Annotated in this window: 50 protein-coding genes (1 of these 50 running past the window's edge); 33 read left to right on the top strand and 17 right to left on the bottom strand. The window is 68.7% G+C overall.

What is annotated here, in order from left to right; all coding sequences use genetic code 11:
- The first annotated feature begins 265 nt into the window (after positions 1-265).
- A complete protein-coding gene (locus tag MFF07_RS14680; protein ID WP_147818406.1) occupies positions 266-1300 on the top strand; it encodes an aspartate-semialdehyde dehydrogenase in 1035 nt (344 codons plus the stop codon).
- A 96-nt stretch (positions 1301-1396) separates the two neighbouring features.
- Here MFF07_RS14680 and MFF07_RS14675 read toward each other — a convergent pair whose 3' ends face one another.
- Positions 1397-2524 (bottom strand): transglycosylase SLT domain-containing protein, encoded by a 1128-nt coding sequence (locus MFF07_RS14675; RefSeq protein ID WP_147818405.1) that lies wholly within the window; start codon positions 2522-2524, stop codon positions 1397-1399.
- 315 nt (positions 2525-2839) lie between these two features.
- Here MFF07_RS14675 and MFF07_RS14670 point away from each other — a divergent pair, with 315 nt between their 5' ends.
- From MFF07_RS14670 to MFF07_RS14605, 14 genes are all read left to right on the top strand, one after another.
- Positions 2840-4030, top strand: coding sequence for an inositol-3-phosphate synthase (locus tag MFF07_RS14670; protein WP_147818404.1), 1191 nt, complete (start codon positions 2840-2842; stop codon positions 4028-4030).
- Positions 4030-4950, top strand: coding sequence for an HD domain-containing protein (locus tag MFF07_RS14665; protein ID WP_238232252.1), 921 nt, complete (start codon positions 4030-4032; stop codon positions 4948-4950). Before MFF07_RS14670 ends, MFF07_RS14665 begins: the two co-directional genes overlap by 1 nt.
- A gap of 31 nt (positions 4951-4981) precedes the next feature.
- The gene (locus MFF07_RS14660) at positions 4982-6166 is read left to right on the top strand and encodes a class I SAM-dependent methyltransferase (protein ID WP_147818402.1); all 1185 of its coding nucleotides are present in this window, start codon (positions 4982-4984) and stop codon (positions 6164-6166) included.
- Positions 6166-7212: a Gfo/Idh/MocA family protein gene (locus tag MFF07_RS14655; protein WP_147818401.1), complete on the top strand. Its 1047-nt coding sequence runs from the start codon at positions 6166-6168 to the stop codon at positions 7210-7212. The genes MFF07_RS14660 and MFF07_RS14655 overlap by 1 nt, the downstream gene beginning before the upstream one ends.
- A gap of 146 nt (positions 7213-7358) precedes the next feature.
- Entirely contained in the window at positions 7359-8969 is a 1611-nt protein-coding gene (locus tag MFF07_RS14650; RefSeq protein ID WP_238232251.1) for a YcaO-like family protein, read from the top strand.
- Positions 8966-9874: a sugar phosphate isomerase/epimerase family protein gene (locus MFF07_RS14645; protein ID WP_147818399.1), complete on the top strand. Its 909-nt coding sequence runs from the start codon at positions 8966-8968 to the stop codon at positions 9872-9874. Before MFF07_RS14650 ends, MFF07_RS14645 begins: the two co-directional genes overlap by 4 nt.
- A complete protein-coding gene (locus MFF07_RS14640; RefSeq protein WP_147818398.1) occupies positions 9871-11097 on the top strand; it encodes a glycosyltransferase family 4 protein in 1227 nt (408 codons plus the stop codon). The genes MFF07_RS14645 and MFF07_RS14640 overlap by 4 nt, the downstream gene beginning before the upstream one ends.
- 10 nt (positions 11098-11107) lie before the next feature.
- Positions 11108-11884, top strand: coding sequence for a PIG-L deacetylase family protein (locus tag MFF07_RS14635; RefSeq protein ID WP_147818408.1), 777 nt, complete (start codon positions 11108-11110; stop codon positions 11882-11884).
- Entirely contained in the window at positions 11868-12500 is a 633-nt protein-coding gene (locus MFF07_RS14630; RefSeq protein ID WP_147818397.1) for a uracil-DNA glycosylase, read from the top strand. Before MFF07_RS14635 ends, MFF07_RS14630 begins: the two co-directional genes overlap by 17 nt.
- Positions 12501-12677: 177 nt before the next feature.
- Complete coding sequence (locus MFF07_RS14625; RefSeq protein WP_147818396.1) at positions 12678-13724, top strand: lysylphosphatidylglycerol synthase domain-containing protein; 1047 nt, start codon at positions 12678-12680, stop codon at positions 13722-13724.
- 28 nt (positions 13725-13752) lie between these two features.
- Complete coding sequence (locus tag MFF07_RS14620) at positions 13753-15060, top strand: ATP-binding protein (protein WP_373322356.1); 1308 nt, start codon at positions 13753-13755, stop codon at positions 15058-15060.
- Between the two features lie 23 nt (positions 15061-15083).
- The gene (locus MFF07_RS14615; RefSeq protein WP_147818394.1) at positions 15084-17597 is read left to right on the top strand and encodes a heavy metal translocating P-type ATPase; all 2514 of its coding nucleotides are present in this window, start codon (positions 15084-15086) and stop codon (positions 17595-17597) included.
- Complete coding sequence (gene cueR / locus MFF07_RS14610; protein ID WP_147818393.1) at positions 17594-18067, top strand: Cu(I)-responsive transcriptional regulator; 474 nt, start codon at positions 17594-17596, stop codon at positions 18065-18067. Before MFF07_RS14615 ends, cueR begins: the two co-directional genes overlap by 4 nt.
- A gap of 78 nt (positions 18068-18145) precedes the next feature.
- Entirely contained in the window at positions 18146-19315 is a 1170-nt protein-coding gene (locus MFF07_RS14605) for a M20 aminoacylase family protein (RefSeq protein WP_238232250.1), read from the top strand.
- A 3-nt stretch (positions 19316-19318) separates the two neighbouring features.
- Here the strand turns inward: MFF07_RS14605 and truB are convergent, their stop codons facing one another.
- From truB to rimP, 6 genes are all read right to left on the bottom strand, one after another.
- Entirely contained in the window at positions 19319-20386 is a 1068-nt protein-coding gene (gene truB, locus MFF07_RS14600) for a tRNA pseudouridine(55) synthase TruB (protein ID WP_147818407.1), read from the bottom strand.
- A gap of 120 nt (positions 20387-20506) precedes the next feature.
- Positions 20507-20941: a 30S ribosome-binding factor RbfA gene (gene rbfA, locus MFF07_RS14595; RefSeq protein ID WP_147818391.1), complete on the bottom strand. Its 435-nt coding sequence runs from the start codon at positions 20939-20941 to the stop codon at positions 20507-20509.
- Between the two features lie 113 nt (positions 20942-21054).
- Positions 21055-23967 (bottom strand): translation initiation factor IF-2, encoded by a 2913-nt coding sequence (gene infB, locus MFF07_RS14590; RefSeq protein ID WP_238232249.1) that lies wholly within the window; start codon positions 23965-23967, stop codon positions 21055-21057.
- Positions 23968-24018: 51 nt separating this feature from the next.
- Positions 24019-24756 (bottom strand): RNA-binding protein, encoded by a 738-nt coding sequence (locus MFF07_RS14585; protein ID WP_147818688.1) that lies wholly within the window; start codon positions 24754-24756, stop codon positions 24019-24021.
- 23 nt (positions 24757-24779) lie between these two features.
- Entirely contained in the window at positions 24780-26408 is a 1629-nt protein-coding gene (gene nusA / locus MFF07_RS14580; RefSeq protein ID WP_147818690.1) for a transcription termination factor NusA, read from the bottom strand.
- A gap of 60 nt (positions 26409-26468) precedes the next feature.
- Positions 26469-27197: a ribosome maturation factor RimP gene (gene rimP, locus MFF07_RS14575; protein ID WP_147818692.1), complete on the bottom strand. Its 729-nt coding sequence runs from the start codon at positions 27195-27197 to the stop codon at positions 26469-26471.
- 325 nt (positions 27198-27522) lie between these two features.
- Between rimP and MFF07_RS14570 the strand changes: the two genes are divergently transcribed.
- Genes MFF07_RS14570 through MFF07_RS14560 form a run of 3 tightly spaced genes read left to right on the top strand, consistent with a single transcriptional unit; the run spans position 27523 to position 30625 of the window.
- Positions 27523-29997, top strand: a complete 2475-nt coding sequence (locus tag MFF07_RS14570; protein WP_238232248.1) for a PBP1A family penicillin-binding protein — start codon at positions 27523-27525, stop codon at positions 29995-29997.
- Positions 29979-30299, top strand: coding sequence for a type II toxin-antitoxin system HicA family toxin (locus tag MFF07_RS14565; protein WP_306424639.1), 321 nt, complete (start codon positions 29979-29981; stop codon positions 30297-30299). Before MFF07_RS14570 ends, MFF07_RS14565 begins: the two co-directional genes overlap by 19 nt.
- On the top strand, positions 30296-30625 hold the full coding sequence (locus tag MFF07_RS14560) for a type II toxin-antitoxin system HicB family antitoxin (protein ID WP_210245152.1): 330 nt from the start codon (positions 30296-30298) through the stop codon (positions 30623-30625). The genes MFF07_RS14565 and MFF07_RS14560 overlap by 4 nt, the downstream gene beginning before the upstream one ends.
- A 9-nt stretch (positions 30626-30634) precedes the next feature.
- Here the strand turns inward: MFF07_RS14560 and MFF07_RS14555 are convergent, their stop codons facing one another.
- Positions 30635-32128 carry an AMP nucleosidase gene (locus tag MFF07_RS14555; protein WP_147818696.1) on the bottom strand — a complete coding sequence of 498 codons (1494 nt, stop codon included), beginning with the start codon at positions 32126-32128 and terminating at the stop codon, positions 30635-30637.
- A gap of 127 nt (positions 32129-32255) precedes the next feature.
- On the opposite strand from MFF07_RS14555, the gene tsaA reads away from it, so the two are divergent.
- Both tsaA and MFF07_RS14545 read left to right on the top strand, forming a co-directional pair.
- Positions 32256-32759: a tRNA (N6-threonylcarbamoyladenosine(37)-N6)-methyltransferase TrmO gene (gene tsaA / locus MFF07_RS14550; RefSeq protein ID WP_147818698.1), complete on the top strand. Its 504-nt coding sequence runs from the start codon at positions 32256-32258 to the stop codon at positions 32757-32759.
- Entirely contained in the window at positions 32756-33463 is a 708-nt protein-coding gene (locus tag MFF07_RS14545) for an SGNH/GDSL hydrolase family protein (RefSeq protein WP_238232247.1), read from the top strand. The genes tsaA and MFF07_RS14545 overlap by 4 nt, the downstream gene beginning before the upstream one ends.
- 5 nt (positions 33464-33468) lie before the next feature.
- Here the strand turns inward: MFF07_RS14545 and MFF07_RS14540 are convergent, their stop codons facing one another.
- The 3 genes from MFF07_RS14540 to MFF07_RS14530 are packed head-to-tail and all read right to left on the bottom strand — an operon-like array spanning position 33469 to position 38743.
- A complete protein-coding gene (locus tag MFF07_RS14540; RefSeq protein WP_283206825.1) occupies positions 33469-36519 on the bottom strand; it encodes an efflux RND transporter permease subunit in 3051 nt (1016 codons plus the stop codon).
- Positions 36520-36551: 32 nt separating this feature from the next.
- Entirely contained in the window at positions 36552-37637 is a 1086-nt protein-coding gene (locus MFF07_RS14535) for an efflux RND transporter periplasmic adaptor subunit (RefSeq protein ID WP_147818700.1), read from the bottom strand.
- A complete protein-coding gene (locus tag MFF07_RS14530; protein WP_147818702.1) occupies positions 37634-38743 on the bottom strand; it encodes an efflux RND transporter periplasmic adaptor subunit in 1110 nt (369 codons plus the stop codon). Before MFF07_RS14530 ends, MFF07_RS14535 begins: the two co-directional genes overlap by 4 nt.
- Positions 38744-38879: 136 nt before the next feature.
- Here MFF07_RS14530 and MFF07_RS14525 point away from each other — a divergent pair, with 136 nt between their 5' ends.
- A complete protein-coding gene (locus tag MFF07_RS14525; RefSeq protein ID WP_147818704.1) occupies positions 38880-39446 on the top strand; it encodes a TetR/AcrR family transcriptional regulator in 567 nt (188 codons plus the stop codon).
- A gap of 14 nt (positions 39447-39460) precedes the next feature.
- Here the strand turns inward: MFF07_RS14525 and MFF07_RS14520 are convergent, their stop codons facing one another.
- The gene (locus tag MFF07_RS14520; protein WP_147818706.1) at positions 39461-40498 is read right to left on the bottom strand and encodes a class I SAM-dependent methyltransferase; all 1038 of its coding nucleotides are present in this window, start codon (positions 40496-40498) and stop codon (positions 39461-39463) included.
- A gap of 44 nt (positions 40499-40542) precedes the next feature.
- On the bottom strand, positions 40543-41439 hold the full coding sequence (locus MFF07_RS14515; protein WP_238232261.1) for a histone deacetylase family protein: 897 nt from the start codon (positions 41437-41439) through the stop codon (positions 40543-40545).
- Between the two features lie 126 nt (positions 41440-41565).
- Here MFF07_RS14515 and MFF07_RS14510 point away from each other — a divergent pair, with 126 nt between their 5' ends.
- A complete protein-coding gene (locus MFF07_RS14510; RefSeq protein ID WP_147817593.1) occupies positions 41566-42723 on the top strand; it encodes a ceramide glucosyltransferase in 1158 nt (385 codons plus the stop codon).
- A 113-nt stretch (positions 42724-42836) separates the two neighbouring features.
- Here MFF07_RS14510 and queE read toward each other — a convergent pair whose 3' ends face one another.
- Positions 42837-43469, bottom strand: coding sequence for a 7-carboxy-7-deazaguanine synthase (gene queE / locus MFF07_RS14505; protein WP_147817594.1), 633 nt, complete (start codon positions 43467-43469; stop codon positions 42837-42839).
- A gap of 283 nt (positions 43470-43752) precedes the next feature.
- Between queE and MFF07_RS14500 the strand changes: the two genes are divergently transcribed.
- The 6 genes from MFF07_RS14500 (at position 43753) to MFF07_RS14475 (ending at position 49745) form a co-directional block, all read left to right on the top strand.
- Positions 43753-45207, top strand: a complete 1455-nt coding sequence (locus tag MFF07_RS14500; RefSeq protein WP_238232245.1) for a D-alanyl-D-alanine carboxypeptidase family protein — start codon at positions 43753-43755, stop codon at positions 45205-45207.
- A gap of 174 nt (positions 45208-45381) precedes the next feature.
- Positions 45382-45564: a DUF4926 domain-containing protein gene (locus tag MFF07_RS14495; protein ID WP_238232243.1), complete on the top strand. Its 183-nt coding sequence runs from the start codon at positions 45382-45384 to the stop codon at positions 45562-45564.
- Positions 45561-45902 (top strand): DUF6883 domain-containing protein, encoded by a 342-nt coding sequence (locus tag MFF07_RS14490; RefSeq protein ID WP_238232242.1) that lies wholly within the window; start codon positions 45561-45563, stop codon positions 45900-45902. The genes MFF07_RS14495 and MFF07_RS14490 overlap by 4 nt, the downstream gene beginning before the upstream one ends.
- Before the next feature lie 91 nt (positions 45903-45993).
- Complete coding sequence (locus tag MFF07_RS14485) at positions 45994-47133, top strand: CobW family GTP-binding protein (RefSeq protein WP_238232241.1); 1140 nt, start codon at positions 45994-45996, stop codon at positions 47131-47133.
- Between the two features lie 171 nt (positions 47134-47304).
- Positions 47305-48315: a GNAT family N-acetyltransferase gene (locus tag MFF07_RS14480; RefSeq protein ID WP_147817599.1), complete on the top strand. Its 1011-nt coding sequence runs from the start codon at positions 47305-47307 to the stop codon at positions 48313-48315.
- A gap of 347 nt (positions 48316-48662) precedes the next feature.
- On the top strand, positions 48663-49745 hold the full coding sequence (locus tag MFF07_RS14475) for a hypothetical protein (RefSeq protein WP_147817600.1): 1083 nt from the start codon (positions 48663-48665) through the stop codon (positions 49743-49745).
- A gap of 95 nt (positions 49746-49840) precedes the next feature.
- Here the strand turns inward: MFF07_RS14475 and MFF07_RS14470 are convergent, their stop codons facing one another.
- From MFF07_RS14470 to MFF07_RS14460, 3 genes are all read right to left on the bottom strand, one after another.
- Positions 49841-51046, bottom strand: a complete 1206-nt coding sequence (locus tag MFF07_RS14470) for a GGDEF domain-containing protein (protein WP_238232240.1) — start codon at positions 51044-51046, stop codon at positions 49841-49843.
- 533 nt (positions 51047-51579) lie between these two features.
- Positions 51580-51777 carry a hypothetical protein gene (locus MFF07_RS14465; RefSeq protein ID WP_147079201.1) on the bottom strand — a complete coding sequence of 66 codons (198 nt, stop codon included), beginning with the start codon at positions 51775-51777 and terminating at the stop codon, positions 51580-51582.
- Positions 51778-51846: 69 nt separating this feature from the next.
- Positions 51847-52521: a Crp/Fnr family transcriptional regulator gene (locus tag MFF07_RS14460; protein ID WP_147817602.1), complete on the bottom strand. Its 675-nt coding sequence runs from the start codon at positions 52519-52521 to the stop codon at positions 51847-51849.
- Between the two features lie 242 nt (positions 52522-52763).
- Between MFF07_RS14460 and MFF07_RS14455 the strand changes: the two genes are divergently transcribed.
- The 5 genes from MFF07_RS14455 to MFF07_RS14435 form a co-directional block, all read left to right on the top strand.
- Positions 52764-53585: a quinoprotein dehydrogenase-associated SoxYZ-like carrier gene (locus MFF07_RS14455; protein WP_147817603.1), complete on the top strand. Its 822-nt coding sequence runs from the start codon at positions 52764-52766 to the stop codon at positions 53583-53585.
- A 44-nt stretch (positions 53586-53629) separates the two neighbouring features.
- Positions 53630-54022 (top strand): thioredoxin family protein, encoded by a 393-nt coding sequence (locus MFF07_RS14450; RefSeq protein ID WP_147817604.1) that lies wholly within the window; start codon positions 53630-53632, stop codon positions 54020-54022.
- 9 nt (positions 54023-54031) lie between these two features.
- Positions 54032-54751: a cytochrome c biogenesis CcdA family protein gene (locus tag MFF07_RS14445; protein WP_147817605.1), complete on the top strand. Its 720-nt coding sequence runs from the start codon at positions 54032-54034 to the stop codon at positions 54749-54751.
- Between the two features lie 163 nt (positions 54752-54914).
- On the top strand, positions 54915-56015 hold the full coding sequence (locus tag MFF07_RS14440) for an efflux RND transporter periplasmic adaptor subunit (RefSeq protein ID WP_238232239.1): 1101 nt from the start codon (positions 54915-54917) through the stop codon (positions 56013-56015).
- A protein-coding gene (locus MFF07_RS14435; protein ID WP_238232238.1) for an efflux RND transporter permease subunit crosses the window boundary here: on the top strand, positions 56012-57364 show its 5' end (the start). 1749 nt of this gene lie beyond the right edge of the window; the window shows 1353 of its 3102 coding nt (coding positions 1-1353); it begins with the start codon at positions 56012-56014; the stop codon falls past the right edge of the window. Before MFF07_RS14440 ends, MFF07_RS14435 begins: the two co-directional genes overlap by 4 nt.

Here is a 57364-nt window from a genome sequence, read left to right as displayed (position 1 = left end):
TTGAACTTTTCCTTGCCCATCGGTCCAATCAATCCTGAGCGGGGGCGCCTGGAACAACACCGGGCGCAAGGCGCGGTCCGCTTAAAGGCTCGGCCGGTTTCGATCAAGTCCGGGCAGCGGACATGCGTACCACTGCCTTGACAGTCGGAGTGCGTGCGCGCCTTGCTCCGCCGTTCGGAAAGCCAACCTCGTCACGCTCGAGGCGGGCCTTTTCGTTTTGGCGCATGCGGCCACGAGCTTGAGGCCGCGCAGCGGAGTATGCGAGATGGGTTACAAGGTTGCCGTCGTCGGAGCCACGGGCAATGTTGGCCGCGAGATGCTCGACATCCTGGCCGAGCGCGCCTTCCCGGCCGACGAGGTCGTGGCGTTGGCCTCGCGCCGCAGCGTGGGCCAGGAGGTCTCGTTCGGCGACAAGATCCTCAAGGTCAAAGCGCTGGACACTCACGACTTCTCCGATACCGACATCTGCCTGATGTCGGCAGGCGGCGAGATCTCGAAGGAGTGGAGCCCCCGCATCGGCGAGCAGGGCTGCGTCGTCATCGATAACTCGTCGGCGTTCCGCTACGATTCGGACGTGCCGCTGATCGTGCCCGAGGTGAATGCCGACGCGATCGTCGGATTCACCAAGCGCAACATCATCGCCAACCCGAACTGCTCGACCGCGCAGCTCGTCGTCGCGCTGAAGCCGCTGCACGATGCGGCTACCGTGAAGCGCGTGGTGGTCTCGACCTACCAGTCGGTCTCCGGCGCCGGCAAGGAGGCCATGGACGAGCTGTTCCAGCAGACCCGCTCGGTCTTCACGGCCGGCCAGATGACCATGGCCAAGTTTCCCAAGCGCATCGCCTTCAACGTCATCCCGCACATCGATGTGTTCATGGAGGACGGCTACACGAAGGAAGAGTGGAAGATGATGGCCGAGACGAAGAAGATGCTCGACCCGAAGATCAAGCTCACGGCCACCGCCGTGCGCGTTCCGGTCTTCATCGGCCATGCCGAATCCGTGAACGTCGAGTTCGAGCGGCCGCTCTCCGTCGAGCAGGCCACCGAGATCCTGCGTGCGGCCCCGGGCGTGCTCGTCGTCGATAAGCGCGAGGCCGGCGGCTACATGACTCCGCACGAAGCGGCCGGCGAGGACGCGACCTACGTCTCGCGCATCCGCGAGGACGCCACCGTCGAGAACGGCCTCGCCTTCTGGTGCGTCTCGGACAACCTTCGCAAGGGCGCGGCGCTGAACACGGTTCAGATCGCTGAGGTCCTGATCAACCGCAAGCTGCTCAACCGGCAGAAGCAGGCGGCCTGATCGGGCGTCCGACGGCCGGCGCCAGACATCAAAAAAGGGCGGCGATCCGATGGGTTTGGATCGCCGCCCTTTTTGCGCGGGCCGATGTTCCGGCGCTTACTGGATCGTGGGCGCCACCAGCGGCAGGACGGGGTCGTCCTTCAGGCGGAGGCGGGCGTCGAGCATCGGATATTCGCCGCCGTGCTCTTCGTCCACGTCCTGCGATTCCTGGGCGATCATTGCCGCGATCGTCTGATATTGGCTGATGCGCTGGTCGATCATGCCGTCGAGCCGTTCGTGGACCTCGGCGACAGTGAGGCTGCGACGCTTGCCCCCATCCTTCTGCGTGAAGATGCTGCGATTGGCGCGCGCGGCGCGGCCGAAGACCTTCTGTGCGCTGCGGTCCGGGTCGTCGGCGCTGAGGGACAGGAACTTGCCGGCGCTCGCGGTGCCGAGAAAGTGGGCGATGTAGAGCTCGGTCGTCTTGAGTTCGCGGCCGATGCGGCTCTCGATCCGGGCGCGATCACGTTTGATCAGCTCACCCGCCATCAAGCCGGAAACGAACGGGTCGTTGCGAAGCTCCAGAACGCGTTTGCGCATGGCCTCGTCGGTGATGCCGATGGCGCCGCCGCGACCCTTCACCGCAGCGGCCTCGGCCGTCAGGCCGTGCCGAGCTCCGTAGTCGCGGATCATCTCGAGCCAGGTTGCGGTGACGAACTGAAAAAGGCCCTGCGCCGAAGAAGCCGATGACTTCACGTCGGTGTCGAAGCTCGATTCCTTGTCGGCGAGCGCCATCATGTAAACCGGGTCGACGCCCGTCACCTCGGAGGCGCGCAGTATGGTCGCAACGAGCGGACGCGATACACTCATGTCGCCGAAGCGCAGCATATCGGCATCGCTCTTCGGCTCGGGCGGGCGCGCCGGGTCATGGTCCGTCACCGCCTGGGTCACGATCCCCTGAGCGCCGAGGTTCGTTCGGCCCCACTCCAACGGGTGGTCTTCGCGAGGCTGCAGTGTGGCAATCACGCCGCCGAGGTCGTGTGCCAGGGCTGTCAGCGGGACGGTACTCAGCGCGAGACTGGCGATCAGGCCTGCCAGAATGTTGCGCTTCAGACTGTTCAGAGGTGCAAAACACTGAATCGTGAGCGGCTTAGCCGCCTTCGCGTTGTTGACATCATTCGACCCGGTAGGCACGAGTCGGCTCACGTCGTCGGCGCAGAGCGCCGGCTCCGGGAAAACCCCCATCAAACTTCCTTTTTTCGTGCCGCGGCGTTCTCGGACGCGGCTTCGATCAAGTGCCCGGGGTGTCGCCGTCAGGTGTGACGACAATGGGACCGGCCCATGATCCCAACGTGGCGGCGTTAATGCCGCGTTAAGGCCCTGTGTTTACTATTCGTTAACGAGTGGTGCGGCGGTCCGTCAGCTTCCATTCATTTGAAACATGGCACATCCGCCTTGGAACGGACTCTCCGCGACCCAGTTGATACGGGCCGAGACAGGGCTACCGCGCGACGGCATTCGAGTGCCGCGTTCTTCAAACAGACAGAAAGTACTTCCCCGATGAGCATGCAGACCGGTCGCCGCGTCGGCGTCGCGTTCGTTGGCATGGGCGGCGCCGTTGCCACCACCGCCATCGCCGGCATCGAGATGATCAAGACAGGATCGAACCGGCTCGACGGTCTGCCTCTTGCCGGCGTCTCCGTTCAGGGGATGACCGACTACAAGGACCTCGTCTTCGGCGGCTGGGACCTGAACAGCGACGACCTCGCCTCGGCCGCGACCGGTCATGGCGTGCTCACCAAGCAGGACATCGAGAACGGGGCCCAGGTGCTCAAGGGCATCACGCCCTGGCCGGCCGTTGGCAGCGCCAAGTTCTGCAAGAACATCGAGGGCGGCAACCGCATCGTCGCCAAGGATCATCGTGAGACGGTCTCGATTATCGCCAACGACCTAAAGCGCTTCCGGCAGGAGAGCAACCTCGACGAGGTCGTCGTGATCAATCTCGCCTCGACGGAGCGCTGGCCCGACCTGACCGCGGCCGTACTGAATTCGACGGAAGCCTTCGAGAAGGGCCTCGACACCGACGACGAGTCGATTTCCCCGGCGATGCTCTACGCCTACGCGGCGATCAAGAGCGGCGTGCCCTACGGCAACTTCACGCCGAGCGTCGCTGCCGACATTCCGGCGTTGCTGAACCTCGCCAAGGAGATGGGCGTGCCCGTCGCCGGCAAGGACGGCAAGACCGGTCAGACCATGATGAAGACCGTGCTGGCGCCAGCCTTCAAGGCCCGGGCGCTCCATGTCGACGGCTGGTTCTCGACGAACATCCTCGGCAACCGTGACGGTCTCGCCCTGAACGATCCGTCGTCCTTGCAGTCGAAGATCAACACCAAGGGCACGGTGCTCGACTCGATCCTCGGCTACCCCGTCGAGGACCATCTCGTGCATATCCACTATTACCGCCCGCGTGGCGACGACAAGGAAGCCTGGGACAACATCGACGTTACCGGCTTCATGGGCCAGCGCATGCAGATCAAGGTCAACTTCCTCTGCAAGGACTCGATTCTCGCTGCCCCCCTCGTCATCGAGATCGCCCGCGTCCTCGACCTCGCCAAGCAGCGCGGCGACGGCGGCGCGCAGGAGCAGCTCTCGAGCTTCTTCAAGGCGCCCATGGTCAAGAACGGCGCCGGCCCCGAGCACGATTTCGGCAAGCAGCAGAAGATGCTGCTCGATTGGCTCGGCGCGAACTGATGTCGCCCCTGGGCACGGCAGCCGCCGCGCCCCTCCCCTTGCGCGAGCTTCTCGTCGAACTCGGCGATCTCAAGCGCGTCCGCTCAGCCGGACGCGCCGGGTCGATCGCCGAGCGACTGTTTGCGCAGGGTTGGGGAGCGCTCACCGGTGGGGCCTCGCCGGAGACGGTGGCGCTTCAGGTGACCGCCAGCGCGCTGGCTGCCACGCGGCTATGCGACATCGACGGTGCATTTCTCGCGGCTGCCGGACTCGACGACGCACAGGGCTCGGCCATTCTCGTTGCCGGCTTCGATGCCGTCACCGAGCAGGTCGATCCCGCCCTGCGCGATCGTCTCCGCGCCTGTCTGCGCCCTTCGCAGGAGGCTCTCCCGGCCGGCCCCCTGCCCGACTTCGTCACCGCACAGGCCCAGCAGCCGCGGGCCGGCGTGACCTGCCCCGGCAAGCCGCGCATCCTGCTCGAACCGCCGGAGAATCACGCAGAGCACTGCCTGATCGTGGCGGTTTACGGTGTCGTGCTGAGTCCGTTCTACCGAGCCGATCCCACCGTGGTCTTCCTCGCCGCCATGGCCCATCACTTCCACAACGCGTTGATGCCGGACGCCGGCTTCACCGGCGAGATGCTGCTCGGCGACCATCTTTGGCCAATCGTGGAACGCTGCTCGGAACGTGCTTTGAACGAACTGAAACCGTCCCTGCGCGAGACCGTACGCAGTGCCCGCTCGGTCCTGCCGGACGATGCGACTGCGGAGGGCCGTGCCTTCCACGCCGCCGATTCCATCGATCGCGTTCTACAGATCGCGCAGCATCTGCGCGCCGCCTCGCTGACCATGGATACGGTGCTCGGAGACATGGAGCTGGTCCATGCCGGTCCGGTGAAGGATTTTCAGGATCGGGTGCTCCGCGACATGCGCATCCCGTGAAAACCGGCATCCCCCGCCCTATTCTCGGGCCATGATCCCCTTCGACCTCCTCTCGCCCGATACCGGCAATTCGCTGGAGCTCGACGGCGCGCATGTCCTGCGCGACGTGGCGACCGGTGCCCGCTGGCCCGTGCTCGACGGCATCCCCTATCTGCGCACCAACCGCGCCGAGTTGATCGCCGCGACCCTGGCCCTGATCGATGCCGGCGACATGGACGCCGCGCTTGCGGGCTTGCTCGCGGATCAGGATGATTGGTGGAACGGCCCTCCGGCCGACCCGGCGTCCCTCCAAGCGCTCGTAGCCAACCGTAGGACTGCGACGCTCCGCGAGGCCGTCGATGGTCTTGGTTGGGGCCGGGTCGGTGATTACTTCGTCAATCGCTGGAGCGACCCGACCTATCTCGCCGGGCTGACGCTGCTCGAAGCGCATTGGAACGAGCCGGCCTGTGCCTTCGAGCTCGCCTGCGGCATCGGCCATTACCTGCGGGAGATGCAGGCACGCGGCGTGAAGGTCGCCGGCGCCGATGTGGTCTTCGCCAAGCTCTGGGTCGCCCGCAACTGGGTGGTCGACAAGGGTGCGCAGCTTGTCTGCTTCGACGCCTCCTCGCCGCATTGGCCGATCGCCGACGCGCCGGTGGACCTCGTGCTCTGCAACGACGCCTTCTATTTCCTCGACGACAAGCCGGGAATCCTCGCCTGCCTGCGCAAGACGGCCGGTGAAGACGGTTGGCTCGCGGTCAGCCACATCCACAACAGCGGCTGCCCCGGCTTCTCCGCCGGCAAGGCGGTCTCGGCCGCCGACATCGAGGAGCTGTTTCCCGACGGTCTCGTCTATGACGATGCCGAGCTGACCCGGGCGCTCGTCGAGGCGCGTGCGCCGACCCCGCGCGACCCGCACGAATTGCAGGCCTGTGAAGCCTTCTCGCTCGTCGCCGGTCCGGGTATGCGACCCGCCCCGCGTTCGGTGGTCGACGGCATCACGCTACCGGTCGCCGGCACGGCGCTGCGGCTCAACCCGCTTTACAAGGTCGATCTCAGCGGCGCCTACGTGATCCGCTGGCCATCCGAGCGCTACGCCGCGGAATATGCCGGACGCGTGACCTATCCACTCCACTCCGACGGACCCAAGACCCTCGACTGGGAAGGTGGCTCGCAGACGGCCGTCGCCGAACGGGTCCGCCGCCGCGAATACGTCGATCTGCCGGAGCGCTGGTGATGACCGGCACCGATGCGATTGGCTGGGGCATCGTCGGTTACGGCTGGGTCGCCCGCGACTACATGGCGCCGGGCATCCGCGCCGCAGGCCACCGGCTCGTGGCCGTGGCCGATCCGGGCGCGACCTCGCGCGCTGCGGCTGAGGTAGAGGGTGCGCGGGCGCATGCCGACATCGCCGGCCTGATCGCCGACTCCCAGGTCGAGGCAGTTTACGTCGCGACGCCGAACCATCTGCACCGCGACGCCGTCGAAGCGCTGGCGGCGAGCGGCAAGGCCATCCTTTGCGAGAAGCCGATGGCGGCCTCGCTCGGCGATGCGGAGGCCATGGCGGCTGCCGTGGCCCGGTCCGGCACCTTCTACGGTACGGCCTTCGACCAGCGCCATCACCCCGCCCACCGCGCCATGCGCGACGCGATCCGCGACGGCCGGCTCGGCACGGTGACGACCGTTCGCATCGTCTATGCCTGTTGGCTCGACCGGGCCTGGGCGTCGTTTCAAGGACAGGACAACTGGCGCATCGATCCGGCCAAGGCGGGCGGCGGCGCGTTGATCGACCTCGCCCCGCACGGGCTCGACCTCTGCGATTTCCTGCTTGGGGAATCGATCCAGGACATCGCCGCGCTGACCCAGGCCCGCGCCCAGGATTATGCCGTCGACGACGGCGCAATCCTGATCGGCCGCACGGGATCGGGCGTGCTGACCAACCTCCACGTCGCCTACAATTGCCCGGACGTGCTGCCCCGCCGCCGCTTGGAAGTGGTCGGCACCCGAGGCATGCTGACCGCGGTCGACACCATGGGCCAGACACCGGGTGGCCGGCTGACGTTCACCGACGGTACAACCGGCGTGGCCGAAGACATCGCCTTCGATGCGGACGCGTCGCCCTTCCTGGAGCAGGTTCGCGCCTTCGGCTCGGCTCTGCGCCGGCCGGACGAGCGGACGGCTTATTCGGCTGAGCGCGACCTGCACACCATGCGTCTCTTGGCGCGGGCCTATGGCGAGGCCGGGCGCGAGCCGGGCCGGCCGCGGGCCGCACCGGCGGCGTGAGACGACGGAGTGGACTCTCCTCCCCCTCGTGGGAAGGAGGTGGAGGTGGGGGTGGTTCCGCCGGGCTCCGACGCAGGCAAGCGGCACCACCCCCACCCTCGATCCCTCCCCACAAGGGGGAGGGAAGGCAGCTTGGCCGGGATCCGATGACCACGACCGAAATCGACCAGGACGACCGCGCCCGCCACGACAGCCTGAAGGCGCCGCGGCGCTATCGATACGGCGCCCCGCGCCGGATCGAGGGCCTGCCCGAGCGCCTGCCCGATGCCGTGACGGCCTATCTCGACATCCTGCCCGAGGGCCGGGTCGTCGGCTTCAACCTCGCGCCGCTCGACCGCACCGGCATCCCGGTCTGGTTCGTTGCCTTGTTTCTCGACGATCCGTTCTTCGTCGGCGCGATGCCGTCGGGCATCGGCTACGGCGCGACCGACGACGAGGCGCTGATCGGCGCCGTTGCCGAGATCGCCGAGAACCTGATGCCGTCGCTGGCGGTGATGCCGCGCGAAAAGCAGGTCGGCTGTTCCTACGATGATCTCGTCCGCGTCTTCGGCGCAAGCAGCGTCGCCGACCCGCTGACGCTCTGCCTGCCGGCCGGCTCGCATGTCGGTCGCGGGACCAAGCTCGACTGGACGACGGTGGTTCGCGCCCGCACCGGTGAAAATGTCTGGATGCCGCTCGACATCGCGGCCACCGACTATTTCGAGCTGAGCGCGGGCTACAAGCCCTTCACCAATCTCATCACCAACGGCCTCGGCGCCGGTCCGGACACGTCCTTCGCGCTGGGCCACGGCCTGCTCGAACTGCTCCAGCGCGACGGCAACGGCCTGCTCTTTCGGGCGCTCGACCAGGGCGTGATGATCGATCTCGCCGGCATCGGCCCCGAGACGCAGGCCATGCTCGATCGGCTCAAGGGCCTCGGCATCCGCGCGCTGCCGAAATTCGCCACGGACCAGTTCGGCCTGACCAACATCTACGTGGTCGGCTACGACGAGAACGGGGCCGACGCCCCCTGCCCGATCGCGCTCTCGGCGGCCGGCGAGGCATGCGATCCGGACCGCGAGCGGGCGCTTCGCAAGGCGCTGCTGGAATTCCAGGCCGCCCGCGTGCGCAAGACGTTCGGCCACGGCCCCCTGGCACTCGCCGACACCGTTGCGCCTCCCGGCTATGTCGAGTCCTTCATCCAGAAAGCGCTACCGAGTCTCGACCTCGAGGAGAGCCGCGCCCTGCAGGCCATGCTCGCCTGGATCGACCTCTCGGGCGAGGAACTGAAGGGCGTGTTTTCCGAGACGGTGTTTTCGGAGCGTTCGAAGAAGCCGTTCCTGGATCTCCCGACCACGCCCGCCGCCGACGGGCATGCACGCGGCCAGATCGCGAAGGACCGGCTCGATGCGGCCGGCTTCGACATCCTCTACGTCGATTGCGCCCCGCCCGAGAGCGGCATCGGTATCGTCAAGGCGATCGTGCCGGGCCTCGAAGTCGAGACCATGAGCTACTACCGCATCGGCGAGCGCAACACGCGCAAGCTCATCGAACGCGAGCATCCGCTGATCAAGTTCGGCCGGGAGACCGACACGCTGCTGCCGGTGCGCCTGACGCCCGAGGCGGTCGAGCGCTTCGGTGGCCAGCCGCTCTTCGACACCGCGCTGGCGGAGGAAGTCGTCGGCTCGCATTATCCGCTCTACCGCGAGCCCGAATCCCACCACGCCCCCTTCCGCTACGAGCGGCAGGGCCGGCGGGCCGAGAGGAAGCGCCCATGAGCCTCCGCTTCGCCTACAACACGAACGGCACCGCCCATCACCGCCTCGAAGACGCGATCCGGTTGATCAAGGATGCCGGCTATGACGGCGTCGCGCTGACGCTCGACATCCATCATCTCGATCCCTTTGCCGAGAACTGGATCGTCGAGGCCGACCACATCGCGACGCTGCTGCAGCGGCTCGAACTCGGCTCGGTGATCGAGACCGGCGCCCGCTTCCTGCTCGACCCGAGCGCCAAGCACGAGCCCACCCTCGTGACGGCCGACGCCTCGGGCCGTGCCCGACGGATCGGATTCTTGAAGCGGGCCGTCGACATCGCGCACGTGCTGAAGTCGGAAGCGGTGTCGTTCTGGGCGGGCGTGCCGAAGGAGGGTGTCGACCGAGCCGCAGCGCATGGCTGGCTGATCGAGGGGCTCACCGAGGTCGCCGCCTATGCCGAGGAGAAGGGCGTGGTTGCGGCGCTGGAACCCGAGCCCGGCATGCTGATCGAGACGCTAGACGATTTTTCCGGGCTCGACCTGCCGAACCTCAGGCTCGCGCTCGATACCGGACACTGCCTCGTCACCGAGGAGCGCGATCCGGCCGCGGCCGTGCGGGAATTCGCGGAGCGCCTCGGCACCGTCGCCATCGAGGACATGAAGCGGCGCGAGCACATCCACCTGCCCTTCGGCGAGGGCGACATGGACGTGCCGTCGGTGCTGGACGCCCTCGAAGCGATCGACTTCCAGAAACTCGTCTGCGTCGAGCTCTCCCGCGAGAGCCACCGCGCCGACGTGATGGTGCCGCGCTCGCTCGAATACCTGCGCACCTGCCGCCGTCCGGGGCCGGGCCTGCCGGCAGCGGACGAGAGTGCGCACGAGGCGCTGGCGCCACAAATCTCCACGGGCGTGGTGGCGGCATCATGAGGATCTGTTTCGTCAGCCGCCGGTACTTCCCGGCGATCTCCGGCATGAGCGTTTACGCGCAGAACCTGCTGCGCGAACTCGTCGGCGCCGGCCACGATGTCACGATGATCTCGCAATATCGTGGCGACGAATTCGGCACCCGCGTCTATGGCGGCGGTCCGCCGCCCGCCGTGCCGGGCGTCCACGTGATCGGCCTCGAACAGCTCGGCGAGCAGGAGAGCGGCGACTTCGAGCGGGACATCGCGACGATGGTCGAGACCATCTGCGCCGAGCACGCCAAGAAGCCCTTCGATATCCTGCACGCGCAATACGGCTACCCCACCGGCTGGGCCGTGCTTCTGGCTTCCAAAAAGCTCGGCGTGCCGAACGTGGTCTCGATCCAGGGCGGCGACGGCCACTGGGTCGGCTCCTGCTGCGAGACTCATCGCGTTGCCATGTGCGAAGTGCTGGCTCACGCCAACGCCCTGCTGATCGGCGGAAAATCCTTCGTGAAGGAGGTCTGCGACCGGCTCGGCTCGGATCCCGCGCGCTTCACCATCGTACCCGGCGCGGTCGACACCGCCCGCTTCACGCCGGGCAAGCCCGTCGAGGGCGAGGACCCGGTGCGGCTGTTCTATCACGGCCGCGTCGACCGCCGGAAAGGCGTGCTCGACATGCTCGATGCGCTCGAACGCGTCTGGGAGGCCGGCCTGCCGTTCGAGGCGACGATCTCCGGCATCGGGCCCGACGTGGACGCCGCCCGAGCACGCGCGGAGGAAATCGGTTTCACGCCGGCTCACGTCGCCTTCACCGGCTACGCCGATTACGAGACCGTGCCGGACCTCTATCGCAAGGCCGACGTCTTTGTGTCGCCGACCTACGCCGAGGGGTTTTCGAACACGATCCTGGAAGCGATGGCGGCTGGGCTTGCGGTGGTTTCCACCCATTCCGTCGGCGTCTCGGACTGCCTCCGCGATGACGAGAACGGCCTCATGGTGATGCCCGGCGACGTGCCGGCCTTGGCGAAGGCCCTCGGCCGCGTCATCGAAGACGCGGAGCTTCGCGCGCGGCTTGCCCAAGCTGGACTGGAGGAATGCCGCCGGGTCTATTCCTGGACGGCAGTCGGACGGCAGATCATGGACGTCTACGCGAAGGTCGTCCGCGAACGGCCGCATGCGGATTTTTCGGACGCACTTCCGCATGATCCGGATTGCCGCTTCCGCGCCGAACCGCATCTGCTCTGATGCGGGTTCTCTGATGCCCGTCGCCCTCGCCGTCTCGCCCCATCTCGACGATGCCGTCTTCTCCGCCGGCGGCACCCTGGCGCATCTGGCGCGTGGGGGCTGGAGCGTGGTGATGGCGACCGTGTTTACGGCCTCCGTCGCCGAGCCGAAGGGCTTCGCGTTGGCGTGCCAGCTCGATAAGGGCTTGGCGGCCGACGTCGACTACATGGCACTCCGCCGCGATGAGGACGTCGTCGCCGCACTTCACCTCGGGATCGAGCGACCGGTCCACCTGCCATTCCGCGAGGCTCCGCATCGCGGCTATGGTTCGCCGCCGGAACTCTTCGCCGGTCTCTCCGGGGACGACCGGATCGAATACAATCTCGCCGACGCTTTCGAGAAGCTGATCGCGCAGATGCGGCCCGATTTGATCCTCGCGCCGCAGGCCGTCGGTGGCCATGTCGACCATGTGCAGGTTGTGCGAGCGCTTCGCGCTTGCCGGTCCGGGGTGCGGCCGCCGGCGCCGGTCCTGTGGTGGCGCGATTATCCGTACACGGTCCGCACCGCGGATCCGAAAGAGCCGTTGCGCGAGATCTTTTCGGATCTAGCCCTCCGAGACGTCCGCTTCGATCCCGAATGCGAAGCCCGAAAGGCCAGGGCCTGCGCCGCCTACGGGACGCAAATCGGCTTCCAATTCGGGGGCGCCGACGCCCTTGCTGCGCGGCTAAGGGCCGAGGGAGCCGTCGAGCGCTTTCGTCTCGCCGGAACCCTGCCGACGGCTACACCGCCGAATGCCGCCGCGATCTGATCCGGACGCTCCCAGAAGTCTCGCGGACCCAGCTGCCCTCTCTTTACGGCGCGCCAGCGCCGACGCGCCGCATGTGCTGCCGCTACGCGATCTCGCGCGCCGGATCGCTTCCGAGCGCCATGCGCCCGTACCTGACCCTGATCCGTTCGACGGAGGCATACAGGCGCGCCTGCTGCTCCTGCTGGAAACGCCGGGACCGGCAACCGGCCGCACCGGCATGGTCTCTCGGGACAACCCCACGGGCACGGCCGCCAACCTCTTCCGCTTCCTGCGGGAGGCGGACATTCCGCGGGCCGACACGCTGATCTGGAACACCGTTCCGTGGGTGATCCACGCCGAAGGTGCCCTAAACCGGGCACCGCGCCGGTCCGAGCAGCATTTGGCCGAGCCCTATCTGGCGCCGCTCCTCGATATTCTGACGCATCTCGCCGTCGTGGTGTTGGCAGGGCGGATCGCCGGCACCGCCCGCGAGCCCCTGCAGCGGCTGCGTCCCGATCTGCCCATCATCTCGATCCCGCATCCGAGCCCGACTTTCGTCTGCACGTCGCCGAGCGTCCGCGAGCGCATTCTCGCCGGCCTATGTGAAGCGCAGGCGGTGCTGCGCTCGTCGCGCTGACCATCGCGCGGAACGCGATTTGCCGCCTGCCATCCACACGCACGCCTTCGCGAACACCCCGCCCATCGCTGGCCTTTGCCCGGTGATCAGCCTACATGCGGCGGGCGGGCCATCGCTCGGGACGAGCTGCGTTTTCATCGCAGCGCGAGCGACCAGCGGAGGCGGACGCCGTTCCAGATGAATTTCGTCGAAAAACGGAAGGATCTCGCCGAGACCGGGGCCGTCGATGCATCGCAGGCCGATGCCGTTGGTAAGGCCGAGGCGAAGACGGGTTTCTTCAGGAAGCGCTATGCCTGGATCGGCACGGTCGCGAGCCTCCTGCTGCTCGTCGCCTCGGCCGTCGTCCTCTGGAAGCTGTCGGAAGAGATCACCTGGGCCAAGCTCAGCGCGGCCTTGACGGCGGTAACCGGGACGCAGCTCGCCGTCGCATTCGGCTTCGTCGCAATCAGCTATTTCTTTCTCACGTTCTACGATGCGCTGGCGCTGAAGCAGCTCAAGCTGAAGGTACCCTATCGCATCACGTCGCTGGCCTCGTTCACCAGCTACGCAGTGAGCTTCACCCTCGGCTTTCCGCTGCTGACTGCCGGCACGATCCGCTACTGGGTCTATTCGAGCCGCGGCCTCTCCACCGCGAAGATCGCGGCGCTCACCGTCATCGCCGGGTTCACCTTCTGGCTCGGTATGGGCGTGGTGTTGGGCCTGAGCCTGATCGTGGAGGCGGGCCAACTCGCGGGCCTTGCCTTCACCAGCATCCGCGTGAACCAGGGGGTCGGCGTCGCAGCCCTGTTTTCGGTCGTCGGGTACCTGATCTGGGTCTCGATCAAGCGCCGCTACATCACCGTGAAGCACTGGCGGCTGGAACTACCCGGCGCCACGGTCTCGTTCAGCCAGATGCTGGTCGGCATCGGCGACGTCTGCGCGGCGGCGGCCGTGCTCTACGTTCTGATGCCCTCCGAGATGACCCTGGGCTTCTCGACCTTCGTGGCGATCTACGTCCTTGCCGCGATGCTCGGCATCGCCTCCAACGTGCCGGGAGGCGCGGGCGTGTTCGAGGCCACGATCATGCTGGCCCTGTCCTACCTGCCCCGCGGCGAGGTACTCGGCTCGCTCCTGCTGTTCCGCGTCTGCTACTACCTCGTCCCGTTCGTCGTGGCGCTCGCCATGCTCGGGATCTACGAGGTGGGACGACGCCTGCGCCGCCACCGCGCGGCGAACGATCCCTGATCCCGCCACCGCGGGCCTGTGAGCAAGAATGCCCGGTTCGATCCGACGATCCTCCCTGGCGGGAGCCGCCGCGGCCACGGTCGTCTTCGGCCTCGCCGCGCTCGTCGACGGCACGCCTGGGATGGCTTTCCTGCTCGCCGCCTCGTTCGCCCTGGTCGCGGGCGCGGTCTTGAGCCGTTCCGGCTCGCCGCTCGTCGTGACGCCGCTGGAAATCGAACGGCGCGAGCGGCATTCCGTGGCCGAGTCCCTACTCGCCAACATTCCCGACCCAGTGATCCTGGTCGACCGCCGCATCGTCGTCATCGAGGCGAACCCGGCCGCCCGCGCCCTGCTGCCCGGGCTCAAGTTGCGGCATCCGCTCTCTTTCGCGCTGCGCTCGCCGGACGTGCTCGACGGCATCGAGGAGGTTCTACAGAGCGGGGCGCCGTTGAAGACCGGCTACGTCACGCGGGTGCCGACCGAGCGCGCCTTTGAGGTTCAGATCGGGGCGCTTCCGCTGGCGGACACACCGGGCGGCGGCCAGCCCAACGTGGTGCTCTTTCTGCGCGATCTCACCTCGGCGCGGCGGCTCGAGACCATGCGGGTGGATTTCGTGGCGAATGCCAGCCACGAGCTCCGGACGCCGCTCGCTTCGCTCTCTGGCTTCATCGAGACCCTGCAGGGACCGGCCCGGGACGATCCCAAGGCGCGCGAGCAGTTCCTCGGCATCATGCGCATGCAGGCGCGGCGCATGACCCGGTTGATCGACGACCTGCTCTCGCTCTCGCGCATCGAGCTGCGCGAGCATGTGCCGCCGACGCAGATCGTCTGCCTGAAGCGGATCGCCCGGCAGATGGTGGAGGAGAAGGCGCCGCTCGCCGCCGAGCGCGGGATCGTCCTGTCGCTGGAGGCGCCGGAGCCGCCCTACCCAGTCCTCGGCGATCGCGACGAGTTGCTGCGGGTGGTCGAGAACCTCGTCGAGAACGCCTTGAAATACGCTGGCGGTGGCGGCCTCATCGCGGTGAGCCTCGGCCGCGAGGATACCTCCGGCAGCAGGCCCGCCCAGCTCACGCTCGCCGTGCGCGACGAGGGGCCGGGCATCGCCCCCGAGCACATCCCGCGTCTCACCGAGCGCTTCTATCGTGTCGACACCGCGTCGAGCCGGCAGCAGGGCGGCACCGGCCTCGGTCTGGCGATCGTCAAGCACGCGCTCAACCGCCACCGGGGCCGCCTCGTCATCGAGAGCGAGATCGACCGGGGCACCACCGTCCGTGTGATCCTGCCCGAGCATCGCCGCGAAGACGGGATGGAGCCCCATGGCGTGCGTCCCGTCGACACGCCCTTGACCTTCCCATGATGGGAAGCCCCATCTGAGGGCGCATGGACGCTCGCACCGACTTCCCCCTCCCCCGCTCCGCGCCTACTGCCGATCGGCCGCGTGCCACCATTACGCTGCCGATCGAAGGGCTTAGCTGCGCGTCCTGCGTGAGCCGTGTCGAACGGGCACTGCTCGACTTGCCGGATGTTCGCGACGTCTCCGTCAACCTCGCGACGGGGAAGGCCAGCCTGAGCCTTCCGGCCGGCATGCCGGCGCATCGCGTGGCGGAGGCGATTGCGGCCGCCGGCTACACCGTGCCCGAGACGACCAGCGCCGTCGGCATCGGCGGAATGACCTGCGCCTCCTGCGTGGCGCGGGTGGAGCGGACGCTCCTGCGCATTCCCGGCGTGACGGGCGCAGTCGTCAACCTCGCCTCCGGCCGCGCCGAACTGCGCCATGCCGACGGCACCGTCGCCATGGCCGAGATCGAAGAGACGGTGCGGCAGGCCGGCTTCGAATTGCAGAGCGTCGGCAGCGACGCTGGTCGGACGCCGGATCGTGAAGATCGGCAGGCACGCGAGACGGCACAGCTCTGGCGAGATGTCCGCCTTTCGGCCCTGCTCGCGGCGCCCGTCGTCCTCCTCGACATGGGTGGCCATTTCATCCCCGGCTTCCACGAGAGCGTCGACGGCCTTTTCGGCAACGGCGCCAACGCCCTGCTCCAGGCCGCCCTGGCCACGCTGGTGCTTGCCTGGCCGGGCCGCCGCTTCTTCCGGTCGGGCATTCCCGGCCTGCTGCGCGGGCACCCGGACATGAACGCCCTCGTCGCCCTGGGTGCCGGTGCCGCCTACCTCGCCTCGATGATCGCCACCCTTGCGCCCGGCCTGCTGCCACAGGGCGGTGCGCAGCTGTATTTCGAGGCGAGCGTCCTCATCGTCACGCTGATCCTGCTCGGCCGTGCGCTGGAAGCCCGTGCCCGCGGCCGCACCGGCGCGGCCATCGCCCGCCTCCTCGATCTCGCTCCGAAGACCGCGCGCGTCATGCGTGACGGCGAAGAAACGGAAATTCTCGTTACTGATCTGAAGCTTGGCGACCGGGTGCGCGTGCGTCCGGGAGAGCGCGTGCCGGCAGATGGCCGCCTCGTCGCCGGTGCGTCCTGGATCGACGAGAGCATGGTCACCGGCGAGCCGGATCCCGTCCGCAAGGGAGAGGGCGACGCCACCATCGGCGGCACGCTCAACACCTCCGGCGGCTTCGACCTGCGGGTCGAGACCGTCGGCTCCGGCACCGTCCTCGCCCAGATCGCCCGCATGGTCGAGGCGGCGCAGGGCGGAAAGCTGCCGGTCCAGGGCCTCGTCGATCGCATCACGGCCCGGTTCGTACCGGCCGTGTTGGCGATCTCCGCCGCGACCTTTCTCGCATGGCTGGCGCTGGCCCCGAGCCCGGCGCTCGGCCCCGCCCTCGTTCATGCCATCGCCGTCCTCATCATCGCCTGCCCCTGCGCCATGGGCCTCGCCGTGCCGGTCGCGATCATGGTCGGCACCGGCCGCGCGGCCGAGCGCGGCGTGCTGTTCCGCAAGGGCAGCGCCCTGCAGGTCCTTGAAAACGTGAAGGTCGTCGCCTTCGACAAGACCGGTACCCTCACCGAAGGCCGCCCCCGCCTTACCGATCTCGTCACAGCCGAGGGCTTTTCGCGGGAGGAGGTGCTGGCCGCAGCGGGGGCGGTCGAAGCGCGCTCCGAACACCCGATCGCCCGCGCCATCGTCACGGCGGCGCGGGAGGCCGGCTCCATCGCCGAGGTCGAGGCCTTCGAGGCGATCCCCGGCCATGGTGTGACCGGCCGCGTCGCTGGCAGAGAAATCGCCATTGGTGCCAAGCGCTTGATGGAGAGACTCGGCATCCCGGCAGGGTCGCTCGACGACGCGGCCGAGCGGCTCGGCGCCTCCGGCCACAGCCCGCTCTACGCCGCCATCGACGGCCGGCTCGCTGCCCTCATCGCGGTCGCCGACTCGGTCAGGCCGGACGCCGAGGGCGTCATCCGTTCGCTGCAGGCTCGCGGCCTCGTCGTCGCGATGATCACCGGCGACGACCGGCGTACGGCGCAGGCCGTGGCGGCAACCCTCGGCATCGACGCGGTCGCGGCCGAGGTCCTGCCCGCCGGAAAGGTCGAAGCCATTGAGAGATTTCGAGAATCTCACGGCTCCGTCGCCTTCGTCGGCGACGGGATCAACGACGCCCCGGCGCTGTCCGGCGCCGATGTCGGCATCGCCATCGGCACCGGCACGGATGTCGCGATCGCGAGTGCCGACGTGGTGCTGATGTCCTGTGCGCTCGGCGGCGTGGAGGAGGCGTTCGTCCTGTCGCGCGCGACGATGCGGACGATCCGGCAGAACATGTTCTGGGCCTTTGCCTACAATGTGGGGTTGATTCCGGTGGCGGCGGGAGCGCTCGCCGCGGCCGGCATTCCCATGCTGCCCCCGATAGTCGCGGCAAGCGCCATGATGCTGTCCAGCGTATGCGTCGTGACCAATGCTCTGCGCCTCCGCCATGCCCGCTCGGCGGGCAGGCCGGCATGAGCGGGCGCCCCGTCACGATCGGCGAGGCGGCGCGGTTCAGCGGCGTCTCGGCCAAGATGATCCGCTATTACGAGGAGACCGGCCTGCTCGGTCCGGCCGAGCGGACGGCCGCCGGCTACCGGCTCTACGCCCAGGCCGACCTGCATGCCCTGCGCTTCGTGCGCCGGGCGCGCGATCTCGGCTTCTCGATGCCGGAGATTGCCGAGCTTCTGGCGCTGTGGCGCGACCGCTCGCGGGCGAGCGCCGGGGTGAAGGCGGTGGCGCAGGGTCACGTCGCGGATCTACGACGGCGCATCGCCGGCCTCGAGGGCATGGCCCGGACGCTCGAAGACCTTGCGGAAAGCTGCTGCGGCGACGACCGCCCGGACTGCCCGATCCTCGACGACCTCGCCGCCGGCCCGGCCGACGACCGGGCGCGAAATTCGCAGCCGGCAAAGCAGCCTCGTCGCGGTTCTTCCGGCCAAGCTTGAGCATTGACCGGGGCACTGGCCTCCTGTTTGCTGGGTCGAGCGCGGACGCTCCGACGGACGCGCACGAGTACCGAGACCATGCCCATCATCGACCGGATCGCCACCTTCGCGGACGAGATCACCGCCTGGCGGCACGATCTCCACGCGCATCCGGAGCTGCAATACGACGTCCACCGCACCGCCGGCTTCGTTGCGGACAAGCTGCGCGCCTTCGGTTGCGACACGGTCGCCACCGGCATAGGCCGCACCGGCGTCGTCGGCGTGATCCGGGGCCGGGCGCACGGCTCCAACCGGGCGATCGGACTGCGCGCCGACATGGACGCCCTGCCGATCCAGGAGGTGCGGGACTTGGCGTACCGCTCGACGGTGCCGGGAAAGATGCATGCCTGCGGCCATGACGGCCACACGGCCATGCTGCTCGGGGCCGCGAAGTACCTCGCCGAGACCCGCGATTTCGACGGTAGCGCCGTGCTGATCTTCCAGCCCGCCGAAGAGGGCGGCGGCGGGGGCGCGGCGATGGTCGCGGACGGCCTGATGGAGCGCTTCGGCATCGAGGCGGTCTACGGGCTGCATAACATCCCGAACCAGCCGCTCGGCAGCTTCGCGATCCGGCCCGGCCCGATCATGGCGTCCACCGACCGCTTCACCCTCACGATCCAGGGCCGGGGCGGCCACGCCGCGCTGCCGCAGGCGGCGGTCGACAGCGTGCTCGTCGCCAGCCACGTCATCGTTGCCCTGCAATCGATCGTCGCTCGCTCGGTCGATCCGCTGAAATCCGCTGTGGTCTCGGTCTGCGCCGTCACGGCCGGCGAGGCGTTCAACGTCCTGCCGCAGGAGGCGGTCCTGCGCGGGACGCTGCGCGCGCTGGCGCCCGAGGTCAGGGCCCTGATCAAGGAGCGCATCGCCGCGATCGTCACAGGGGTGACGGCCGCCTTCGGGGCGCAGGCGATCATCGCTTTCGACGACGGCTACCCCGCCACCGAGAACCACCCGGCCGAGACCGCCTACATGGCCGGAATCGCCGCGAACATCGTCGGCGAGGCCCAGGTCGACCGCGACGTCGCGCCGATGATGGCCGCCGAGGATTTCTCCTACATGCTGCTGGAGCGGCCCGGCGCCTACATCTTCATGGGCAACGGCCCCTCCGCCGGCCTGCACCACCCGGACTACGACTTTTGCGACGCGGCCGCGCCTTACGGGGCTTCGCTGTGGGCGCGGTTGATCGAGACGGCGCTGCCGGTGGGGTGAGGGTCAATCCCGCTGCGGCGCCGTCCCGCCCAGGTGAAACACCCGGTGCGGCACCAGTTCGCCGCGCTCGACGTCGCCCACTGCCACGAGGATCCCGCCGCAGGTCGCGAAGGCCTTGCCCTCCACCGGCGCATCCCGCCCGCGCAGGATCACCGGCTGGCCGCGCATCAGGCGCAGGGCCACGTCGCGGGAGACCGGCACTTCCGGGATCTGGTCGAGGGCCGTCTCGACGGGCTGGAGATGGGCGCCGTTGCCGTCGGGCGCGCCCTCTTCCAGCGTCGGAATGCTGCAGGAGGCCTCTTCGACGAAGGGGCCGACGCGGGTACGCCGCAGGGCGGCGACATGGCCGTGGCAGCCGAGCATGCGGCCGAGGTCGCGCGCCAGCGCCCGGACATAGGTGCCCTTGCCGCATTCGGCCGCGATCACCGTGCGCTCGCCATCGTGCTCGATCACAGAAAGGTGGTCGATGCGGACCTCTCGGGCGACGAGCTCGACGATCTCGCCCTCACGGGCGAGGTCGTAGGCGCGCTCGCCCTGGATCTTGATGGCGGAGTAGCGCGGCGGCACCTGCTGGATATTACCTACGAAGGACGGCAGCGCCGCCTCGACCTCGGCCTGGGTCGGCCGCGCGTCGCTCGTCGCGACCGGGCGCCCCTCGGCATCGTCCGTGTCGGTCTCGACGCCCCATTGCACGGTGAAGCGGTAGGCCTTGCGGCCGTCCATCACGAAGGGGACGGTCTTCGTGGCTTCACCGAGCGCGATCGGCAGGATGCCGGAGGCCAGCGGATCGAGGGTGCCGGCATGCCCGGCCTTCTTGGCATTGAAGGCTCGCTTCACCACGGCGACCGCATGGGTCGAGGTGATGCCGACGCCCTTGTCGAGGATCACCCAGCCGCTGACATCGCGCTTCTTCGGGCGGTCGGGACGCGGGCCGCCGCGATTCGGGCGTCCCCTGCCCCGGCGTCCCTCGTCGGATCCGCGCTCTTCGGATCCGCGCTCGTCCGCGACGGTCGCCTCGGTCGGCAGGGCGGCCGTCGGTTCCTCGGACTGTCCGGCGGTGTCGTCCTGCATGATGTCCTCGATCGATGGCACTGCAACGCCTCGGGGGCTTGCGGCCGCTGGCTGCAAGTCCGTCCCGCGCGTCTGAGATAAGGGATGGTGTCGACCGTCTCCGAGCAAGTCCGCCCGGGGTCAATGCCCGGATTCGGGCTCGGGTTCGCCGGTATCGGATGCCGGAGCGGAGTCGAGGTCGCGCTGGACCTTCTCGCTCCGCAGGATTGCATCGATCCGCGAGGCCTCGTCGAAGGTCTCGTCGCGGAAGAAGCGCAGGTCCGGCGCGAATTTGAGGTTCACGCGGCGGGCCACCTCCTGCCGCAGGACCTTGCGGTTCTTCTCGAGCGCCTTGATCACCGGCGCCTCGTCCTGGCCGCCGAGCGGCATCACGTAGGCGTTCGCGATCTTGAGGTCCGGCGACATCCGCACCTCCGGGATCGTGATCACGTGCGAGGACAGCACAGGGTCCTGGATGTCGCCGCGCTGCAGCACGTCGGCCAGCGCATGGCGCACGAGTTCCGCGACGCGCTGCTGGCGCTGGCCGGGACCGGCTTGAGAGGATTTCTGAGCCATGGGCGGTATCGGTGGATCGTTTCAAAGCGGGGGATGCGGCGCGAGCCGTGCGAAACGAACGGGGCCGCAGCTTGCGCCGCGGCCCCGCCGTCATCGCTGCGGACGCGTCAGGGTCAGAGCGTCCGGCGGATCTCATCGACCCGGAAGCACTCGATCTGGTCGCCGGCGCGCATGTCCTGGAAGTTCTCGAAGGACATGCCGCACTCGTAGCCCGACCCGACTTCCTTGGCGTCGTCCTTGAGGCGCTTGAGCTGCGAGAGCTTGCCCTCGTAGATCACGACGCTGTCGCGGATCAGGCGGACATGGGCGCCGCGCTGGACGGTACCGTCGGTGACGCGGCAACCGGCGATCTTGCCGACCTTCGACACGTCGAAGATCTGCAGGATCTGCGCCTCGCCGAGCTTCTCCTCGCGGAGCGTCGGCGGGAGCATGCCCGAGAGCGTGTCTTTGATGTCGTCCACGAGGTCGTAGATGATGCTGTAGTAGCGGATCTCGGTGCCAGCCCGCTCGGCCGCCTCGCGGGCTTCCTTGTGGGCGCGCACGTTGAAGCCGATGACCACGGCCTTCGAAGCCGTCGCCAGGGTCACGTCCGACTCGGTCAGGCCGCCGACGCCCGAATGCAGGATGCGGGCGGAGACCTCGTCGTTGCCGATCTTGCCGAGCGCACCGACGATCGCCTCGACCGAGCCCTGCACGTCGCCCTTGATGATGACGGGCAACTCGCGGCGGCCGGAGCCCTCTTTGAGATCGCGCATCATGTCCACGAGCGAGCGGTTGGCGCCGCCCGTGCGGGCAGTCATGCGATCGCGCTTGATCCGGGCGCGGTATTCCGCGACCTCGCGGGCGCGGGCCTCGTTGGGAACCACGACCACGCGCTCGCCGGCATCCGGCGTGCCGTTGAAGCCGAGCACCTCGACCGGCACCGAAGGGCCGGCATAGGGGATGTGCTCGCCCTTGTCGTCGATCAGCGCGCGCACCCGGCCCCACTCGGCGCCCGCCACGACGATGTCGCCGGTGAACAGGGTGCCGCGCTGGACCAGCACGGTCGCGACCGGGCCGCGGCCACGGTCGAGCTGGGCCTCGATGACCGTGCCCTCGCCGTCGCGTTTCTCGTTGGCGCGAAGGTTCATGATCTCGGCCTGGAGCTGCAGACCCTCGAGAAGCTCGGGCAGACCGTCGCCGGTCTTGGCCGAAACCTCGAATTCCAGGGTCTCGCCGCCCATCGACTCGACCTGGATGTCGTGCTGCAGCAGCTCGGTGCGGACCCGCTGCGGGTTCGCGTCGGCCTTGTCGATCTTGTTGATCGCGATGATCAGCGGCACCTGCGCCGCCTTGGCGTGGGCGATCGCCTCGATCGTCTGGGGCATGACGCCGTCATCGGCCGCCACCACGAGCACGACGATGTCCGTCACCTTGGCGCCGCGGGCGCGCATGGAGGTGAAGGCCGCGTGGCCGGGGGTGTCGATGAAGGTGATCAGGTCGCCCGAGGGCGACGGCGCCTGGTAGGCGCCGATATGCTGGGTGATGCCGCCGGCTTCGCCCGAAACGACGTTCTCCTTGCGGATCGCGTCGAGCAGCGAGGTCTTGCCATGGTCGACGTGGCCCATGATCGTGACGACCGGCGGACGGGGATCGAGATCCTCCTCCAGATCCGGCTCGTCCGAGGTCAGACCCTCTTCGACGTCCGACTCGGCGACGCGGCGGACCGTGTGGCCCATTTCCTCAGCGATGAGCTGCGCGGAATCCGAGTCGATCACGTCGGTGATCTTGTGGATCTCGCCCTGCTTCATGAGCAGGCGGATCACGTCCACCGCCCGCTCCGACATGCGGTTGGCGAGTTCCTGAATCGTGATCGTCTCGGGGATCGTCACCTCGCGGACGATCTTTTCCTTGGGCTCGTCGTTCCGGTGGCCGCTCATCCGCTGCTGGCGGCGGCGGAAGGACGCGACGGAGCGCGTGCGCTCGTCCTCGCCCGACGTCGCCGTGGCGATGGTGAGACGGCCGCGGTTGCGATCGCCGCCCGGCGACTTCGGCGTCTTGGGCGGGGTGATGATCTTGAGCGGCATGCCGGGACGGCGGATCACCCGCTTGGTCTCGGGCTCCTCCTCGGCGGCCGTCGCGTTCGAGCGGGCCGGACGCGTGACGGTGATGCCGTCGGGCTGACGGGCCGTCGACGGCGTCGTCTTGTTCTCCGGCTCGGGAGCCGGAGCCGGGCGCGCCATGAAGTTCAGGTCGCGCGGCTTGCGCACCTCGGCGGTGATCGTGCGGCGCGGTTCGGCGCTTGCCGGACGCGCGGTCACGGGCGGGCGGGGCGTCGTCGGCGCAAGGCCGGGGCGCGGCGCCGACGGACGTGCCGGAGCAGCCGGACGTGGCGGAGCGGCGGCAGCCGGAGCCGCCGGCTGGGCCGGAGCCGCAGCCTGAGGCGAGGCCTCGGGTGCCTGCGGCGCCTCGACCGGAGCGGCGCGGGCAGCAGAATCCTCTTCGGCGCGGCGGCGGGATTCCTCGGAAGCGCGACGGCGGTGCTCGTCGTCCTGCTTGCGGCGATCGTCCTCCTCGCGGCGGCGGGCCTCCGCCGCGTCGCGCTCGCGCTGCTCGGATTCGTCGCGTTCGCGGCGGGCACGCTTCTCGGCGTCGGCCAGCGCACGCATCTCCTGCTCGCGCTTCTGCGAGTCGGCCAGAGCGTTGGCGCGGGCGTCGCGCTCCTGCTCGCTCAGCGTGCGCAGCACCATGCCGGAGCCCGAGCGTCCGGCCGGGGGCCGTGCGGGGGCGGGCGCCACCGTCGGCGGCGCAGCCGGTGCGGGGCGGGTGGTTTGCGGCGCGGCCGGAGCCTCGCGCGGCGGGGCGGCGGCGGGAGCCGGAGCAGCACCAATCGTGCGGCGCTTCACCGTCTCGACCACGACCGACTTGGATCGGCCATGGGAGAAGCTCTGCCGTACCGTGCCCTGCTCGATCGGACGCTTCAGCGTCAGCGGTTTCGCGGGCGCCCTGGTCTGCGTCTTATCGCCCGGTGTCTTCGTATCGCTCATTCAGTCCGAACCCTGGGGGTTTGCATCGTCCCGTCGACCGGCATCCCGAAACTACTCGGGCCGGTCCGTCGTCTCATCGTCGTGCGGATCGGAGGCGGATGCGCCGGCCTGGGCCGGGTTTGCGTCCGCGATCACCGTCGCCACGCCATCAAAAGCGCGGAGCCGACGCCAACGCGCGAGACAGCCGGTCGTGCCAGCCCCCGCGACGAGCGCAGCGTGTATCACATGATCCCGACCCAAGGCCATGTCCAATTCGCTTTCGGACAGGTCATCGATGATCGGGACTTTATAAGTGGAATCGCCCTGCTTGCGCCGCAAGGCCTGACCGATCTTGCGGCGGCCGTCCGCGGCTGCGTCGGAGGCATGGATCACCGCCGCGACTCCGATCCCGCTGCCGATCTGCGCCTCGACCTTGCCGAAGCCCGTGACGACGCAGCCCGACTTGTTGGCCATGGCGATGGCCTGGCGCAGATCGGTGCGCAGGCCCTCGGCGATCCTGTCGGCGGTGTCGGGATGGGCGTCGGCCCGCTCGTTCTTGAAGGCGCGCCGGAACAGGCGGCGCTTCATGGCGAGCTCGACGGTCTCGCGCGTTCCGCTGACCCAGGCGCCGCGGCCCGGAAGGCGGGCGCGCAGGTCGGGGACGACCTCTCCGTCCGGCGACAGCACGAAGCGGATCATCTTGCGCGAGGGCTTGGCCTCGCGCGTGACGATGCAGGTGCGCTCAGCACCCTGCCGGCCCCGGCCGGGGCCGGGGTCGAGTTCCACGTCGCCGTCGATCGTGTCGGTCATGGTCTCCCCTGCCGGACATGCCCTCAGGCGGCCGGCTGCGTCTCGGCGACCTGCTCGGCGTCCTCGCCCTCGACGGCCTCGCCCTCACCCTCGGGCTCCGGCAGCGCCTCGATCCAGCCGGCCTTGAGCCGCGCGGCCATGATCAGACCCTCGGCCTCGGCGCGGGACAGCTCGAAGCCGTCGAGGAAGCCCGCATGGCGGACCGCCTCGGGGCCGCGGCCCTCGGTGTAGCCGACGAGGTCGTCGGTGGCGCAGCCGGCGAGGTCCTCGACGTTCTTAACCTCGTTCTCGCCGAGGGCGACCAGCATCGGCGTGGTGATGCCCTCGATCTCGCGCAGCTCGTCCTCGACCCCGAGTTCGGTCCGGCGTGCGTCGTACTCGGCCTCGATGCGGGCGAGGTAGTCCTGGGCGCGGGCCTGGATCTCGGTGCCTGTCTCCTCGTCGAGGCCCTGGATGTTGGCGAGCTCGGAGGTCTCGACGAAGGCGACTTCCTCCACGTTGCGGAACCCTTCCGCGGCGAGGAGCTGACCGACCGTCTCGTCGACGTCGAGGGCTTCCATGAACACCTGGGTCCGCTCGGCAAACTCCTTCTGGCGGCGCTCGGATTCCTCGGCCTCGGTCAGGATGTCGATGTCCCAGCCGGTGAGCTGCGAGGCGAGACGCACGTTCTGGCCGCGGCGGCCGATCGCCAGCGAGAGCTGGTCGTCGGGCACCACGACCTCGATGCGGTCGGCCTCCTCGTCCAGAACCACCTTGACGACTTCCGCCGGCTGCAGGGCGTTGACGATGAAGGTTGCCTGGTCGACCGACCACGGGATGATGTCGATCTTTTCGCCCTGAAGTTCGCCCACGACGGCCTGGACGCGCGAGCCGCGCATGCCGACGCAGGCGCCGACCGGGTCGATCGAGCCGTCGTTCGAGATCACCGCGATCTTGGCGCGCGAGCCCGGATCGCGGGCGACGGCCTTCACCTCGACGATGCCATCGTAGATTTCGGGCACTTCCTGGCCGAACAGCTTGGCCATGAACTGCGGATGCGAGCGCGAGAGGAAGATCTGCGGCCCGCGCACTTCCGAGCGCACGTCGAACAGGTACGAGCGGATGCGGTCGCCGGGACGGAAGGTCTCGCGCGGGATCATCTCGTCGCGGCGCACGATGCCCTCGCCGCGGCCGAGATCGACGATGACGTTGCCGTACTCGACGCGCTTGACGGTACCGTTGACGATCTCGCCGATGCGATCCTTGTACTCCTCGTACTGGCGGGCACGCTCGGCGTCGCGCACCTTCTGGACGATGACCTGCTTGGCGGACTGCGCCGCGACGCGTCCGAAATCGAAGGGCGGTAGCGTGTCGGAGATCACGTCGCCGACCTGAGCGGCCGGGTTGTAGCGCTTGGCCTGGTCGACGGTGATCTCGCGGGCGTCGTTCTCGATCTCCTCGACGACGAGGAGGTGGCGCGACAGGCGCAGCGCGCCGGTCTTGTTGTCGATCTCGGCATGCACGTCGGTCTCGGCGCCGTAGCGCGAGCGGGCGGCCTTGGCGATCGCCTCTTCCATCGCCTCGATGACGATGATGCGGTCGATCACCTTCTCGCGCGCGACGGCTTCGGCGATCTGGAGGAGTTCGAGCCGGTTGGCGCTGACGACGGCCATGGTGACGGTCCTTCTCTCGGTCGGTCTTGCGGTTCGCCGCGTTCTCGGCGGCAGATCAGGTCAGTGGAGGCTGTCGCGGTTCTTGAGGCGGACGGCCTTCGTGATCGTGGGTTTCGCGCCGTCGGGCCGCGGCTTCGGCACCTTGACGGGCTTGGTCTTCTTCTGTCGGGCGGGCCTGTGCGGGACGGCGCGGACCGGCTCCTCGGCCCCGCCGTCGATCTCCTCGTCGCCGTCCGGCGGAGGCGCTCCGCCCCGGCGAAGCGACTCGCGCACCAGCTCGTCGGTCAGCACCAGATGCGCGTCGGCGAGATTGCGCAGCGGCAGGGCGATCTCGCTCGGCAGTCCGGCCTTCACGTCGGGGAGATGGATCGGAACGGTGGCCCCGTCGGCGCTCGGGACGCCGATGATGCCGCGAAAACGCTTGCGGCCGTCGAGGGGCGCCGTGAGTTCGACCTTGGCCTCGTAGCCGGCCCAGCGCTCGAAATCGGAGGCGCGCACCAGCGGCCGGTCGATGCCAGGCGATGACAGTTCGAGGTAGTAGGCGGTGCCGACCGGGTCGTCGAGGTCGAGAAGCGGCGAGATCGCGCGGCTCACGGTTTCGCAATCGTCGACGCTCATGGTGCCGTCGGGCCGCTCGGCCATGATCTGGACCGTGCAGCCATTGGTGGCGGAGATCTTCACCCGCACGAGCCGGTAGCCCAGCCCTTCGATCGACGCCTCGATCACCTGCGCCACGCGCGCGGCGACGCCGTGTTCGACGATCAATCGCTTCTCGGAAGCGTCCGTCATGTTGTGTCCGAAAGGTCCGAATTCGAAAGAGGATCGCGTCCGGCTGTGCGGCGGGCTCCTGCGATACGGAACAAAAAAAGAGCGGGTCCTTTGGGACCCACTCCCGTACCGCAGCCTGAAACTGCAACCAGAATGTTGGAGCGAGACCTAGCGCCGGAGACGCCGGATTTCAAGCGAATTGCGCGGGGCCCGCGTTCCGGACGACGCTTGCACGGCCTGAGCGTAGCCATACACGTGCCGGCAACCTACCATGGGCTTCGCTTCGGTAGCCCTTTTGCATTCGGGGGAGCCGGGAGCCTGCCGAAGGGGCGACGACGAGCCAGCGATGAATCCGCCAGAGCCCCGACGCCCCGCCGACACCGATCCGCCGTCCGACGACAGCGGCGCATCGCACCACCCGGGCGAGGCCGACCCGCGCCAGGCCGCACGGGAAGCGGCGGGCGCCGCCCGCGTGCTCGTCCGCCAACTCGGGCTGCTCGCCGTCGCGGGATTGCGCGGTGCCGGCCGACGCGGGCGCAGCGCCGGTCGCGCCGCAGGCCCGTTCTTCGCCGGGCTGTCGGCGCGTTCACGCCGGTCGCCGGATCGGTCGGCACCCGAGCCGGGCCCGGAGCGGTCCGCCGCCGCCGGCTCGTGGTTCGCTCGCCTTCGCCAAAGGCCGCGCCTCGCGATCGGCCTCGCCGTCGTGGCGCTGCCGATCCTCGTCCTCGCTGCCCTGGCGCTGGAGGCCTTCGCGACCCTGCCACCCCTCGGCGGCGTGGTCCCGGAAGGCGGGCAGCGGGCGATCACCGTCGAATCCGACGACGGCCGGTCCTTCGCCACGCGGGGCGCCTATCGCGGCGAGCGGCTCACTGCGCCGGACCTGCCCCCGCATCTCGCCCAGGCGATCACGGCGATCGAGGACCGGCGCTTCTACAGCCACTGGGGTATCGACCTGCGCGGCCTCGCCCGCGCCGTCTGGCGCAACGCCACCGGCGGCGGCGTGCGTGAGGGCGGCTCGACCATCACCCAGCAATATGCCCGGCTGACCTCGCTCACCCAGGAGAAGACGCTCCGGCGCAAGATCCAGGAGGCGCTGCTGGCCCTGCGGCTGGAGAGCACGATGTCGAAGCAGGAGATCCTGCTCGGCTACCTCAACACCGCCTATTTCGGGGCCGGCGCCTACGGCATCGATGCGGCGGCGCGGCGCTATTTCGGACATGGTGCCAAGGCGCTGACGCTGTCGGAATCCGCGATGCTGGCGGGCCTCGTGCGTGCGCCCTCGCAGCTCGCCCCGACCCGCAATTTCGGCGGGGCCAAGGAGCGGGCCGACCTCGTGCTCCAGACCATGGTTGAGACGGGCGCGATCACGCGGCCGCAGGCCGATAAGGCCCGCGCCGACAAGCTGACGCTACGCACCCCGCCCGAGACGCCGCCGGGGGCGAACTACTTCATCGACATGGTGGCAGGCGACGCCAAGCGGCTCGCAGGCGAGGCCGGCGACGTCACACTCCGGACCACGCTCAACATCGACCTGCAGAGCCTCGCCCAGGCCACGCTGGCGCGAAAGCTCGACGCCGAGGGCGACAAGAAGAAGGTTGGGCAGGGCGCCCTGATCGCGATGTCGAAGGACGGCGCGATCCTGGCGATGGTCGGCGGGCGCGACTACGAGGACAGCCAGTTCAACCGCGCGACCCAGGCCAAGCGGCAGGCGGGCTCGCTGTTCAAGCTGTTCGTCTATCTCGCCGCCTACGAGGGCGGCTACACGCCGGAAACCGTTCTCGTCGACCGGCCGACGCAGATCGGCGAGTGGGAGCCGCAGAACTCCAACAACCGCTTTCGCGGTGCCCTCCCCTTGCGTTCTGCCTTCGCGCTGTCGGTGAACACCATCGCGGCGCAACTCGGGGACGAGGTCGGCATCCCGAGCGTGATCGCGGCTGCGCGAAAACTCGGCGTGCAGTCGGACTTGCCGAACGTGCCGAGCCTCGCCCTCGGCTCCGCCGACGTGACGCTGCTCGACATGACGCGCGCCTATGCCGGGGTGCTCACCGGAGCGCCTCCCGTCGAGCCGTTCGCGATCCACACGATCCGGGGGAGCGCACCGCAGCCGCTCTACCTGCATGAGGCCAAACCCGCCACCGCGGCGCTGTCGCGCGACGTGCAGACGATGATGCTCGATTCGCTCGAAGCGGTGGTCGAATCCGGGACCGGCAAGGCTGCCCGGCTCCCCGGCATCCCCATCGGCGGCAAGACCGGCACCAGCCAGGACTATCGCGACGCTTGGTTCGTCGGGATCACGCCGGACATGATCGTCGGCGTCTGGGTCGGCAACGACGACAACGCGCCGATGAAGGGCGTCACCGGCGGCGACATCCCGGCCCGCGTCTTCCACGACTTCGTGCAGCGCGCACAGGGCATCCTCAAGGGCAAGAAGCGCCCTGCTCCCTCCGCCGCGAAGGCCGAGCGCGTGCCTGCCGGCGAGATCTCGTCCGGGCCGGTGTCCTCGGATGTCCGTGGCGTAGCCGAGGTGATCGATACCGGGACGCTCACGATCCGCGGCCGCAACGTCAAACTGCTCGGCGTCTCCGGCGAAGGCGGTGCCCTCGCCCGCCAGCTCGCCCGCTACCTGCGCCGCCGCGAGGTCGCCTGCGCACCCGATCCCGCCGGCGGCGCCATGCGCTGCCGCATCGACGGCGACGACCTCGCCTCCCTCATCCTCACCGCCGGCGGCGCTCGCGCGACCGAGGACGCGCCGCAGGATCTGCTGGAGGCGGAGGATCAGGCGCGATCGGAGCGGGCGGGGTTGTGGAGCCGGGAGCGGTGACGGACGAACCACTGGATCGTGATACTGGAAAACAGTATCACTTCCGCGTCAAAGGCAGGCATAGGCCGACGCTCGCGGCGATCTTTGCCGACCCGGTTCGGTCGGGCATCGTCTGGAGCGATATCGAGGCGCTGTTGCAGGCCTGCGGTGCCGAGGTCGAGGAGGGACGCGGTTCGCGGGTTCGGATCGCGCTCAACGGCGTGCGGGCGGTATTCCATCGGCCGCATCCGCAAAAGGAGACCGATAAGGGCGCCGTGAAATCCGTACGGCGCTTCCTCACCGAAGCCGGGATCGAGCCATGACCACGATGACCCACAAGGGCTACGAAGCCGTCGTCGAGTACGACGACGAGGCCGCGTTGTTTCATGGCGAAGTGGTCAACCTGCGCGACGTGGTGACATTCCAGGGCCGGTCCGTCGATGAACTGAAGCAGGCCCTCGCCGACAGCATCGAGGATTATCTCGAATTCTGCGCCAAGCGCGGCGAGGAGCCGGAAAAGCCCTATTCCGGGCAGTTCGTGGTGCGGGTCGAGCCGGTTCTCCACAAGGCCGTGGCGACCTCCGCGAAGCGGGCCGGCATCAGCCTCAACAAATGGGTCGCACAGGTTCTCGAACGCGAGACGGCCTGACCGCTCGGCTTACCGGAACGGCGGCTCGTCGAAGCTCCGCAGCTTTCGCGAGTGCAGGCCGTGCCGGTCGGCGCGAAGGGCATCGAGGGTCGCGAGGCCGATCAGCAGATGCTCCGCCACCGCGCGCTCGTAAAACGCGTTCGCCGCGCCCGGCAGCTTGATCTCGCCGTGCAGCGGCTTGTCGGAAACGCAGAGCAGCGTGCCGTAGGGGACGCGCAGCCGATAGCCCTGGGCGGCGACGGTGCCGCTCTCCATGTCGACGGCGATGCAGCGGCCGAGATTGATCCGGCGGCGCTCCTGGGTGAACCGCAGCTCCCAGTTGCGGTCGTCGTAGGTGACGACGGTGCCGGTGCGCAGCCGCCGCTTGAGCGCGTCGTCCTGCTCGCCGGTGACGGCGGCGGCGGCGTTCTGGAGGGCGATCTGCACCTCGGCGAGCGCCGGCACCGGCACCTCCGGCGGCACGAGGTCGTCGAGGATGCGGTCGAGGCGGAGATAGCCGTGGGCCAGCACGTAGTCGCCGATGGTCTGCGACTGCCGCAGGCCCCCGCAATGGCCGACCATCAGCCAGCAATGCGGGCGCAGCACCGCGAGATGGTCTGTGATCGTCTTCGCATTGGAGGGGCCGACGCCGATATTGACCAGCGTCGTGCCCTGCGGGCTGCCGTCCGCGCCGCGCGCGACGAGATGATAGGCCGGCATCTGGAAGCGGTGCCAGGGCGAGGCCGCGATCAGCGCATCCGGGTCGGCCGTGGCGGCCTCGGCCCGGCTCACGCTGATCCCGCCCGGCAGGACCAGCTTTTCGAAGACGCTGTCGGGGGCAGTCAGCCGATCCAGGCCGTGGCGCACGAAGCCGTCGACGTAGCGGTGGTAGTTCGTCAGCAGGATCCATGGCTGGATCTCGCGCCAATCCGAGCCCGTGTAGTGCACGAGGCGGCGCAGCGAGTAGTCGGTGCGCACCCCGTCGAACAGCGCCAGCGGGCGCGGCGCGTCCGGATGATCCTGCCAGAGCCCGTCGGCGATCTCGTCGCCGACCACCGAGAGCAGCGGCGTCGGGAAATAGGTCGCGAGCTGGCTCGCGGTGACGCCGTTGCGCGTCAGGTCGGCGCCGGGCTCGACGACGTAGGAATACGGAATCTCCTGACCGCTCAGGCCGACTTCGAGCGTCGCGCCGTAGTCGCGCACGAGATGGCGGAGCTGTTCGAGCAGGTAGGGCCGGAAATGCCCCGGCTGCGTCAGCGTGGTGGCATAGGTGCCCGGCGCCTGGAACTTCGCCGTCGCCCGGTTGATCCGCGGAACCGGACCATCCGCGCGGTAGGTCAGGCGCAGCTCGGGATAGCGGAACTGCAGCCGTTCGGTCGCATCCGGGGGCACGCCGTCGTCGAGATACCGCTTCAGGGCCGTGCGCAGGGCGGCCGTCGCCCCGTCGAACAAATCCGTGAGCCGATCGACCGCCGTCTCCGGATCGGCGATCTCTGCCATCGGCCGAAGCTCTTCGCTGTCCATGCCCCCTCCGCGTGACTCGGTGCGTGGCTTTACACCCGGGGGCCGGGCGTGGCGACCGCGCGGGCTCTTGCCGTCGCCGCCGGCCGGGCGCACACACCGCCCCCGACCCTGGACCGAGCGTGATCGGATGAAAGACGACGTCGAACGGCGCGCGGGCGAGGAGGCGATCACGCTTCCCGAGACCTACGATGCCGGCCTCCATTTCATCGGCCGCATCCGCACGCCGTGGCAGGCGCGGGGCGATTGCCCGAAGAACGGCACGCAGACCGATGCGGTCTGCACGCTGGTGGTCGATCCGCTCTACGTCCCGGCGCTCCAGAACGTCGACGGCGCCAGCCACCTGATCGTGCTCTACTGGATGGACAGGGCGGCGCGCGAGCTCGTGGTCCAGCAGCCGCGCCACGCCGACGGCAGCCGCGGCACCTTTTCCCTGCGCTCGCCGGCCCGGCCCAATCCGATCGCCGTGGCGGTGGTCGAACGGCTCGGGATCGCGGGTGGCGAGGTTTCCGTGCGCGGCCTCGATTGCCTCGACGGCACGCCGCTCCTCGACATCAAGCCGTACTACGCCTCGACGGATTCGCGGCCGGAGGCGAGCGTGAACCGCTCGGCCACCGCGAAGCCGATCGCGTGAGGCGGGTTTTCGGACTGGCTCTCGCTTTCCTGACGGTCTCGGTCGCGAGCGCCGGGATCGGCTGGGTGCTGCATGCGCCGAAGCACGACGTCGGCGAGTACGCCGTGCATCGCCTCGTGGCGATCCGTCAGCAGCTCGAAGAGGCCGAGCCCGGCTATGTGCTGATCGCCGGCGATTCCCAGGCCGAGTTGCAGAGCCCCTCGGAGCGGGTCTGCGGCGCGCCGATCGTCAACGCGGGCGTCAGCGGTGCCACTGCCGCCGTCTATGCCGGGCTTCTGCCGGAGCTGGAGTTTCCGGTACGTGCCGGGACCGCGATCCTCACGATCGGCACGAACGACCTGATCGGCAAGAAGAAGCCGCTCGCCCCCGACGTCGCGGATCGCTTCGAGCAGGAGGTCGCCGGCATCGTCGCGCGTTTCAAGGCCGTCAGCGACCGCGTTGTGGTCACCGCCGTGCCGCCCCTTTGGCGCGAACTTGCGGACGAGTTCGAGGCGAAGGCGGTCGATGCCTATTCCGAGCGGATCAAGGCGCTCTGCACACGGATCGGCTGTCGCTACGCCGATCCCTTCTCGGAGTTGCGCGATGGCGAGACCGGCTTTGGCCTGCCGGGCGCGAACCGGAACGGACTGCATCTCACGCGCTACCGTCCGATGCTGCGCAATCTCGCGGCCACGCTCTGTCCCGATGCCGCCTCGGCCCCGTGACGGGGTCACGCCGCCACGCGCGCCGGCGGCTTGATCCGGTACCAGCCGACATAGAGCGCCGGCAGGAACAGCAGCGTCAGCAGGGTCGCGGCGAGGATGCCGCCGATCATCGCGTAGGCCATCGGTCCCCAGAACACCTCGCGGGCGATGGGGATCAGGCCGAGGCTGGCCGCGGCTGCGGTCAGCAGGATCGGCCGCATGCGGTGGCGCGTCGCCTCGATCACGGCGTCCCAAGGCTCCAGCCCCTCGGCCTCGGATTCCTCGATCTGGCTCACCAGGATCAGCGCATTGCGGATGATGATGCCGATCAAGGCGAGGATGCCGAGGATCGCTACGAAGCCCATCGGCTTGTCGAAGAGCAGCAAGGCCGGCACCACACCGATCAGGCCGAGCGGCGCGACGGAAAACACCAAAAAGAGCTTCTGGAAGCTCTGGAGCTGGATCATCAGCAGCGTCGCCATGGCGAGGATCATCACCGGCACCACGGCGGCGATCGGCCCCTGGCCCTTGCCGGCCTCCTCGACCGCGCCGCCGGTGGCCAGCGTGTAGCCCTCCGGCAGGGCCTTTACGAAGGCGTCGATGCCCGGCTGCAGGGCGGCGACGATGGTCGGCGGTTGGGTGGTGTCCTTGATCGTGGCGCGCACGGTCAGCGTCGCCACGCGGTCGCGCCGCCAGACGATCGGCTGTTCGAGGTCGTAGTCGATCTTGGCAAAGGACAGCACCGGCACGACAGAGCCGTTCGAGAGGGCGACCTGCAGGCTCTGCAGGGTTTCGAGCGAAGTCCGCTCAATGGTCTGCGCGCGGCCGACCACGTTCACGAGGTAGATCGAATCGCGCACCTGGGTGATCGCCTGGCCGCCGACGACGCCGTTGAGGATGCCGGCGATGTCCTGACTGGTGACGCCGAGCTGGCGCGCCTTGTCCTGCAGGATCTCGACACGGAGGACCTTGCCCGGCTCGTTCCAGTCGAAGGTCGGGTAGGCCAAGCGCTTGTCGGCGGCGACCACGTCGGCGAGCCCCAGCGCGAGGCGGCGCACCTCCTGGATGTCGGGGCCGCTGAGCCGGTACTGAACCGGGCGTCCCACCGGCGGGCCGAGGTTCAGCGCCTGCACCATCACGTCGATGCCGACGAAGTCGCGCCGGCCGATCTGCTGCAGCCTGGCGACGACCTTGTCGCGAACCTCGAGCGACTTCGTCACGATGACGGCCTGCCCGTAGAAGGCGTTGGCGAGCTGCTGGTCGAGGGGCAGGTAGAAGCGCACCGCGCCCTGGCCGACATAGGACGACCAGCGCACGATGTCCGGATCGCCCTTCAGCTCCGCCTCGAAGCGGTCCATCTGCGCCTTGGTCTCGGCGATGGTGGCGTTCTGCGGCAGGGTCAGGTCGACGAGCACTTCGCTGCGGTCCGAGGATGGAAAGAATTGCTGTTGGACGTGGGTCATGCCGAAGACGGCTGCGCCCATCAGCCCGATGCAGATCAGCACCGTGATCCAGCGCAGGCGCATCGCGATCTTGAGCACGGCGAGGAAGGCGCGGGTGAACAGCCCGCGCTTCTCTGCGTGATGCTTCATCGTCTTGGGCAGCAGCGTCACGCCGAGCAACGGCGCGAACAGCACCGCGACGACCCAGGACACTGAGAGCGCGGCCGCGATCACCACGAAGAGGGAGTAGGTGTACTCGCCGGCCGAAGACCCGTTGAAGCCGATCGGCAGGAAGCCGGCGATGGTCACCAGCGTGCCGGTCAGCATCGGGAATGCGGTGGATGTGTAGGCGAAGGTTGCAGCCTTCTTGAGGCTGTCGCCGAGTTCGAGCCGCGCCACCATCATCTCGACGGTGATCATGGCATCGTCGACCAGCAGCCCGAGGGCGATGATGAGTGCGCCGAGGGAGATGCGCTGCAGCGTCACCCCCATCTCCTGCATCACCACGAACACGATCGCGAGGACGAGCGGGATCGAGATCGCCACCACGAAGCCGGCGCGCAGCCCGAGGCTGACGAAGCTCACGAACAGCACGATCACCACCGCCTCGACGAGAGCCTGGGTGAAGCCGCCCACCGCCTCCTCGACGATCTTCGGCTGGTCCGACACGAGGTGCACGCCGACGCCGATCGGCAGCTTCGCCTCGATCCTGCGCATCCGCTCCTTCAGGTTCTCGCCGAACTTCAGCAGGTTGGCGTTCGGGCGCATGGCGATGGCGAGGCCGATGGCCGGCTCGCCGTTGACCCGGAACATCGCGGCCGGCGGGTCCTCGTAGCCGCGATGGATCTCGGCGACGTCGGCCAGCCGAAAGAAGCGGTCGTTGAAGCGCAGGTTGACGTTCTTCAGCGACTCTTCCGAGGTGAACTGGCCACTGACACGCAAGGAAACGCGCTCCGGACCGGCCTGGACCACGCCGGAGGCCGCGACCGCGTTCTGGGATTGCAGGGCCTTGATCAGCGCCTGCAGGTCGATGCCGAAGCCGGCGAGCTTGCGGGTGGAGAAGTCGAGATAGACCGTCTCGCCCTGCGTCCCCATCAGCAGGGTCTTGCCGATGTCGGGCACCTTCAGGATCTCGGTGCGCACGCCCTCGACGTAGTCGCGCAACTGCCGGTGGGTCAGCCCATCCCCGGTGAAGGCGTAGACGTTGCCGTAGACATCGCCGAACTCGTCGTTGAACGAGGGGCCCTCGACGCCTTCGGGGAAGGTGTACTTGATGTCGCCGAGCCGCTTGCGGACCTGGTAGAAGGCGGGCTGGATCTCCTCCTTCTTCGTGGTGTCCTTGAACTGCACGAACACCGTCGCCTGGCCCGGCGTCGTGTAGCTGCGGACGTAGTCCAGCGCGTTGATCTGCTGCAGCTCCTTCTCGATCCGGTCGGTGACCTGATCGAGGGTGTCCTTGATCGTGGCGCCGGGCCATTTCGCCTGGACGACCATGGTCTTGATGGCGAAGGGCGGGTCCTCCTCGCGGCCGAGGCGCGAATACGACATCACGCCGGCCAACAGGCAGACAAGCATCAGGAACCAGACGAGGGAGCGGTGCCGCAGCGCCCAGTCGGACAGGTTGAACGAACTCACGGAGGTCTCCGGCGTGCCGGGTGCGGGGTCGCTCACGGGATGGGCTCACCAACGCGGACGGTCTGGCCGTCGCCGAGGGAATGAACGCCCGCGACGACGACGCGCTCGCCGTCATTCACGCCGCCGCTGAGGCTGACACGCTCGGCATCGCGTTCGCCGACGGTGACGTCGCGGCGCTCGACATGGGCCGGCGCATCCTTCGCGGCTTCCGGCACGATCCAGACGGAAGCGCGCCCATCGGCCTCCAGCAGGGCCGTCGGCGGCAACACGAAGCGGGGCTCGGTGGAGCGTTTCAGGCCCACCGTTATCGTCGCGCCGAGGCGGAAGGCGGTGGGCGGGTCGATCAGGGTCAGCTTGATGCGCCGGGTCCGGGTGCCCTGGTCGGCGAAGGGCGCGATCTCGCGGACCTTGGCCATTGCGGTGATCTCCGGCGCGCTCTGCAGCGAGATCGTGAAGCGCCCCTCGCGCGGCATGGTGCCGACGAGGTCCTCGGGGATGTCGACCACCGCCTCGCGCACCTCGGGCCGGGCGACCGTCACCACGGCCTGCCCGGCGCTCAGCACCTGCCCGACCTCGGCGAGACGCTGGGTGACGACGCCGTCGAAATCGGCGTGCAACTCGGTGTAGCCCATCTGGTCGCGCGCCCGCTGCAGGCTGGCCATCGCCTGGGCCAGGCGCGCCTGCGAGGTGTCGCGGCCGGCGGTGGAGGAATCCATCTGCGCCTGGGTAACGTTGCCGCCCTCCATCAGGCGGCGCTGGCGCGCCTCGGTGGCGGCGGCGTTCTCGGCCTGGGCCTTGGCGTCGGCGACGTCTGCCTCGGCACGGGTCAGGGCGAAGCGCGTCACCACTGGGTCGAGGGTTGCCAGCCTCTGGCCCTTCTTGACCACATCGCCGACGGTGACGTCGCGCGCGGCGACCCGGCCGCCGATCTGGAAGCCGAGCTGCGACTGGTAGCGCGGCTCGACCGTGCCGGCGAAGGGGCCGAACATCACGGTGTCCGTGCGCTTGGCGATGGTGACGAGCACCGGCCGGATCGGCGCCGGCTCCTTCGCCTCCTCGGAAGGTTTGCAGGCCGACAGCAGCAGGGCGCAGAACGGCAGCGCGAGCAGGAACCTCATTTCGCGATGCCCCCGGCGTTTTTGGCAATGCCGTCGGCCTTGGCATCCGCTACCGCGACGCTCTGGCCGGGCCGCAGGAACTGGATGCCGGCGGTGACCACCGACTCGCCTTGCTCGACGCCGGAGGCGAGCGCGATCGTGTCGAAGGCGTAGCGCTCGATGGTGACGAGGCGCGGCGACACCGTCCCGGCCTTCCGGTCGTAGATCCACACTGCCGGCTTGTTCTCCCAACGGTAGAGCGCCGACCAGGGCAGCACGACGGCCTCCTGGGCCTTGAAGCGTCCGCGCCCGATCACGACGGCTCCGAGAGTCATCGCCGCGGGAGTCTCCGCGAGGCCGATCTTCACCCGCACCGTGCCCGAGGCCTGATCGACCGAGGGCGAGATTTCGCGCACCGTGCCCGTGGTGGTGACCTTGGGGTCGGCCTGCAGCGCGATCGCCACCGTCTTGCTCGCGGGTGGGTTCGCCGGCAGCGCCTCGTAGACGTTGAAGACCGCGTCGCGCGGCCCGTCCTGGGCCAGCACCAGCACGGTCTGTCCGGCCTGGACCACCTGCCCGGTCTCGAAGCTGCGGCTCAGGATGATGCCGGCGACGCCCGAGCGCAGGTCGGTGTAGGAGAACTGCTCCTTGGCGGACCCGAGCTGCGCCTTGGCCGAATCGACGGCGGCCTGCGTCGTACGCAACTGCTGCTCGGCTGCGTCGTAGGAGGGCCGCGTGGTGTAGCCGCCGCTCAGCAACTGCTCCTGGCGCTTGAAGGCGACCTTGGCCTGCGTCAGCAAGGCCTCCGCCGAGACGAGAGCCGCCTTGGCCGTGTCGAGATTGGCCTGCTGCTCCTGCGGATCGAGCTTCGCCAGCACCTGATCCGCCGCGACGTGGTCGCCGACCTCGACGAGGCGCGTCGCGATCTTGCCGTTGGTGCGGAAGGCGACGTTGGTCTGGGCCTGGGCCTGGATGTCGCCGGTGAACACGATGTCTGATGCCACCGCCGTGCGCTGCGCCTCGACAACCCGCACGAGCACGACGGAGATGTTGTCGGGGTCGCGCTCGGCCGCGGTGTCCGACGCGGCCCAGGCGCCGACGCCCGCAAACAGCAGCGCGGCGAGCATGACGGAAGGACCTAGTCTGAAAGGGCTCGAAGGCATGGGACGGGGTCCGCGGCTTTCGGATCCGGAAGCATCTATCGTCGCCATCCCATATCCGCTAGATTACCGACCGTCCAGACGGTTTGTAGAAGGTCAGCCCGTGGAGTCGAAGGCACGCCGCCGCCGCGAGGATCGTCCTGAGATCATTCTCGATGCTGCCGAGGGCGTGCTCCGCGGCCTCGGCGCACGCGGGCTGACGATCGACGCCGTCGCTGCAGAGGCCGGCTTGAGCAAGGGCGGCGTGCTGCACCATTACGCTTCCAAGGATGCGCTGATCTGCGCGCTCGTGACGCGCAAGCTCCGCCGGCTTCGAGAGGGAATTGCCGGCCATGAGGCCCGCCAGCAGCCGGAGTCGGCCTCGCCGCCGCTGGCGATGGTCGCCAACGCCCGCCAGACCTACGGCGAGGAGCACGGCTTCCCCCGCGCCCTGCTGCTCGCATCCGCCGAAACGCCGGACGCGCTCGCCGACTTTCGCGGGTTCATCGCCGAGAGGCTGGCCCTGATGTCCGACGCCGAGGGACGGCCGGGAGCAGGCGCCGTGCTGCTTTTCGCGATCGTCGGGTTGATGATCGGGCGCACGCTGGGCTTCCACGACCTCTCCGGCGAGGAGGCCGACCGGATCTTCGACGCCCTCGACGCAGCCGCGCGAGACCTCCCCAATCCGTAGGGGCATCTCGGCCTTCAGCCGTCGGCGCGCCGCTCGAGCCACAGGCTTCCGCCGGGATTGTTCAGGAAAGCCGGACAGGTCCGAGCGATCAGACCCGCCTCGTTCTTTGCCAGGAAATCGTTGAACATCACGATGCGCCACTGCGCGTTGCCGCAGAGGAACGCGCGCAGGGCGTAGATTTCGTTCCAGGCCCGGTTCTCGTCCACGGCCCAGGATCGCGGATATTCGAAGGGCCAGAACACGTCGTGGACATGCACGAAGACGCCCGGTGCGATCCTGGGCAGGATCTCGAGGAGTTCGTGGGTGACGTCGCTGCCCGTCCTTAAGACATGCGTCGAATCGATGAAGAGGATGTCGCCGGCCACCAAGGTCTCGAAGAGCGGCAGCGGAACGGTTTGGATGCCGCTTTCGATGATGTGGAAGGGCGATCCGGGCGTGCCGACCGTTTCGCGCAACAGTTCGGGATACGGCTCGATGCAGGTGACCTCGCAGCCAGACTCCAGAAACCGCTCGTTGGTGTCGACGATACAGGCGGAGGACCAGCCGCTGCCGACCTCGATCAGGCGTTTCGGCCGGATGTGGCGCAGCAGCGCGTGCAGCACCAATCCGTCTCCCCAGGAATAGGCGCCGTTGTCGTACCGGTAGCGAAGCCCCGGTTTGGCTTCGAACGCGAACGGCGCGCTCTGCAGGTGCGGAACGAGTTCGGTCCAGAGCCTGACCATGGCGGCGCGGTCGAGATCGATTCCCGGCAGCGCCTCAGGATTGGGGTCCATGGCCGCGAGATGCCGTTCGACCTCGGCGCGCGGCGGTATCGGCGAGTAGTAATGGCCCGCGGGCACGAATTGGCGATCCCTGCCCGCTTCGCCCAGCCTCCTGAGTTCGGTGAAGAACGCCGGGAGGGAGGCTCCCCGCGCGAGATCGTGCGTGTGCAGGGCCAACTCGCTCTCGGTCGGATCGCGGTCGCAGATGCCCCGGAAGGCATCACGCACGACGCCGCCGAGCGAAGGCCGATGCTTCTTTCGGGAGAAGATCCGTTTGAGCGAGTACGGCATGCCGCATTGAACCTATCGAACGATCCGCTTCGGGATGAACTGCTTCAGGCGAGTGCCGCCATCGCCTCGAAGACCAGGGCGTGCCGAGCCGCGAGCGCATCGACGTCGGTGTCGTAGCCGCCGCCGATCACCGAGACGAGGGGAATGCCGCGCGAGCGTGCCTGGCCGACCACGAAACGGTCGCGTGCGGCGAGGCCGTCGTCGCTGAGGCTCAGCCGCCCGAGCCGGTCGTCGCGGTGCGGATCGACGCCGGCATTGTAGAATACGAGATCCGGGGCCAGCGTCTCGATCAGCGGCGGCAACCGCGCTTCGAGCACCGCGAGATAGCCGGCATCGTCGAGGTCGTCCGGCAAACCGATGTCGAGATCCCCGGGCACCTTGGGCAACGGATAGTTGCGCTCGGCGTGGATCGAGAGCGCGAACAGGTCCGGCTCGCCCGACAGGCAGTCGGCGGTGCCATCGCCCTGGTGGACGTCGAGATCGACGATCAACACCCGCTGCACCGCGCCCTCGCGCTTCAAGGCGAGAGCCGCCACGGCGACGTCGTTGAAGATGCAGAAGCCGCGTCCGCCGTCCCGTCGCGCATGGTGGCTGCCGCCGGCCGCGCTCCCTGCGAGGCCGTGCGTCAGGGCGAGCCGTGCCGCGGCGAGCGTGCCGCCGGACGAGGCGCGGGAGCGGGCGGCCACGCCCGCGTCGACATGGAAGCCGATGGTGCGCTCGATCCCCGGCGGCACCGCCGCGGCGAACACGGCGTCGACATAGGCGCGGTCGTGCGCCAGGGCGATCAAATCCGCATCCGCCGGCTCCGGCCTCAGAAAGCCGCCCGGCGCGAGGCCGCGCTCGCTCAGCACCTCGGCGAGCCGCCCGTATTTGCGCATCGGAAAGCGATGCCCCTCGGGCAGGGCCGCCTCGTAGGCGGGATGGAACAGGATCGGGACCACGCGCCGGATCACCTCATACCTCTGAAGCCGCTGTCATACGGCTGATATCGGCCGGCCGCTAAGGCAGCCGGATGCGCGCCTCCGATCCTCGACCGGTGGCGCTGCGGACTCACGAAGGGATCGCGGATGGTCGGCAACGTCGAGACCCCAACCCTTGTTGCCCTGTCGCTGTGCGGCCTGCTGACCTTGATCCACCTCGTCAGCATCGCGCTGGCCGCCAGCCGTCTCGGCCGGAGCCGAGGGGTTTCGGCCTTCCCGGCCGGCGCTCCCGTCTCGCTGGTGCGCCCGGTCTGCGGGCTCGAGACCTTCAGCGAGGAGACGCTCGGTCGCGGCTTCGCCCTCGACTATCCGGATTACGAGATCGTCTTCTGCGTCGCGGATGCAGGCGACCCGGTGCTACCGCTGGTGCGCCGGCTTATGGCGGCCCATCCGGCCGTTCCGGCCCGGATCGTCGTCGGCGACGTGCGGGTGAGCGACAACCCGAAGCTCAACAACTGCGTAAAGGGCTGGGAGGCGGCGCGGCACGACTGGGTTGTGCTTGCCGATTCCAACGTCCTGATGCCGCACGATTATCTGCAGCAGCTGCAATCGGCCTGGCGGGCCGACACCGGCCTCGTCTGCTCGACGCCGATCGGCACGCGGCCCGAGGGGTTTTTCGCCGAGATCGAGTGCGCCTTCCTCAACACGCTGCAGGCGCGCTGGCAATATTCCGGCGCCGCCCTCGGCTTCGGCTTCGCCCAGGGCAAGAGCATGCTCTGGCACAAGCCGTTCCTGGAGGAGCGCGGCAGCATCCGTGCGCTCGGCGCCGAGATCGCCGAGGATGCGGCGGCGACGAAGCTCGTGCGGGCGGCCGGCCGCAAGGTCCATCTCGTGGCCGCGCCGTTCGGCCAGCCGCTGGGGCGGCGCAAGCTCTCGGAGGTGTGGTCGCGGCAACTGCGCTGGGCACGGCTTCGGCGGATCACGTTCCCGGTCTTTTTCGCGCCCGAGATCGGGATCGGCGCGCTGTTTCCGTTCACGCTCGCGGCTGCGCTGGCCGGCACGGCCGAGGCGGCCGCCGGCCTGACGCTCATGGCCCTGCTCTGGTACGGAGCCGAGTTCGCGCTGGCCCGCCATGCCGGCTGGTACCGTCCGGTCCGCCTGCTGCTGGCGATGCTGGTGCGGGACGCGATGCTGCCGGCGGTCTGGTCCGGCGCCTGGTTCCGCAGCGCCATCGTCTGGCGGGGCAACGCCATGGACATCCGCAGGGCGCCGCTGCGCTTGCGGCCGAGGGCGACGGCGGCGTAACCGCACGACCCGTCATTCCAGGGCGCCGAAGGCGAACCCGGAACCCACCCGACATGCTGAGGCCAGTCGTGAGTTCCGGGTTCCGTTGCGCGGCCCCGGAATGAAGGAAGTCGCTACGGTATTCCCAAGATCTTGTGCGTCTGCAGCGAGAGCCGCCAGCGCGCGTCGCTCCGGCAATAGGCGATGGCGGCCTGGGTGTTGGCGATGCGGTCCGGCCCATCCATAGGCTGTAGGAAGCGGCGAACGAAGGCGAGATCGGCGAAGCGCTCGGGCTCCGCGCCGACTTGCGGAAACACGAGTTTCAACTCGTGGCCGCTAGTCTGCACCAGCGGATTGCCGGCCTTGGGGCTGACGCAGATCCAGTCGATCCCGTCCGGTGCCGGCAAGGTGCCGTTGGTCTCCACCGCGATTTCGAAGCCGTGCCCGTGCACCGCCTCGATCAATCCAGGGTCGAGTTGCAGCAGCGGCTCGCCGCCGGTGAAGACCACGAAACGGTCGGTTTCGCCGCCCTGCCACGTCCGGTCGATCGCGGTCGCGAGGTCGGCTGGGGTTGCGAAGCGTCCCCCTCCTTCGCCGTTCATGCCGACGAAATCCGTGTCGCAGAAACGGCAGGCGGCATCCGCCCGGTCCTCCTCGCGGCCGGACCAGAGGTTGCAACCCGTGAAGCGGCAGAACACGGCGGCCCGGCCGGCCTGAGCGCCCTCGCCCTGAAGGGTGTGAAACACTTCCTTGACCGCGTAGGCCATCGCTCATCCCGCCGGCCGACCGGCATGTCCGTCGGATCGTTGCCCCCGCAGATAACGCCCGCGCGCCTGGACCGCCACCGGGCTGCCGCTCCCCATGTCCCGGACGCAATGCGAAGCCGAGATCGATGGGGACAACCCGCTTCGCCTTGCTCTTGCCACGGAGGTTGCGTTGAACATCGGCATCGCGCGCTCGACACTGCGCCGGCCTCCATGCATCGCCCATGTGGCCGGTGCAGCGCCGGGAGCGCCTGTCCCCAAGCCTCTCGCGACTGAGACCTTTTCGATGCTGAACCGGGTTCTTGGACGGGTCATCGGCGCGGTCGCCGTGCTTGCCGCGCTCGCAGGCCATGCCGGCGCCGTCACCGCGCCGATCGTCGTGGTCGAGGTCGATTCCGGCAAGGTGATCTACAGCCAGGGCGCCACCGACCCGTGGTACCCCGCCTCGATCACCAAGCTGATGACCACCTACGTCGCCCTCGACATGGTGCGCCAGGGCAAGGTCTCCCTCGACACGCTGCTGACGATCTCGGCCCAGGCCGCCGCGGAGCCGCCCTCGAAGATGGGCTTCAAGCCGGGCACGCAGCTGACGCTCGACAACGCCCTGAAGATCATCATGGTCAAGTCGGCCAACGATGTGGCCTGGGCGATCGGCGAGAACCTCGGCGGCTCAGTCGACGGCTTTGCCGACATGATGAACGAGACCGCGCGCCGGATCGGCATGCGCGAGAGCCGCTGGTACAATCCCAACGGGTTGCCTGAGCCGCGCCAGTGGACCTCGGCCCGCGACATGGCGATTTTGGGCCGCGCCCTGATGCGCGACTTCCCCGACCAGCAGGCCCTGTTCTCGATCTCGGCGATCCAGTTCGGCAAGGCCGTGATGGCGAACCACAACGGCCTGCTCGGCCGCTATGCCGGGGCCGACGGCATGAAGACCGGGTTCATCTGCTCGGGCGGCTTCAACGTCGTGGCGAGCGCCACCCGTAACGGCCGCCGCATCATCACCGTGGTGATGGGCCAGCCGAGCGCCCGCGAGCGCGACCTCAAGGCCGCCGACCTGTTCGATTACGGCTTCAGCCAATCCGCCGGCTGGAGTGCGCCGACGCTCGAAGCATTGCCCTCGTCGAGCACCAGCGAACCGCCGGACATGCGCCCCTATATCTGCGACCGGAAGAAACCGATGCCGGTCGACGAGGGCCAGGCCGCCATCACCTCGAGCGCTCCGGCCGGCGCCGACAACGCCTTCTCACAGCTTCTCGGCGCGACCCAGGGGGGTGCCGCCCCCGTCGCCCTCGCCACGATCAACAGCGCCAACATGCGCGGCCGCAGCCTTCCGCCGCGCGCTCCGCTGCAGCCGATCGCGGTCTGGACCGGCAGCAGCCCGGCCGCAGGCGCGGCGGCGCTCGCGCAGCAGGAGGAGGAGGCCAGGAACAGCAAGGCCGCCAAGCTGGCCGCGGCAAAGGAAAAGCGCGAGGCTGCGAGGGAGGCGGCCAAGCAGGCCAAGGCCGAGAAGGCCGCCAAGGTCCGCGCCGCCGCGGTGACCGCGCCGCACCAGCACGGGAAGGCCGGCGTCCCCGCCACGACGAGCGCCTACACTGCCGTCGACGGGGCCGAGAAGAAGCCCACCAAGGTGCCTGCGAAGGCCGCGGTGAAGTCCGCTCCGGCCGCTGCGGCCAAGCCTGCCGCCAAGGCGGCGGCGAAGCCGGTGCCGAAGAAGAAGAGCGCTGCTGCGAGCGAGTAGAATTGCCGGACCGATCCCGATCCTGTTCACTCATCGGGCCGCCGGGGCTGGCGTGAGGAAAACCTCCGCTTGCTAATTTCCGGCCGGTCCATAATCTCTACGACCATGTCTTTCGAGTTCGCCTATCGGTATCGGCAGGACGCACCGGCATCGGGCCTTCGGGAACTCGATCGGGTGGCGCTGACTGCTATCGTGACGAGCGACGACGGTTGTGAACTGCCTCCCGGCTCCGAGGGGACTATCCTCGGCATCTACAATCACGGCGAAGCCTACGTGGTCGAGTTCGCCGCGCCGGTGGGCGCACTCGCCAACGTCGAGGCTCGGCATCTGCGCCTGCTCGAGCGCGCGAGCCTTTGACGGACGGATTCGTCGCGGTCACGTGGGTCGTAGAGCACGCGAAGATCACGCGCTATCTGCTCGATCTCTCGCACAAGGAGGGCGGCTCAAAAGCCAAGTATCTGCTTGCGCTCGGCTTTACGCCCGACGATCCCGAGACATTGGCATCCGCCCTGGTCCGACACGCTCTGGCCCATATGCCGGGTCGCCATGTGGATCCACCGATAGGCCTTCGACGTGTCATCTTCGAAGGCGAAACCGAAACGCCGGATGGTCGATCGTTGAGCATCCGCGCTGTCTGGGAACTCACGACTTTGACCGAAATCCGTCTCATCACCGTTGTACCGCTGACGAAGTAGCTGCGGAGCGCTCCCAAGACGCCGAAGTCGCGGTGCGGACGCCCGGCACCTCCCTTCCGGCTGACCTCTCACTGAGACCAAGCTTCACGACATGCCCCAAGAGAACGGCCGCCCGACGCCGATCCCGCTGACCGTGCTCACGGGCTTCCTCGGCGCTGGCAAGACCACGCTCCTGAACCGGCTCCTGCAGGACCCGGCCCTGAGCGATACCGTTGTGATCGTGAACGAATTCGGCGAGATCGGGCTCGATCACCTCCTCGTCGAGACGGTCGACGAGGACATGATCCTGCTCGGTGCCGGCTGCCTGTGCTGCACGGTGCGGGGGGATCTGATCGCGGCCCTCGAAGACCTGCTGCGGAAGCGCGACAACGGCCGCATCAAGGCGTTTCGCCGGGTCGTCATCGAGACGACGGGCCTCGCCGACCCTGCCCCGATCCTGCACGCTCTGATTGCGCATCCCTACCTGTCGTTGCGGTTCCGGCTGCAGGGCGTCGTCACCGTGGTCGATGCCGTCAACGGCTGCTCGACCCTCGACGAACACCCGGAGGCCGTGCGGCAGGCCGCCGTCGCCGACATCTTGGTGATGACGAAGCGCGACCTGGCCGGCGCCGAGCCCGACCAGCTGGCCGCGCGCCTTCGTCAGCTCAACCCTGGCGCGAGGCTGGAGGGTCCGGACGTGCCGGCCGAAACGCTGCTCGGGGGGTTGTTCGGGCTCGACGGCAAGAGTGCGGACGTGCGCGAATGGCTCGGTGCCGAGCATGCTGCCCCGGATCGTCACGGCGAGCACCGGGATCATCACCACGCTCACCATGGACACGGCCATCACCCCGGCCACGACCACCACCACGACGTGAACCGGCACGACGCGGCGATCCGCGCCTTCCACCTCGTCAGCGACACGCCGGTGCCGCGTCCGGCTTTCGAGATGTTCCTGGACCTGATCCGCTCGGCGCACGGCCCGAAGCTGCTGCGCCTCAAGGGGCTCGTCGCGATGGCCGACGATCCGGAGCGGCCGGTGGTGGTGCACGGCGTCCAGCACGTCGTCCACGCCCCGGTGACGCTTGACGCGTGGCCCGACGCGGACCGGCGCTCGCGCCTCGTCCTGATCGTGCGCGACCTCGACCCCGCCTTCGTCGAGCGGATCTGGGACGCCTTTCTCGGACGCCCCCGGATCGACGGGCCGGACGCGGCGGCGCTCTCCGACAATCCCCTCGCGATTCCGAACGGCTGATCGCGGATCGCGCGGTGTCGAACGCTCCAGGCACGACTTCGCCGGCTTTCGACCGATCGTTTTCGGACAAACCCGCGCGGCACCGTTCTTGAACCCTTAACCGCGTGTTCAAGGATGCACCGCCGTTTCGTCCCGCGACGGGACGGCGGTGCGAGGGATCGGGACGGATCGATGCAGCCGCGCTTCACCATCATCCAGGGCGGTCTGTCGGAGACGGCGCCGCGCGCCGTTCCGACAGCCGGCTCCAGGCCCGTCGTCCTGGTGACGGAGGGTCCGGTCTCAGGAAGTCCCAAGCCCGGCGCGTGGCGGGTGGAACTGCGCCGCCCTGCCGAGTTGCGCGAGGCGGAGATCGAGGAGTGGCGGGCGCTGGCCGCCCGCACCACGGATCTCGACCCCTTCTCCGATCCCGACTTCCTCGCCACCGCGGCCCTGCACGTGCCGCGCGGCAATGGCGGCGGCGTCGCCTTCGCCCTCGCCTTCTTCGACGGCGCGACCGGCATCGAGCGCCTGTGCGGCGTGATCCCGCTCGCCCTGCCCCATCGGATGTGGGGCGGACCGGCCGTCGCCCTCTGGCAGGCGCCGCTGACGCCGCGCGCCGTCGAGCCGGTCTTCGCGGAGGGGACTGCCGGCGATGCGATCGAAGCGGTGCTCGGTCACCTCGCCGAGACCAATGCGCGGGTGAGCCTGCGCCTGTCCGGTATTGCCACCGAGGGTGAGCTGTCGGCGGCTCTGCGCGCCGACCGGCGATTCCGCATCGTGGATCGCGCGGCGGCGCCGTCGATCCCCGAGGCCCAGTTCGTGAGCGTCGGCGCCCGCGAACCCGTCACCAGCGTCGAACGGATCGCCGCGCCCGACCGGATCCGCGACGCCGTCGAGTGCTTCCTGCTGGCCGATTCCCGCCGCGCCCGCCGCCCGCTTCTGGCCGACCCCGCCGCCGCGTCGACGGTTCGCGTCGTCTCCCGGCTGTTCGCCCGCCGCGGCCTGATCGAGGTCGAACTGCGCTCCGACCGGGGCGAGGTCGTCTCCGCCGCGATCCGCCTCGGCCGCGAGGGCGAGCGCGTGCTCTGGCGCTCCGTCGACCTCGACGAGGCTCAGCCGGTCCAGCCCCGCAGCGCCGACCTTGAGATCGCGCTGGCCGGCGCGGCGGAGCGGACGGCGTCCGTCAGGCTGGTGGTGTCGTAGGACGCCCCTTCGACCGGGCGGATACAACCCGGTCGAGGCCGACAGGATCGTCCGGCGCGTAGCGCGCTCGCGACGGCAGAGACGAGATTGCCGGGCTCGGCAGCGGCCCGGTCGCCGGAGCCGCACTGTTGCCCTTCGACAAGAAGAACTGAATTCAGGCGCGGAAGCGGTCCTCACGCAGATCCGAACTCTTGACACGACAAGGCCGAACGATAAGCATAATAAACTTCTAAATTCTGTCGCGATCTCAATAGATACGACTTCGGTTTTGCAGGGCCAAGGTGTCGGTATTATCCAGGTCGGTTCAATGGATAAAAAATAAGACCGGCTTTGCCGAGAACAGGCATTTGCTCCTCGATTTCGAGAGCATCGGCTACGATTGCGAGTTCGGGCTGGTCCAGCGTTATTGGGGTCTGGAACCGTTGGGGCTTTTTCGCTTCACATCGGCCCCGATAAATGAACTGATCGCAGCTCTGGATACTGATTTCATCGAATACGGAGCGGAGGGCGATCTCTCGATCTTCGAGGGTCCGGAGGACCACCTGTTTTGCCGTAGTACACGCTACGGTTTTTCCTACAATACCTGTTGCCTTGCCTCACAAACCGAGCCGAGTGCGATCGTCGACCGGGAATACAAGAAGGTTCGGTATCTCAAAGAGCGCTTCTTGGAGGACTTGGCTGCGGGCCAGAAGATCTTCGTTCGGAACGAGGTCGGTGACGCCGACGAGACCGAGAATCTCGCCCGCGCCCTGAGGCGGCACGGCCCCGCCACCCTGCTGTCGATCGTCGCGCCGACCGATCGCCGCCGCGCTGGCGATGTCGGATGGAGGGCGGACGGCATCATCGAGGCGACGATCGACACGGCGGTGCTCTTTCGACGAAGCGGTTCCGTTCCGCTCGAAGACTGGCTGACCGTGTGCGGACGAGCCCACGCCCTCGTGCACGGCCAAGATGCCGAGCCTGAGCCGGCGGACGATGCGGAGGCGCCTTGCGAGCCCTTCGATCGCGAGGGCCGGGACCGGTCGGATCCGTCGATCCATCTGCTGTCTTCGGACGAAGTCGTCCTGGCCTCCGCCTCCGCGCGCAAACTGCGAAGCGGAGAGATGTACGCCTTCTCGGCCTGGATCTGGTTGCCGGCCGACTTCGCCGGCACCCGCGTCGCGATCGACTTCCTGCCGGTTCGGTACGGCTACTTCGATGCCGATCTCTCGAAGCGGGAATGCTGGCAGCGGATCTGGGCGTCCTGCAAGCCGCGCGTCCAGGATACCGAGGTCCAGATCCGGCTCATCGGGCGAGGGCCGCCGAACGCATGCTTCTGGTCCGCGGACTGGCGGCTCGAGGCGAGCCCCTACCCGACGAGCAGGCCGGCTCCAATACCGCTTGTGGAGCTCCATCCGGACGAATTCGGCGATCGGGTCGAGCGCGCCTGAGCGTCGGTCATGCCGGCGGCTAGGATGGACGACGGTTGATAGAGTCGAAGCCTACCGCCGTCTGTATCGTGATGACCTCCGGGCAACCCGATCCCTCAAACGAACGCCACGTCCAGCATTTGCTCCGCCCGCGTGACGATACGGCACCGGCGCGACAGACCGTCGGCCGCGATCAGGAGCTTGAAGGTCTCGGGCAGGCCGATCGTCGTGCCGATCTTGAGGGAGGCGCTCTCGTCGGAGAGGCTGCGGACCGTGCAGTCGATGGCGCAGCGGCCGCCGTCGAACGAGATCTGGCCGGCCTTCAGCACCCGGCGCCGGGTCGCCGGCCCGGCGGTCTCCACGGGGTCGGCGGCGCGGCAGCGATTCCGGCCCTCGTGCTTGGCCGCGTAGAGGGCGGCGTCGGCGTTCTGCAGCAGGGCGTCCATCTCGGTGGTGGCGCCATCGAGGGCCGCGACGCCGAAGCTTGCGGTCACCTGTAGCGGGCCGTCGGGCGTCGGGGTCCGCTGATCCGCGATCGCCGCCCTGAGCTTCTCGGCCACCCGCAACGCCGAGGGCAGGCTCGTATAGGGCAGCAGGACCGCGAACTCCTCGCCGCCCATCCGGCCGAAGGCGTCGGACTTGCGGAGTTCCTCGCGGCAGGCGGCCGTCGCTGCGGCCAGAACCACGTCGCCGATCGCGTGGCCATGCCGGTCGTTGACCGACTTGAAGTGGTCGAGGTCGATCATGATGCAGGAGAGGTCGTGCCGGTGCCGATGGGCCAGGGCGAAGGCGCGGGAAAACTCCTCACGGAAGGCGCGGCGGGACAGGGTGCCGGTCAGGCCGTCCGTCATGGCGAGAAGCCGCAATTCCAACTCGCTCATCACGATTCGCCCGAGATCGGTGAGTGTGTCGATCTGGTCGTCGAGGAAGCTGCGCGGCCTGGTATCCATCGCGCAGAGCGTGCCGATTCCGTGCCCTTCCGGGGTCAGCAGGGGGACGCCCGCATAGAACCGAATTCCCGGATCGCCGACGACGAAGGCGTTGGCGGCGAAGCGTGGGTCTTCCAGCGTGTCGGGCACGATCAGCGCGCGGTGCTCCCTGATGGCGACGTTGCACAGGGCCGGCCCCCGCGCCGTCTCGCAGGCGGCGATGCCGGCCCGGGACTTGAACCACTGGCGGTGCCCGTCGATCAGCGTGATGGTCGACATCGGCACGTCGAAGATCCGCCGCGTCAGCCGCGTGATCCGGTCGAAGGCCTCCTCGGCGGGCGTGTCGAGGATGTCGTAACGGTCGAGCGCGATCAGCCGCTCAGGCTCACGCATCGTTGCCTCGGCGGGCATGGCACGGCCTCGCGGGCGGTGGGTGAAGACGCTCGAAGCTAACGGTACCAAGCTTTACGAACTGTTCGCCCGACGACAAGCATACGGCGGCAATTCACGAAAATTCGATGCGAAAACTGGAAGTCGGTTTTCCGGAATTCGTGTCTTGCGGCCGCGCTTGCCGGGCCGTTTGCAGCACATCGCTGGCGGCTGATCCTTGAACGATACGTGTGTCCTCGCTTCTCGACGGCTGGAGCGCAGGCGAAAACCGCCGGGACGCCGTCGCGCCACAATCCGCAGCGCGCACGGCAACGCCACCCGGAGCCAGACCTGCGTTGGCTACGGGTGGCGTTGCCGTGTTCGTGACGGCGAGGCGGAGCGACGGCACGGCGGACACGCCACCGTGCCGTCGACGATCCGGCCTAGAGCTGGCTTGCGAAAAAGCGGGAACGGTTTTTCGCGCGAAGCCTGCTCTAAACTTTTGAAACGATCACGTTTTCTGCGTTCTGATCGATTCGATCAAAACGCAGCGTGATCTAGCGGTCGCCGAAGCCCGAGAGCAACTTCTCGATCTGCGCCATGCCGTTCTCGCGGGCCTTGGCCTCGGAGTGGTGGTTGCGATCGGAGCGCTGGGCCAGCTTGCCGTGCTTGCGGATCGCCCACTGATATGAGCCCCCGTCGGCCTTCGGCGGGATGATCTCCAGGGTGTAGGGGTGCGTCTCGTTATCGTTCATAGCGGTCTCATGCCACGCGTGGCTCTCCGAACCAAGATAGAACACGCGCAGTCGGCGTCGAATCGGCCTCTAATTGCCCCTCAACGTCGCGAGCCCGGCCCGGTCGGCGATCTCGATCTGGCCGCGGCGCAGCACCACAAGGCCGCCCTCGGCCCATTCGCCCAAGATGCGGCTGACTACCTCGCGCACGCTGCCGAGGTCGGAGGCGAGGCCTTGATGGGTCTTGGCGACGATGCCGCCGGCATCCGCCTCCACCAGCAGGCGGCGGGCGAGGCGCTGCTCCAGCGGCGCGAAGGCGATGTCGTCCACCAGGGTGAACAGGCTGGACAGGAGCTTGGTGTAGTCGTCGAGCACGAAGGCGCGGAATTCGGCGCTCTCGGCCATGAGCTGGCGGAACGTGTCCGTCGGCAGGGCGGCCAGTTCGGTGCGCGCCTCGGCGATGCTCTCGGCGGGGAAAGTGCCGCCCGAGAGCAGGCATTGCGTGGTGAGCACGCAGGTGCCGCCGCCAACGACCTTGTAGATCAGCATCTCGCGGCCCGCTTCCGACATCCGGAAGACACGGGTGCGCCCGTCGATGCACATCAGGTAGTCGGCGCAGGGGCCTTCGCGTTCGTAGGCGACGGCGTTCGCCTCCAGGACCGGGAAATGCACGGTGCCCCGCGCGATCTGGAGATGGGAGGCCGAGAAATTTCGGATGAGCGGAAAGCGCTCGATCCAGCGCTCGATCTGGTGGCTGTCCGGCATCCCTGGCACCCGCCTGTCGCCGGTCCGATGGCGTGATCGGCCGGCCATTCTTTCGTAGGTCTATCCCGCCGACAGGGTCGGCGATCCGGCATATCACTTTCCGGATCGGCCCAGAATACCGGACGTTGCAGAGTTCGGCGCTTCGGTGACCTGGGTCACAGACAGGCCGGCGGCGCAGGCATAAGAGTAACCTCAGAAGGCCTCCCGACGAAGAGCGGGAGCCGAGACGAGGAAACGCTGCCATGGGTCTCTCACACCGCCATGCCGTGCTGCCGGCCTTGTTCGCGGCCTCCCTGCTCGCCGGCACACTCGCGGCCAACGCCGCCGCGGGCGACGACGAGGCCACCCGCGCGTCGCGCTGGAAGGAGATCCGCGAGACGATCTTCGGCGACAGGGCGATCGAGCGCACCGAATCCGTCGTAAAGATCGACGCGCCGCAGCGCGCGGAGGACGCCTCGCTGGTGCCGATCACCCTGACCATGCCCGACAAGGACGCGATCAAGGGCGTCTCCTTCATCATCGACGACAACCCGACGCCGTATGCCGCGCATTTCGTCTTCGGCCCCGCCGCCGACCCGAGCTCGGTCAAGCTGCGGGTGCGGGTCAACAACTACTCCGACGTCCACGCCGTCGCCGAGACCAAGGACGGGCGGCTCTACGAGGCGACCCAGTATCTCAAGGCCTCCGGCGGCTGCTCGGCCCCGATGGGCATGAGCGACGAGGAGGCGATGCAGGGCATGGGCGACATGCGCGTGAAGTTCGGCGAGCAGGCGCCCGGCAAGCCGGTCCAGGCCACCCTGATGATCCGCCACCCGAACTTTTCGGGGATGCAGATGAACCAGGTCACGCGGGACTACACTCCCGCCCGCTTCATCCAGACGATCGCCGTGTCCTACGGCGACCGATCCGTCTTCACCATGGACGGCGACATCTCGATCGCGTCGAACCCGGTGATCAACTTCGCCTACATTCCCGAGGGCAAGGGGCCGATCAAGGTCGTCGCCTCCGACAACCAGGGCGGCCGCTGGGAGCACAGCTTCCCCGCACCCGCGCCGAGCAACTGAGCCGTTCGCGCGTTCCCCCGAAACCCCTCGAAGCGGGTCCGACCATGATCCCACGCCGAACCACCCTCGCCCTCGCGGCGCTCCTCGCCTTCGGCCTCGCGCCCTCCGCCCGGGCCGGCGAGAGCGTCGCCTACACGCCCGAGGCCTTCGAGGCCGCGCAGAAGGCCGGCAAGCCGATCCTCGTCGAGGTCAGCGCGCCCTGGTGCCCGATCTGCAAGACCCAGAAGCCGATCCTGGCCGGGATCCTGAAGGATCCGCGCTTCAAGGACCTGCAGATCTTCGACATCGACTTCGACAGCCAGAAACCGGCCCTGCGCAGCTTCAACGCCCGCACCCAAAGCACGCTGATCGCCTACAAGGGCGACAAGGAAGTCGGCCGCTCGGTCGGCGAGACCCAGCCGGAATGGATCGAGGGGCTGGTCGAGAAGGCGCTCTGAGGGCCTGCCATGGTCACGACCTTCGGCCTCGCCTTCCTCGCCGGCATCCTCTCGGTGCTCTCGCCCTGCGTGCTGCCGCTGCTGCCGCTGGTTCTCGGCGCGGCGGCCTCCGAGCATCGGTACGGGCCGGCGGCGCTGGCGGGAGGACTCGCGATCTCCTTCGTCGCGATCGGCCTGTTCGTCGCCACCATCGGCTTCTCGCTCGGGCTCGATACCGGCCTTTTCCGCACCGTCGCGGCAATCCTGCTGGTCGGCGTCGGGCTCGTGTTGATGCTGCCCGTGCTCCAGACCCGGCTCGCCACCGCCGCCGGCCCGGTGAGCGACTGGACGGAGACCCGCTTCGGCGGATTCTCGACCACGGGGCTCACCGGCCAGTTCGGCGTCGGCCTGCTGCTCGGCGCGGTCTGGAGCCCCTGCGTCGGCCCGACCCTCGGCGCCGCCTCGCTGCTGGCCTCGCAGGGCCGGGACCTCGGCGGTGTCGCCGTCACCATGCTGCTGTTCGGCCTCGGCGCGGCCCTGCCGCTCCTCGTCTTCGGCATGCTTTCGCGTGAGATGCTGATGCGCTGGCGCGACCGCATGATGAGTCTCGGCAAGGGGGTGAAGGCGGCGCTCGGCGCGATCCTCGTCGTCACCGGCCTCGTCATCGTCTCCGGCTTCGACAAGCGGCTCGAGACCGTGCTGGTCGACGCTTCGCCGGACTGGCTGACGCGTTTGACGACGCGGTTCTAGGGCACCACCGCCGACATCCCGGGTTCCGCTTCGCGGCCCGAGAATGACGGGGTGGGTCCGAGTCAGGACGCTGCCAGAAGCCGGCGTTGACCACCCGTAAACGCTGTTTTGGCAAGGTCTCCCAACGAGCGCCTGACCGGGCGACCCCGAGGAGGCCCCCTGCGTGGCTCGATTCCCGCGTTTCGTGCCCTTGGCGCCGGTTTCGGCCCTGGCGGTGCTCGCGCTCGCCTCCTGCGGGCCGGATGCCGACGGGCCGCCGCCGCCGCTGGTGCGCAGCTTCGTCGTGGCGCCGGGCGGGACCGGCGCGCAGCGCTTCACCGGCGTGGTGCGGGCCCGGACCGAGAGCGCGCTCGGCTTCCGCGTCGCCGGCAAGATCCTGGAGCGCCTCGCCGATCCGGGCGACCGGGTGAAGCGCGGCCAGCCGCTGATGCGCCTCGACCACGCCGACTTCACCCTGGCGCAGGCCTCGGCCAAGGCCAATGCCGACGCGGCCCGCGCCCAGATGGTCAAGACCGCGGCCGACGAGAAGCGCAGCCGGAAACTCGCCGCCGAAGGCTGGGTCTCGGTCCAGGCCTACGACCAGATCAAGGCGGCCGCCGATGCCGCCGCCGCGCAACTCGCCTCGGCGCAAGCCCAGGCCGGCCAGATCGAGAATCAGGCGGCCTATGCCGAACTCCAGGCCGATGCCGACGGCGTCGTCATGGAGGTGCCCGGCGAGCCGGGACAGGTGGTCGGCGCCGGCCAGACCGTGGTGCGCCTCGCCCGCGACGGCGCCCGCGAGGCCGAGGTCTTCTTGCCCGAGGGCGCCGAGCGCATGGCCCATGCGGACGCCACCGCCGCCCTCTATGCGAGCCACGATGCCGGCTTCCCCGCGCATCTGCGCGAGCTCTCGGCCATGGCCGATCCGGCGACGCGCACCTACCGGGCCCGCTACGTGCTGGAAGGCGCGGGCGAATCCGCGGCCCTCGGCGCCACGGTCACCGTCGCCCTGCAGGCGAGCCTGCGCGGCAACGATGCGAGCTTTTCGGTGCCTCTCGGCGCGCTCTTCGACAGCGGGGACGGCCCCTCCGTCTGGAAGATCGACCTCGCCACCCGCACCGTCGCCGCCCAGCCCGTGCTCGTGACCCGGATGCGCGAGGAAAGCGCCGACATCGCCTTCGGGCTCAGCGAGGGCGACCGCATCGTCGCCCTCGGCGCGCATCTCCTCAAGAACGGCCAGCGCGTGCGGGTCGCGGCGGAGCGCGTGGCGGACGCCGCGAAATGACCGGCTTCAACCTCTCGGCGCTGGCGGTCCGCGAGCGGGCGATCACGCTGTTCCTGATCATTGCGACGATCGGCGCCGGCTGCTTCGCCTTCGTGAAGCTCGGGCGCGCGGAAGACCCGTCCTTCACCGTGAAGACGCTGGTGGTGTCGGCCGCATGGCCCGGCGCTACGGCGGAAGAGATGCAGCGGCAGGTCGCCGACCCGCTCGAGAAGCGGCTGCAGGAGCTGACCTGGTACGACCGCGTCGAGACCACGGCGCGCCCCGGCCTCGTGCTGATGAAGCTCAACCTCAAGGACGGCACGCCCGCTGCCGAAGTGCTAGACCAGTTCTACCAGACCCGGAAGAAGCTCGCTGACACCGCGAGCAGCCTGCCCCGCGGTGCCTACGGCCCGTTCGTCAACGACGAATTCTCCGATGTCTATTTTTCGTTGTACGCCCTGCAGGCCCGGGACATGCCGCATCGGCATCTCGTCGCGCAGGCCGAAGATCTGCGGCAGCGACTGCTGCGCGTGCCCGGCGTCGGCAAGGTCAACATCCTCGGCGAGCAGTCCCAGAAGATCTTCGTCGAGATCTCGTATCAGCGGCTGGCGACGCTGGGCATCAGCGGTCAGGCACTGTTTTCGGCGATCGCGGCCCAGAACGACCTGACGCCGGGCGGCTTCGTCGAGACCGCCGGCCCGCGCACCTATCTGCGCCTCGACGGGGCGCTCGAAGGCATCGAGGCGGTGAAGGCGATCCCCGTCGGCACGGGCGGGCGCAGCCTCAAGCTCGGCGACGTCGCGGAGGTCACGCGCGGCTACGAAGATCCCAAGAGCTTCGTCATTCGCAACGACGGCGAGCCGGCCCTGCTTCTCGGCCTCGTGATGAAGCCCGGCACCAATGGCCTCAGCCTCGGTGCGGCGCTCTCCAAGGAAGAAACCGCGATCCGCTCGGCCCTTCCCGCCGGCCTAAGACTCGAAAAGATCTCGGATCAGGCCAAGGTCATCGACGAATCCATCGACGAGTTCATGGTGAAGTTCTTCACCGCGCTCGCCGTCGTCGTCGGCGTCAGCCTGCTGACGCTCGGCCTGCGCGTCGGCCTCGTCGTGGCGCTCGCCGTGCCGCTGACGCTCTCGGCGGTGTTCGTGGTGATGATGGCCACCGGCCGCGATTTCGACCGGATCACGCTGGGCGCGCTCATCCTCTCCCTCGGCCTGCTCGTCGACGACGCCATCATCGCCATCGAAATGATGGTGGTGCGCATGGAGGAAGGCGCCGACCGGATCAGCGCCGCCACGCATGTGTGGGGCACCACGGCTTTGCCGATGCTGTCGGGCACGATCATCACCATCGCCGGCTTCCTGCCTGTC

Origin of the sequence: Methylobacterium thuringiense, from assembly GCF_022179645.1 — a bacterium.
Taxonomy (GTDB): Bacteria; Pseudomonadota; Alphaproteobacteria; order Rhizobiales; family Beijerinckiaceae; genus Methylobacterium; species Methylobacterium thuringiense.
This window is presented reverse-complemented; position numbering and strand designations above follow the sequence as displayed.

What these genes read in the sequence shown, in the direction of transcription:
- MFF07_RS14445 (WP_147817605.1), top strand. Translation starts at nt 54,032, where the DNA reads ATGGTCACGACCTTCGGCCTCGCCTTCCTCGCCGGCATCCTCTCGGTG.
- MFF07_RS14480 (WP_147817599.1), top strand. Translation starts at nt 47,305, where the DNA reads ATGCAGCCGCGCTTCACCATCATCCAGGGCGGTCTGTCGGAGACGGCG.
- cueR (WP_147818393.1), top strand. Translation starts at nt 17,594, where the DNA reads ATGAGCGGGCGCCCCGTCACGATCGGCGAGGCGGCGCGGTTCAGCGGC.
- MFF07_RS14650 (WP_238232251.1), top strand. Translation starts at nt 7,359, where the DNA reads ATGACCACGACCGAAATCGACCAGGACGACCGCGCCCGCCACGACAGC.
- MFF07_RS14605 (WP_238232250.1), top strand. Translation starts at nt 18,146, where the DNA reads ATGCCCATCATCGACCGGATCGCCACCTTCGCGGACGAGATCACCGCC.
- MFF07_RS14645 (WP_147818399.1), top strand. Translation starts at nt 8,966, where the DNA reads ATGAGCCTCCGCTTCGCCTACAACACGAACGGCACCGCCCATCACCGC.
- MFF07_RS14615 (WP_147818394.1), top strand. Translation starts at nt 15,084, where the DNA reads ATGGACGCTCGCACCGACTTCCCCCTCCCCCGCTCCGCGCCTACTGCC.
- MFF07_RS14670 (WP_147818404.1), top strand. Translation starts at nt 2,840, where the DNA reads ATGAGCATGCAGACCGGTCGCCGCGTCGGCGTCGCGTTCGTTGGCATG.
- rimP (WP_147818692.1), bottom strand. Translation starts at nt 27,197, where the DNA reads ATGACGGACGCTTCCGAGAAGCGATTGATCGTCGAACACGGCGTCGCC.
- MFF07_RS14675 (WP_147818405.1), bottom strand. Translation starts at nt 2,524, where the DNA reads ATGGGGGTTTTCCCGGAGCCGGCGCTCTGCGCCGACGACGTGAGCCGA.
- MFF07_RS14460 (WP_147817602.1), bottom strand. Translation starts at nt 52,521, where the DNA reads ATGCCGGACAGCCACCAGATCGAGCGCTGGATCGAGCGCTTTCCGCTC.
- queE (WP_147817594.1), bottom strand. Translation starts at nt 43,469, where the DNA reads ATGGCCTACGCGGTCAAGGAAGTGTTTCACACCCTTCAGGGCGAGGGC.
- MFF07_RS14585 (WP_147818688.1), bottom strand. Translation starts at nt 24,756, where the DNA reads ATGACCGACACGATCGACGGCGACGTGGAACTCGACCCCGGCCCCGGC.
- MFF07_RS14620 (WP_373322356.1), top strand. Translation starts at nt 13,753, where the DNA reads ATGCCCGGTTCGATCCGACGATCCTCCCTGGCGGGAGCCGCCGCGGCC.
- nusA (WP_147818690.1), bottom strand. Translation starts at nt 26,408, where the DNA reads ATGGCCGTCGTCAGCGCCAACCGGCTCGAACTCCTCCAGATCGCCGAA.
- MFF07_RS14665 (WP_238232252.1), top strand. Translation starts at nt 4,030, where the DNA reads ATGTCGCCCCTGGGCACGGCAGCCGCCGCGCCCCTCCCCTTGCGCGAG.
- rbfA (WP_147818391.1), bottom strand. Translation starts at nt 20,941, where the DNA reads ATGGCTCAGAAATCCTCTCAAGCCGGTCCCGGCCAGCGCCAGCAGCGC.
- MFF07_RS14470 (WP_238232240.1), bottom strand. Translation starts at nt 51,046, where the DNA reads ATGCGTGAGCCTGAGCGGCTGATCGCGCTCGACCGTTACGACATCCTC.
- MFF07_RS14655 (WP_147818401.1), top strand. Translation starts at nt 6,166, where the DNA reads ATGACCGGCACCGATGCGATTGGCTGGGGCATCGTCGGTTACGGCTGG.
- infB (WP_238232249.1), bottom strand. Translation starts at nt 23,967, where the DNA reads ATGAGCGATACGAAGACACCGGGCGATAAGACGCAGACCAGGGCGCCC.
- MFF07_RS14485 (WP_238232241.1), top strand. Translation starts at nt 45,994, where the DNA reads ATGCCCCAAGAGAACGGCCGCCCGACGCCGATCCCGCTGACCGTGCTC.
- tsaA (WP_147818698.1), top strand. Translation starts at nt 32,256, where the DNA reads ATGAAAGACGACGTCGAACGGCGCGCGGGCGAGGAGGCGATCACGCTT.
- MFF07_RS14450 (WP_147817604.1), top strand. Translation starts at nt 53,630, where the DNA reads ATGATCCCACGCCGAACCACCCTCGCCCTCGCGGCGCTCCTCGCCTTC.
- MFF07_RS14555 (WP_147818696.1), bottom strand. Translation starts at nt 32,128, where the DNA reads ATGGACAGCGAAGAGCTTCGGCCGATGGCAGAGATCGCCGATCCGGAG.
- MFF07_RS14570 (WP_238232248.1), top strand. Translation starts at nt 27,523, where the DNA reads ATGAATCCGCCAGAGCCCCGACGCCCCGCCGACACCGATCCGCCGTCC.
- MFF07_RS14625 (WP_147818396.1), top strand. Translation starts at nt 12,678, where the DNA reads ATGAATTTCGTCGAAAAACGGAAGGATCTCGCCGAGACCGGGGCCGTC.
- MFF07_RS14560 (WP_210245152.1), top strand. Translation starts at nt 30,296, where the DNA reads ATGACCACGATGACCCACAAGGGCTACGAAGCCGTCGTCGAGTACGAC.
- MFF07_RS14680 (WP_147818406.1), top strand. Translation starts at nt 266, where the DNA reads ATGGGTTACAAGGTTGCCGTCGTCGGAGCCACGGGCAATGTTGGCCGC.
- MFF07_RS14535 (WP_147818700.1), bottom strand. Translation starts at nt 37,637, where the DNA reads ATGAGGTTCCTGCTCGCGCTGCCGTTCTGCGCCCTGCTGCTGTCGGCC.
- MFF07_RS14455 (WP_147817603.1), top strand. Translation starts at nt 52,764, where the DNA reads ATGGGTCTCTCACACCGCCATGCCGTGCTGCCGGCCTTGTTCGCGGCC.
- MFF07_RS14500 (WP_238232245.1), top strand. Translation starts at nt 43,753, where the DNA reads ATGCTGAACCGGGTTCTTGGACGGGTCATCGGCGCGGTCGCCGTGCTT.
- MFF07_RS14510 (WP_147817593.1), top strand. Translation starts at nt 41,566, where the DNA reads ATGGTCGGCAACGTCGAGACCCCAACCCTTGTTGCCCTGTCGCTGTGC.
- MFF07_RS14630 (WP_147818397.1), top strand. Translation starts at nt 11,868, where the DNA reads ATGCCGCCGCGATCTGATCCGGACGCTCCCAGAAGTCTCGCGGACCCA.
- MFF07_RS14465 (WP_147079201.1), bottom strand. Translation starts at nt 51,777, where the DNA reads ATGAACGATAACGAGACGCACCCCTACACCCTGGAGATCATCCCGCCG.
- truB (WP_147818407.1), bottom strand. Translation starts at nt 20,386, where the DNA reads ATGCAGGACGACACCGCCGGACAGTCCGAGGAACCGACGGCCGCCCTG.
- MFF07_RS14520 (WP_147818706.1), bottom strand. Translation starts at nt 40,498, where the DNA reads ATGCCGTACTCGCTCAAACGGATCTTCTCCCGAAAGAAGCATCGGCCT.
- MFF07_RS14660 (WP_147818402.1), top strand. Translation starts at nt 4,982, where the DNA reads ATGATCCCCTTCGACCTCCTCTCGCCCGATACCGGCAATTCGCTGGAG.
- MFF07_RS14530 (WP_147818702.1), bottom strand. Translation starts at nt 38,743, where the DNA reads ATGCTCGCCGCGCTGCTGTTTGCGGGCGTCGGCGCCTGGGCCGCGTCG.
- MFF07_RS14640 (WP_147818398.1), top strand. Translation starts at nt 9,871, where the DNA reads ATGAGGATCTGTTTCGTCAGCCGCCGGTACTTCCCGGCGATCTCCGGC.